The sequence below is a fragment of the Burkholderia sp. WTPI3 genome, assembly GCF_021483755.1.
Classification (GTDB): Bacteria; Pseudomonadota; Gammaproteobacteria; order Burkholderiales; family Burkholderiaceae; genus Burkholderia.
This window is the reverse complement of sequence record NZ_JAGIXF010000029.1, coordinates 1-57,194: the sequence shown is the minus strand read 5'-3', so window position 1 is coordinate 57,194 and position 57,194 is coordinate 1. Positions and strand designations below refer to the sequence as shown.

The 57,194-nt window shown below is 67.8% G+C and carries 49 protein-coding genes, 1 tRNA gene, 4 pseudogenes and 1 riboswitch (1 of these 55 running past the window's edge); of the genes and pseudogenes, 32 read left to right on the top strand and 22 right to left on the bottom strand.

Features of this window, described 5'->3' with window-relative positions; translation table 11 throughout:
• Positions 1-362, bottom strand: the 5' portion of a protein-coding gene (gene recA / locus J7024_RS17780) for a recombinase RecA (protein WP_124828881.1). It extends 709 nt beyond the left edge of the window; 362 of the gene's 1,071 nt are visible here — the first part of the coding sequence; it begins with the start codon at positions 360-362; its stop codon lies beyond the left edge, outside the window.
• A gap of 190 nt (positions 363-552) precedes the next feature.
• Between recA and J7024_RS17775 the strand changes: the two genes are divergently transcribed.
• The 4 genes from J7024_RS17775 to J7024_RS17760 all read left to right on the top strand — a co-directional run bounded on the left by J7024_RS17775 (position 553) and on the right by J7024_RS17760 (position 4,944).
• Positions 553-1,281 carry a response regulator transcription factor gene (locus tag J7024_RS17775; protein ID WP_124828883.1) on the top strand — a complete coding sequence of 243 codons (729 nt, stop codon included), beginning with the start codon at positions 553-555 and terminating at the stop codon, positions 1,279-1,281.
• 17 nt (positions 1,282-1,298) lie between these two features.
• Positions 1,299-2,852, top strand: a complete 1,554-nt coding sequence (locus tag J7024_RS17770; protein WP_124828885.1) for a sensor histidine kinase — start codon at positions 1,299-1,301, stop codon at positions 2,850-2,852.
• 232 nt (positions 2,853-3,084) lie between these two features.
• Positions 3,085-4,743: an MFS transporter gene (locus tag J7024_RS17765; RefSeq protein WP_124828887.1), complete on the top strand. Its 1,659-nt coding sequence runs from the start codon at positions 3,085-3,087 to the stop codon at positions 4,741-4,743.
• A 124-nt stretch (positions 4,744-4,867) separates the two neighbouring features.
• A tRNA-Met gene (locus J7024_RS17760) sits at positions 4,868-4,944 on the top strand.
• A 110-nt stretch (positions 4,945-5,054) separates the two neighbouring features.
• Here the strand turns inward: J7024_RS17760 and J7024_RS17755 are convergent.
• Together J7024_RS17755 and J7024_RS17750 are read right to left on the bottom strand one after the other, a co-directional pair.
• Positions 5,055-6,026 (bottom strand): LysR family transcriptional regulator, encoded by a 972-nt coding sequence (locus tag J7024_RS17755; RefSeq protein ID WP_124828889.1) that lies wholly within the window; start codon positions 6,024-6,026, stop codon positions 5,055-5,057.
• Between the two features lie 196 nt (positions 6,027-6,222).
• Positions 6,223-7,191, bottom strand: a complete 969-nt coding sequence (locus J7024_RS17750) for a GlxA family transcriptional regulator (protein WP_124828890.1) — start codon at positions 7,189-7,191, stop codon at positions 6,223-6,225.
• Between the two features lie 117 nt (positions 7,192-7,308).
• Between J7024_RS17750 and J7024_RS17745 the strand changes: the two genes are divergently transcribed.
• Together J7024_RS17745 and J7024_RS17740 are read left to right on the top strand one after the other, a co-directional pair.
• Positions 7,309-7,992, top strand: coding sequence for a DJ-1/PfpI family protein (locus J7024_RS17745; protein WP_234745327.1), 684 nt, complete (start codon positions 7,309-7,311; stop codon positions 7,990-7,992).
• Positions 7,993-8,071: 79 nt separating this feature from the next.
• Positions 8,072-8,383, top strand: a complete 312-nt coding sequence (locus J7024_RS17740) for a cupin (RefSeq protein ID WP_124828894.1) — start codon at positions 8,072-8,074, stop codon at positions 8,381-8,383.
• A 9-nt stretch (positions 8,384-8,392) separates the two neighbouring features.
• On the opposite strand, the gene J7024_RS17735 is transcribed toward J7024_RS17740, so the two are convergent.
• From J7024_RS17735 to J7024_RS17720, 4 genes are all read right to left on the bottom strand, one after another.
• Complete coding sequence (locus tag J7024_RS17735; protein ID WP_233409925.1) at positions 8,393-8,734, bottom strand: PAAR domain-containing protein; 342 nt, start codon at positions 8,732-8,734, stop codon at positions 8,393-8,395.
• A gap of 78 nt (positions 8,735-8,812) precedes the next feature.
• Positions 8,813-10,015, bottom strand: a complete 1,203-nt coding sequence (locus tag J7024_RS17730) for a porin (protein WP_124828896.1) — start codon at positions 10,013-10,015, stop codon at positions 8,813-8,815.
• Between the two features lie 114 nt (positions 10,016-10,129).
• A complete protein-coding gene (locus J7024_RS17725) occupies positions 10,130-11,602 on the bottom strand; it encodes an amidase (RefSeq protein ID WP_124828898.1) in 1,473 nt (490 codons plus the stop codon).
• A gap of 28 nt (positions 11,603-11,630) precedes the next feature.
• Complete coding sequence (locus tag J7024_RS17720; RefSeq protein ID WP_124828900.1) at positions 11,631-12,947, bottom strand: MFS transporter; 1,317 nt, start codon at positions 12,945-12,947, stop codon at positions 11,631-11,633.
• A 199-nt stretch (positions 12,948-13,146) separates the two neighbouring features.
• On the opposite strand from J7024_RS17720, the gene J7024_RS17715 reads away from it, so the two are divergent.
• From J7024_RS17715 to J7024_RS17705, 3 genes are all read left to right on the top strand, one after another.
• On the top strand, positions 13,147-14,064 hold the full coding sequence (locus tag J7024_RS17715; protein WP_124828902.1) for a LysR substrate-binding domain-containing protein: 918 nt from the start codon (positions 13,147-13,149) through the stop codon (positions 14,062-14,064).
• Positions 14,065-14,357: 293 nt separating this feature from the next.
• A complete protein-coding gene (locus tag J7024_RS17710; RefSeq protein WP_124828904.1) occupies positions 14,358-15,245 on the top strand; it encodes a LysR family transcriptional regulator in 888 nt (295 codons plus the stop codon).
• Between the two features lie 247 nt (positions 15,246-15,492).
• Entirely contained in the window at positions 15,493-18,600 is a 3,108-nt protein-coding gene (locus tag J7024_RS17705; RefSeq protein ID WP_124828906.1) for a biosynthetic peptidoglycan transglycosylase, read from the top strand.
• A gap of 55 nt (positions 18,601-18,655) precedes the next feature.
• Here J7024_RS17705 and J7024_RS17700 read toward each other — a convergent pair.
• Positions 18,656-18,739, bottom strand: a pseudogene (locus J7024_RS17700) (GFA family protein); the annotation flags it as partial.
• A 44-nt stretch (positions 18,740-18,783) separates the two neighbouring features.
• Complete coding sequence (locus J7024_RS17695; protein ID WP_124829095.1) at positions 18,784-19,467, bottom strand: FadR/GntR family transcriptional regulator; 684 nt, start codon at positions 19,465-19,467, stop codon at positions 18,784-18,786.
• A 155-nt stretch (positions 19,468-19,622) separates the two neighbouring features.
• Here J7024_RS17695 and dgoD point away from each other — a divergent pair, with 155 nt between their 5' ends.
• The gene (dgoD, locus tag J7024_RS17690) at positions 19,623-20,771 is read left to right on the top strand and encodes a galactonate dehydratase (RefSeq protein WP_124828908.1); all 1,149 of its coding nucleotides are present in this window, start codon (positions 19,623-19,625) and stop codon (positions 20,769-20,771) included.
• Between the two features lie 126 nt (positions 20,772-20,897).
• On the opposite strand, the gene J7024_RS17685 is transcribed toward dgoD, so the two are convergent.
• Positions 20,898-21,830, bottom strand: coding sequence for a copper resistance D family protein (locus tag J7024_RS17685; RefSeq protein WP_175751302.1), 933 nt, complete (start codon positions 21,828-21,830; stop codon positions 20,898-20,900).
• A gap of 377 nt (positions 21,831-22,207) precedes the next feature.
• On the opposite strand from J7024_RS17685, the gene J7024_RS17680 reads away from it, so the two are divergent.
• The 3 genes from J7024_RS17680 (at position 22,208) to J7024_RS17670 (ending at position 25,871) form a co-directional block, all read left to right on the top strand.
• Positions 22,208-22,969, top strand: a complete 762-nt coding sequence (locus J7024_RS17680; protein ID WP_096507137.1) for a c-type cytochrome — start codon at positions 22,208-22,210, stop codon at positions 22,967-22,969.
• 19 nt (positions 22,970-22,988) lie between these two features.
• Positions 22,989-24,287, top strand: a complete 1,299-nt coding sequence (locus J7024_RS17675) for a c-type cytochrome (protein WP_124828912.1) — start codon at positions 22,989-22,991, stop codon at positions 24,285-24,287.
• Positions 24,288-24,416: 129 nt separating this feature from the next.
• A complete protein-coding gene (locus J7024_RS17670; protein ID WP_234745326.1) occupies positions 24,417-25,871 on the top strand; it encodes a DEAD/DEAH box helicase in 1,455 nt (484 codons plus the stop codon).
• On the opposite strand, the gene J7024_RS17665 is transcribed toward J7024_RS17670, so the two are convergent.
• From J7024_RS17665 to J7024_RS17655, 3 genes are all read right to left on the bottom strand, one after another.
• Positions 25,865-26,371: a hypothetical protein gene (locus J7024_RS17665; RefSeq protein WP_124828916.1), complete on the bottom strand. Its 507-nt coding sequence runs from the start codon at positions 26,369-26,371 to the stop codon at positions 25,865-25,867. The genes J7024_RS17670 and J7024_RS17665 overlap by 7 nt on opposite strands.
• 70 nt (positions 26,372-26,441) lie before the next feature.
• The gene (locus J7024_RS17660; protein WP_124828917.1) at positions 26,442-27,269 is read right to left on the bottom strand and encodes a ferritin-like domain-containing protein; all 828 of its coding nucleotides are present in this window, start codon (positions 27,267-27,269) and stop codon (positions 26,442-26,444) included.
• 314 nt (positions 27,270-27,583) lie between these two features.
• Entirely contained in the window at positions 27,584-29,224 is a 1,641-nt protein-coding gene (locus J7024_RS17655) for a gamma-glutamyltransferase family protein (protein WP_124828919.1), read from the bottom strand.
• 213 nt (positions 29,225-29,437) lie between these two features.
• Here J7024_RS17655 and J7024_RS17650 point away from each other — a divergent pair, with 213 nt between their 5' ends.
• On the top strand, positions 29,438-30,217 hold the full coding sequence (locus J7024_RS17650; RefSeq protein ID WP_124828921.1) for a DeoR/GlpR family DNA-binding transcription regulator: 780 nt from the start codon (positions 29,438-29,440) through the stop codon (positions 30,215-30,217).
• Between the two features lie 301 nt (positions 30,218-30,518).
• Positions 30,519-30,716, top strand: coding sequence for a hypothetical protein (locus J7024_RS17645; RefSeq protein WP_044846784.1), 198 nt, complete (start codon positions 30,519-30,521; stop codon positions 30,714-30,716).
• 89 nt (positions 30,717-30,805) lie between these two features.
• Here J7024_RS17645 and J7024_RS17640 read toward each other — a convergent pair whose 3' ends face one another.
• Positions 30,806-31,174, bottom strand: a complete 369-nt coding sequence (locus J7024_RS17640) for a hypothetical protein (RefSeq protein ID WP_175751300.1) — start codon at positions 31,172-31,174, stop codon at positions 30,806-30,808.
• Positions 31,175-31,337: 163 nt separating this feature from the next.
• Here J7024_RS17640 and glpD point away from each other — a divergent pair, with 163 nt between their 5' ends.
• The 3 genes from glpD to J7024_RS17625 all read left to right on the top strand — a co-directional run bounded on the left by glpD (position 31,338) and on the right by J7024_RS17625 (position 35,266).
• Positions 31,338-32,861, top strand: coding sequence for a glycerol-3-phosphate dehydrogenase (gene glpD, locus J7024_RS17635; protein ID WP_124828923.1), 1,524 nt, complete (start codon positions 31,338-31,340; stop codon positions 32,859-32,861).
• A gap of 104 nt (positions 32,862-32,965) precedes the next feature.
• A complete protein-coding gene (glpK, locus tag J7024_RS17630) occupies positions 32,966-34,468 on the top strand; it encodes a glycerol kinase GlpK (protein ID WP_124828924.1) in 1,503 nt (500 codons plus the stop codon).
• Positions 34,469-34,549: 81 nt separating this feature from the next.
• On the top strand, positions 34,550-35,266 hold the full coding sequence (locus tag J7024_RS17625) for an MIP/aquaporin family protein (protein ID WP_096507128.1): 717 nt from the start codon (positions 34,550-34,552) through the stop codon (positions 35,264-35,266).
• Positions 35,267-35,357: 91 nt separating this feature from the next.
• Here the strand turns inward: J7024_RS17625 and J7024_RS37540 are convergent.
• From J7024_RS37540 to J7024_RS17610, 4 genes and pseudogenes are all read right to left on the bottom strand, one after another.
• Positions 35,358-35,987: pseudogene (locus tag J7024_RS37540) on the bottom strand (oxidoreductase C-terminal domain-containing protein); the annotation flags it as partial.
• Positions 35,988-36,055: 68 nt separating this feature from the next.
• Positions 36,056-36,610: pseudogene (locus J7024_RS37535) on the bottom strand (FAD-dependent oxidoreductase); the annotation flags it as partial.
• A 4-nt stretch (positions 36,611-36,614) separates the two neighbouring features.
• Complete coding sequence (locus J7024_RS17615; RefSeq protein ID WP_124828928.1) at positions 36,615-36,923, bottom strand: non-heme iron oxygenase ferredoxin subunit; 309 nt, start codon at positions 36,921-36,923, stop codon at positions 36,615-36,617.
• Between the two features lie 36 nt (positions 36,924-36,959).
• Complete coding sequence (locus tag J7024_RS17610) at positions 36,960-38,096, bottom strand: fatty acid desaturase family protein (protein WP_124828930.1); 1,137 nt, start codon at positions 38,094-38,096, stop codon at positions 36,960-36,962.
• Positions 38,097-38,218: 122 nt separating this feature from the next.
• Here J7024_RS17610 and J7024_RS17605 point away from each other — a divergent pair, with 122 nt between their 5' ends.
• The 6 genes from J7024_RS17605 to J7024_RS17580 all read left to right on the top strand — a co-directional run bounded on the left by J7024_RS17605 (position 38,219) and on the right by J7024_RS17580 (position 44,505).
• Complete coding sequence (locus J7024_RS17605) at positions 38,219-39,283, top strand: LacI family DNA-binding transcriptional regulator (RefSeq protein ID WP_124828932.1); 1,065 nt, start codon at positions 38,219-38,221, stop codon at positions 39,281-39,283.
• Positions 39,284-39,423: 140 nt separating this feature from the next.
• On the top strand, positions 39,424-40,458 hold the full coding sequence (locus J7024_RS17600; RefSeq protein WP_124828934.1) for a xylose isomerase: 1,035 nt from the start codon (positions 39,424-39,426) through the stop codon (positions 40,456-40,458).
• Positions 40,459-40,494: 36 nt separating this feature from the next.
• Positions 40,495-41,325 (top strand): TIM barrel protein, encoded by an 831-nt coding sequence (locus J7024_RS17595; protein WP_124828936.1) that lies wholly within the window; start codon positions 40,495-40,497, stop codon positions 41,323-41,325.
• Positions 41,326-41,455: 130 nt separating this feature from the next.
• Positions 41,456-42,577, top strand: coding sequence for a porin (locus tag J7024_RS17590; protein ID WP_124828938.1), 1,122 nt, complete (start codon positions 41,456-41,458; stop codon positions 42,575-42,577).
• 69 nt (positions 42,578-42,646) lie between these two features.
• Positions 42,647-43,633, top strand: a complete 987-nt coding sequence (gene iolG, locus J7024_RS17585) for an inositol 2-dehydrogenase (protein ID WP_124828940.1) — start codon at positions 42,647-42,649, stop codon at positions 43,631-43,633.
• Between the two features lie 185 nt (positions 43,634-43,818).
• The gene (locus J7024_RS17580; protein WP_124828941.1) at positions 43,819-44,505 is read left to right on the top strand and encodes an HAD family hydrolase; all 687 of its coding nucleotides are present in this window, start codon (positions 43,819-43,821) and stop codon (positions 44,503-44,505) included.
• Between the two features lie 73 nt (positions 44,506-44,578).
• On the opposite strand, the gene ribB is transcribed toward J7024_RS17580, so the two are convergent.
• From ribB to J7024_RS17565, 3 genes are all read right to left on the bottom strand, one after another.
• Positions 44,579-45,289 carry a 3,4-dihydroxy-2-butanone-4-phosphate synthase gene (ribB, locus tag J7024_RS17575; RefSeq protein WP_096507126.1) on the bottom strand — a complete coding sequence of 237 codons (711 nt, stop codon included), beginning with the start codon at positions 45,287-45,289 and terminating at the stop codon, positions 44,579-44,581.
• A gap of 118 nt (positions 45,290-45,407) precedes the next feature.
• Positions 45,408-45,556: riboswitch (FMN riboswitch) on the bottom strand.
• Between the two features lie 186 nt (positions 45,557-45,742).
• Positions 45,743-46,426: a helix-turn-helix domain-containing protein gene (locus J7024_RS17570; protein WP_124828943.1), complete on the bottom strand. Its 684-nt coding sequence runs from the start codon at positions 46,424-46,426 to the stop codon at positions 45,743-45,745.
• 235 nt (positions 46,427-46,661) lie between these two features.
• Positions 46,662-47,837, bottom strand: coding sequence for an MFS transporter (locus J7024_RS17565; protein WP_124828945.1), 1,176 nt, complete (start codon positions 47,835-47,837; stop codon positions 46,662-46,664).
• A 147-nt stretch (positions 47,838-47,984) separates the two neighbouring features.
• On the opposite strand from J7024_RS17565, the gene J7024_RS17560 reads away from it, so the two are divergent.
• From J7024_RS17560 to lnt, 8 genes are all read left to right on the top strand, one after another.
• Entirely contained in the window at positions 47,985-48,917 is a 933-nt protein-coding gene (locus J7024_RS17560) for a LysR family transcriptional regulator (RefSeq protein WP_124828947.1), read from the top strand.
• 224 nt (positions 48,918-49,141) lie between these two features.
• Positions 49,142-50,515 (top strand): tRNA (N6-isopentenyl adenosine(37)-C2)-methylthiotransferase MiaB, encoded by a 1,374-nt coding sequence (miaB, locus tag J7024_RS17555; RefSeq protein ID WP_124828949.1) that lies wholly within the window; start codon positions 49,142-49,144, stop codon positions 50,513-50,515.
• A gap of 33 nt (positions 50,516-50,548) precedes the next feature.
• On the top strand, positions 50,549-51,595 hold the full coding sequence (locus J7024_RS17550) for a PhoH family protein (RefSeq protein WP_124828951.1): 1,047 nt from the start codon (positions 50,549-50,551) through the stop codon (positions 51,593-51,595).
• Positions 51,596-51,746: 151 nt separating this feature from the next.
• Complete coding sequence (gene ybeY, locus J7024_RS17545; RefSeq protein ID WP_124828953.1) at positions 51,747-52,523, top strand: rRNA maturation RNase YbeY; 777 nt, start codon at positions 51,747-51,749, stop codon at positions 52,521-52,523.
• Between the two features lie 14 nt (positions 52,524-52,537).
• Positions 52,538-53,170, top strand: a complete 633-nt coding sequence (locus J7024_RS17540) for a gamma-glutamylcyclotransferase (RefSeq protein WP_124828954.1) — start codon at positions 52,538-52,540, stop codon at positions 53,168-53,170.
• The gene (locus J7024_RS17535; protein WP_124828956.1) at positions 53,167-53,391 is read left to right on the top strand and encodes a hypothetical protein; all 225 of its coding nucleotides are present in this window, start codon (positions 53,167-53,169) and stop codon (positions 53,389-53,391) included. The genes J7024_RS17540 and J7024_RS17535 overlap by 4 nt, the downstream gene beginning before the upstream one ends.
• Positions 53,392-53,677: 286 nt before the next feature.
• On the top strand, positions 53,678-54,565 hold the full coding sequence (locus tag J7024_RS17530) for an HlyC/CorC family transporter (RefSeq protein WP_124828958.1): 888 nt from the start codon (positions 53,678-53,680) through the stop codon (positions 54,563-54,565).
• Positions 54,566-54,616: 51 nt separating this feature from the next.
• Complete coding sequence (gene lnt, locus J7024_RS17525) at positions 54,617-56,314, top strand: apolipoprotein N-acyltransferase (protein WP_124828960.1); 1,698 nt, start codon at positions 54,617-54,619, stop codon at positions 56,312-56,314.
• 99 nt (positions 56,315-56,413) lie between these two features.
• On the opposite strand, the pseudogene J7024_RS17520 reads toward lnt, so the two are convergent.
• Positions 56,414-57,194 (bottom strand): annotated as a pseudogene (locus J7024_RS17520) (hypothetical protein); the annotation flags it as partial.

The window sequence follows — 57,194 nt, the reverse complement described above, 5'->3', positions numbered from 1 at the left end:
GGCACGTTCACACCAAGCTTCGACGCGTATTGGACGTCGAGCGCGTGCTCGGCGTCGATAAAGGCTGCCGTGCCGCCCAGCTTCTGCAGTTCGGCGATGACCTGCAGCGTGAGCGTGGTTTTACCCGACGATTCCGGACCGTAGATCTCGACCACCCGGCCGCGCGGCAAGCCGCCGACGCCGAGCGCGATGTCGAGACCCAGCGAGCCCGTGGAGACGACCTGGATGTCTTCGGCCGCTTCGCCGTCGCCCATCCGCATGATCGATCCTTTGCCGAACTGCTTCTCGATCTGCGCGAGTGCGGCCGCCAGCGCCTTGCTCTTCTCGGCGGTCATCCCGGAGCCCTTCTTGCTATCTTCCATGAATCGTCCTTTGCTATGATGAGCAGCGTCTGTTAGAGGCGCGCCCGCTTTCAAGCGCCGCCCACGAATGCAGACACTGTATAAAAAAACAGTGTTTTATGCAAGCCCGCAATGCGGGTTGCGTCGTACACGAATAACTTCGGAGACAGCCGCGCCGGCGTGAACGCCCCGCCGGCCACCGGTCAGCAACATGCGAATTCTCATCGCCGAAGACGACAGCATACTCGCGGACGGCCTCACCCGGTCACTCCGCCAATCGGGCTATGCGGTCGACCACGTGAAGAGCGGCGTCGACGCCGATACCGCGCTGTCGATGCAGACTTTCGACCTGCTGATCCTCGATCTCGGGCTGCCCAAGATGTCCGGGCTCGACGTGCTGAGGCGCCTGCGCGCGCGCAATTCCAACCTCCCCGTGCTGATCCTCACCGCCGCCGACAGCGTCGACGAGCGCGTGAAGGGGCTCGATCTCGGCGCGGACGACTACATGGCCAAGCCGTTCGCGCTCAACGAGCTCGAGGCGCGCGTGCGCGCGCTGACCCGGCGCGGCGCGGGTGGCGGCCCGACCGTCGTGCGCCACGGTTCGCTCGCGTTCGACCAGGTCGGCCGCATCGCGTATGCGAACGAGCGCGTGCTCGACCTGTCCGCGCGCGAACTCGGCCTGCTCGAAGTGCTGCTGCAGCGCATCGGCCGGCTCGTGTCGAAGGAGCAGCTCGTCGACCATCTGTGCGAATGGGGCGAGGAGGTCAGCAACAACGCGATCGAAGTGTACGTGCACCGGCTGCGCAAGAAGATCGAGCCGAGCGGCGTGCGGATCTCCACCGTGCGCGGCCTCGGCTACTGCCTCGAGAAAGTCGCACCCGCGGCGCCCCCCGACACGGCAGCGCCCCAGCCCGCGGCGTCCGGCACGCCGCTGCGCTGACCCCGGCCGTCGCCGCGATGGCCACGCCGGCCCATTCCCGTCATCCGAGCGGCGAGCAACCGTCCGCCGCCGACGCTGCGCGCGACGCGCGCTACGAGAACCCGTTCGCGCCGCCCGACGAGATCGACACGCCCGAAGCCGTACGCCCGCGCTCGCTGTTCGGCGAAATCCTCGACTGGATGCTCGCGCCGCTCCTGCTGCTGTGGCCGATGAGCATCGCCGTCACCTATCTCGTCGCGAAGACGATCGCGAACGGCCCGTTCGACCGCGCGCTCGAAACCAATGCGTATGTGCTCGCGCGGCAGATCCATCCGGTCAACGGCGTCGCCGAGCTGACGCTGCCGCAGCAGACGCGCGACTTCCTGCGCGCGGACAACGTCGACAGCGTCTACTTCCAGGTGCTCGGCACGCGCGGCGAGCTGGTCGCGGGCGAGGCCGACATGCCGCTGCCGCGCGACGAGGATCGCCCGCCGCCGGGCGTCGTCGTGTTCCGCGACGACCTGCTGCGCGGCAACGACGTGCGCGTCGCATATACGACCGTCGCGCTGCCGCAGTCGAGCGGCACGCAACCGGTGCTCGTCCAGGTCGGCGAGACGCTCGACAAGCGCAATGCGCTCGCGAACGACATCATCAAGGGCGTGATCCTGCCGCAGTTCGTGATCCTGCCGCTCGCGATCCTGCTCGTGTGGTTCGGGCTGTCGCGCGGGCTCGCGCCGCTCAACGCGCTGCAGGCGCACATCCGCGCGCGGCGGCCCGACGACCTGTCGCCCGTCGAGGCGCAGCGCGCGCCGCCCGAGATCGAGCCGCTCGTCACGTCGTTCAACGACCTGCTCGCGCGCCTCGAACAGAACATGGCGCTGCAAAAACGCTTCATCGCCGACGCCGCGCACCAGATGAAGACGCCGCTCGCCGGCTTGCGCACGCAGGCCGAATTCGCGCTGCGCCACCCCGTGCCGCCCGACGTGCAGCGCTCGCTCGAGCAGATCGCGACGAGCTCCGAGCAGGCCGCGCGGCTCGTCACGCAACTGCTCGCGCTCGCGCGCGCCGAGAACCGCGCGAGCGGGCTGACGTTCGAGCCGGTCGAGATCGGCTCGCTCGCACGGCGCACGGTGCGCGACTGGGTGCAGGCCGCACTCGCGAAGCGGATGGACCTCGGCTACGAAGGCCCGGAGGACGACGCGCCGCTCGACGTCGACGGCCATCCCGTAATGCTGCGCGAGATGCTCGGCAACCTGGTCGACAACGCGATCCGCTACACGCCCGAAGGCGGGCGCATCACCGTGCGCGTGCGGGCCGATCATGCGGCGCAGCGCGTGCATCTCGAGGTCGAGGATACCGGGCCCGGCATCCCGGCCGGCGAACGCGAGCGCGTCGTCGAGCGCTTCTACCGGATCCTCGGCCGCGAAGGCGACGGCAGCGGGCTGGGGCTCGCGATCGTGCGCGAAATCGCCACGCAGCACGGCGGCACGCTGACGCTCGACGATCACGTCTATCAGCACACGCCGCGCCTCGCCGGCACGCTCGTGCGCATCAGCCTGCCGCTGTCGGGCGCCGCGCCCGATCCATCCTGACACGCGTGCCGGCCCCACTCCGCCCGGCGTGGCGCGATCGCGTCGAAACCGCCGCTTTATCGCCCGTTCGCGACACGATCGGGACGCGAAGCGGCCGATTCTTCGCGGGTTAACGCGCAGTCGTTTTGCATGCGCGAGTCAGTGCGCCGTAAGTTTCCCTGCCAATAATCGTCGACAGGCCCGCCCACCCAAGGCGGCCGCATATCTATATCAAGGGACTTGGAGACGATTCATGGCAACGTTAGGCGGGCAAATTTCGCACTCGCCGATGACGGGCGAAGAAAAGAAGGTGATCTTCGCGTCGTCGCTCGGCACCGTGTTCGAGTGGTACGACTTTTACCTGGCCGGCTCGCTCGCGGCCTACATCAGCAAGAGCTTCTTCTCCGGGGTCAATCCGACCGCCGCCTTCATCTTCACCCTCCTCGGCTTCGCGGCCGGCTTCGCCGTGCGACCGTTCGGCGCGATCGTGTTCGGCCGGCTCGGCGACCTCGTCGGCCGCAAGCACACGTTCCTCGTGACGATCGTGATCATGGGCATCTCGACGTTCGTGGTCGGCTTCCTGCCCGGCTACACGTCGATCGGCATCGCCGCTCCGGTGATCTTCATCGGGATGCGGCTGCTGCAGGGCCTCGCGCTCGGCGGCGAGTACGGCGGCGCGGCTACCTACGTCGCCGAACATGCACCGGCGAACCGGCGCGGCTTCTACACCGCGTGGATCCAGACGACCGCGACGCTCGGCCTGTTCCTGTCGCTGCTCGTGATCCTGGGCGTGCGCACCTTCATCGGCGAGGAGGCATTCGGCAACTGGGGCTGGCGCGTGCCGTTCATCGCGTCGATCCTGCTGCTCGCGGTGTCGGTGTGGATCCGGATGCAGCTGAACGAATCGCCGGTGTTCCTGCGCATCAAGGCGGAAGGCAAGACGTCGAAGGCGCCGCTGACCGAAGCATTCGGCCAGTGGAAGAACCTGAAGATCGTGATCCTCGCGCTCGTCGGCCTGACCGCCGGCCAGGCCGTCGTGTGGTACACGGGCCAGTTCTACGCGCTGTTCTTCCTGACGCAGACGCTGAAGGTCGACGGTGCCAGCGCGAACATCCTGATCGCGATCGCGCTCCTGATCGGCACGCCGTTCTTCCTGTTCTTCGGCTCGCTGTCGGACCGGATCGGCCGCAAGCCGATCATTCTCGCCGGCTGCCTGATCGCCGCGCTCACGTACTTCCCGCTGTTCAAGGCGCTCACGCACTACGCGAACCCGCAGCTCGAACTCGCGACGCAGAAGGCACCCATCTCGGTCGTTGCCGACCCGGCCACCTGCTCGTTCCAGTTCAACCCGGTGGGCACGTCGAAGTTCACGAGCTCGTGCGACATCGTGAAGAGCGCGCTCGCGAAGGCCGGCCTGAACTACGAGAACATCGCGGCCCCGGCCGGCTCGAGCGCCGAGATCAAGGTGGGCGACACGGTGATCCCGGCCTATGACGGCAAGGCGGCCGATGCGAAGGCGCAGGGCGCGGCGTTCGACAAGACGCTCGCGTCCACGCTCAAGGCGGCAGGCTATCCGGCCAAGGCCGACCCGGCGCAGCTCAACTGGCCGATGACGATCGTGATCCTGACGATCCTCGTGATCTACGTGACGATGGTCTACGGCCCGATCGCCGCGATGCTGGTCGAGATGTTCCCGACGCGGATCCGCTACACGTCGATGTCGCTGCCGTATCACATCGGCAACGGCTGGTTCGGCGGCTTCCTGCCGGCGACCGCATTCGCGATCGTCGCGGCGAAGGGCGACATCTATTCGGGGCTCTGGTATCCGATCGTGATCGCGCTGGTCACGTTCGTGATCGGCCTGCTGTTCGTCAAGGAGACGAAGGACTCCAATATCTACGCGCAGGATTGAGGCAGGATAGCGGGCGGCACCCTGCCCGCTATCCTGGCCCGAACGGGCCGCCGGCAACTTTTTTCAGGGAAGATGGAAAAAGGTGTTGACAGCCGGGCGGTACATCTACATAATTCAAGTCTTCGGCGAATTAGCTCAGTCGGTTAGAGCGACGGAATCATAATCCGCAGGTCCGGGGTTCGAGTCCCTGATTCGCCACCAAATGCGAAAAGCCGCTGCTCCTTACGGAGCAGCGGCTTTTTTCATTGTCTCATCCGGTGCAAGCGGGTGTCGCGTGTCACCCGTCCTTCAGGTCACGCGCACGTTGCGCTCTACGCCACCAACGATCCGCGCTCCTCTACCGCATCCACACGCACCTTCCCGCGCCAGTTCTCCCCGCCCTCCAGCGCCGGCGTCGATTCGAACAACTCCGCGATCCAGTCCGCGAACACGCGCACCTTCTGCGACAGATGCCGGTTGTGCGGATACACGATCGAGATCGGCTTGGGCTTCGGATTGCAGTCGGGCAGCACCTCGACGAGCGAACCGTCGAGCAGGTTCGACAGCACCATGAACAGCGTCGGCTGGATCATTCCGAACCCTTCGAGCCCGCACGTCACATACGCGTCCGAATCGTTGACGGTCACGCTGCCGTTCATCCGCACCTCGACCGGCTTGCCTTCGATCATGAACACCCACGGAATCGCACGCGCGCCGTGGCTCGCACGGAAATTCACCGCATGATGATCGGCGAGATCGGCGATCTCCTGCGGCTCGCCATGGCGCGCCAGATAGTCGGGCGACGCGCAGGTCACGCGTTTGAGCATCCCGATCCGCCGCGCGACCATCGACGAATCCTCGAGCGGCCCGACCCGGATCATGCAGTCGATGCCCTCCTCGACCGGATCGACGTATCGGTCCGACAGGCCGAGATCGAGCGTGATGTCCGGATAGCGCTGCCGGAAGACCGACAGCTCGGGCAGCACGACGCGCCGCCCGAGCGAGTTCGGCATGTGTACGCGCAGCACGCCGCTCGGCTTGCGGTTGCCGGTCTGGAAACTCGCGTCGGCTTCCGCGATCTCCGAGATGATCTTCATGCAATGCTCGTAGTACGCGGCGCCCTCCGGCGTCAACGACAGCCGGCGCGTCGTCCGGTGCATCAGACGCACGCCGAGCAGCGCCTCGAGATTCTGGATGATGGTCGTCACCGACGCGCGCGGCATCGCGAGCGTGTCGGCCGCACGCGTAAAGCTGTTCGCGTCGACCACGCGGGTGAAAACTTCCATTGCCTGGATGCGGTCCATGCTGCGCCCCCTTCGAATCGCCAACGGAACAGAATAGAGCGCGCCACGGGCACGGCACAAGCCCCCGCCTATTGTTCTCCACTTCTGAATAGTCGCAGCGCTTCGGACTCGAAAGTGATCGACCTGCGTTCAGTTCGACACCGCAATCGTTCCGTCCCCGGCATTGCGCACGGCCGCCAATGGTGCACGTGTGCCGTTACCGCACGAACCGCTCGCGATAGCCCTGCGGCGACACGCCGAGCACGCGCACGAAACTGCGTCGCAGCGTCTCTTCGGAACCGAAGCCGCAGCGCGTGGCGATTCGCTTGACGGGCCAGACGGTTTCGCCGAGCAAACGCTGCGCGGCCTCGATACGGATCTGCTCGACCGCGCGCGCCGGCGTGCGGCCGGTTTCGGCGCGATAGTGGCGCACGAAGCTGCGCTCGCTCATGCTGACGCGCTCGGCCAGCGCCGGCACCGATAGATCGGCCGCCAGATGCTCGGCGATCCACGCATGCAACTCACCGAAACGATCGTCGGTGCGCTGCATCGACAGCATCGCGCTGAACTGCGCCTGCCCGCCCGGCCGCTTCAGGAACACGACGAGTTCGCGTGCGGCGTCGAGCGCGACCGCCCGTCCGAGATCCTCCTCGACGAGCGCGAGCGCGAGATCGATGCCGGCCGTCACGCCGGCCGACGTCCACAACGAGCCTTCGCGGATGAAGATCGGATCGGCTTCGACGCGCACGTTCGGGTAGCGCGCCGCGAATTCGTCGCAGCGTGCCCAGTGCGTGACCGCGCGCCGCCCGTCGAGCAGGCCGGCCTCGGCAAGCAGGAACGCGCCGGTGCAGACCGACGCGACACGTCGTGCGCGCTGCGCCTGCTGCCGGACCCAACGCACCATCCGCGCATCCCGCGACGCCGCCTGCACGCCCTTGCCGCCGGCCACGATCACCGTATCGGGCCGTCCGGCCGAGCGCAGCGAATCGGCCATCACGACGAGGCCGGACGAGGTCTCGATCGGCCCGGCGTCGGCGGCGACGACGCGCGGCGCATACGGTGCGGGCTGGCCGCGCTCCTGCGCGAGCTCGTTGACGGAAGCGAACACCTGCAGCGGCCCGGTCACGTCGAGCAATTGCGCACGGGGAAACGCGAGGACCAGGATCGAGCGTGGTGCGGCAGACATGGCGATTGGCTGAAAACGTGGGTGATATGGCAATTTCGCCAAACACTACGCGCCTAGAATCGATCTGTCCATCGTGCGCCGGCTGCGGCGCGTTCCCCTTCCATTCGGAGTGTTCGCATGACCCTGCATATTGGCCTTCTCGTGTTCCCGGGCGTCCAGCAGCTCGATCTCACCGGTCCGCACGATGTGCTTGCGTCGCTGCCCGACGCGGCCGTCCATCTCGTCTGGAAATCGCGCGACACGGTCGCGTCGAGCAGCGGCCTCGCGCTCGCGCCGACCTGCACGTTCGACGACTGCCCGCCGCTCGACGTGATCTGCGTGCCCGGCGGAATCGGAATCAACGCGCTGCTGCTCGATGCCGAAACGATCGCGTTCGTGCAGCAGCGCGCGGCCACGGCGCGCTACGTGACATCGGTCTGCACGGGTGCGCTGCTGCTCGGCGTGGCCGGCCTGCTGCGCGGACGCCGCGCAGCGACGCACTGGAGCTTTCATTCACTGCTGGAGCCGCTCGGCGCGGTGCCCGTGCGCGAACGCGTGGTGCGCGACGGCAACCTGATCACCGGCGGCGGCGTGACGGCCGGCATCGACTTCGCATTGACGATCGCCGCCGAACTGGCCGGCGAAGAAGAGGCGCAGTCGATTCAGCTCGCGCTCGAATACGCGCCGGCGCCGCCGTTCAATGCGGGTTCGCCAGATACCGCGCCGGCATCGGTCCTGAAACGCGTGACGGCGCGCTCGGCGGCCGGTCTGGACAAGCGCAGGCAGATCGTCGACGCAGCGTTGCGCGCGATGTCGCACTGATCCCGAGCGAACGGAATCCCGCCGGCAGGCACCGTCCGTCCGCCTGCCTGTCGACGTATTGGCACGCAAGGATCCAACGATGAACATCGTCCGCAGTCGCGCGTTCACCGCGCAGCGCCCGTGGGGCGCGCTGGACATTGCGAACCTGAACGGCATCACGGTCCGTCTGCACTGGACCGATCAGCCGTACCGATGGCACGTGAACGACGGTGAGGAAGTGTTCGCGGTGCTCGACGGCCGTGTCGAGATGCGCTATCGAGAAGCGGGCATCGAGCACGCGGCGGTGCTCGAGACAGGAGACGTCTTCCATGCAACGGTCGGCACCGAGCACGTCGCGCACCCGCTCGGCGAAGCGCGCATCCTCGTGATCGAGACCGACGGCAGCGTCTGACGACAGGCTTCAGCCCGAGATGGTCCCCGTGCCCTGCGACGGGATCAGCTTCGGTTGCGGCGTGCACAGACACTGGCACAGGTCGTGATCGAGCGCGACGACCTTGCCCATCACGGTCATCGTCCGCTCGCCGCCGTCCGACACGATCGCGCCCTGGGTCTTGCACGTGGCGCGGAACACCGGCGCGCCGAGATAGGCAAGCTCGCGGCCGTCGAACGACGAATTGGCGATCCCGTCCAGCACGACGCCGCCATGGTCGGTCGTGTCGCCCTTCAGAATGAATTTTCGGCTCGTGGTTGGGCTCTCCCTCGGAAACGCCGCGCAACGCAGCGTCGGACCGCGTGCGGGCAACCGGTATTCGCCCGTCGGTCGCGGGCGTTTCGTGAGGATATAACCGTGCGGCCGGTCTCCATCGTCCGGACCGGCACCTCAGAACTTGTGCCGCATGCCGATTCGCGCCTCGAGCTGCCGGTCGTTCGCGGACGCGCCGGGGCCGTTGATCGCCGCGACGGCCGCATGCCCAGTCGAATCGATGCCCGAAGCGCGCTGATAGACAGCGGTCACGTAGACGTCCGTGCGCTTCGACAGGAAATAGTCGAGCCCGGCCGCAACCTGGTGATACGTCGCGCCATCGCGACCGTTCACACCGCCGCCGCGCGTATAGTCGTACGCGACGCCGCCGAACAGATAGGGCGTGAACTGGTAGCGCACGCTCGCCTCGGCGTTGTTGAACACCGCGTTGCCGGACACGCCGCCAGGGTTCGGCCCGGACGACAGGTCGCCGAGCTGGCGGAACGACGTGTTCGTATACATCGCGCCGAGCGTCACCGCGCCGATCGCATAGGTACCGCCCACCGCCGCGACCTGCAACGTGCGCGCCGATGCATAGCCCGAATACACCGGCGACTGCATGTTGTTGCCGGGCACACCGCCCACGGTCGGCGCGGGGCTGCCGGTCGTCCCGAAGAACGACACGTTGGGGTTGCGCGCATTCAGGTAGCCGGCCGCCACCGCGAGCGGCCCGCGCGTATAGCCGACGGTCGCCGACCACACCTGGTCGCGCGTCGCCGCGCCCGCCACGCCGCCGACCCCGTACATCGCCGCAAAGCGGAACCCGCCGTAGTCGTTGCTCGTGAACTTGATCGCGTTGTTGGTCGAGTTCGCGTTGTTCACGTTGTCGAGGTCGCCGGGGTGCGCAACCATGTAGCCGCCGAACAGCGCGGCGGCCTCGAGCGGGCCGAGGAAGTCTACGTTGGTGTCGTACTGCCGGCCGAGCGTCACGGTGCCGAACGGCCCCGACAACCCGACGAACGCCTTCTTGCCGAAGATCAGCCCGCCCTGCCCGAGCTTGCCGGTGCTCGGATCGAACCCGTTCTCTAGCGTGAAGACCGCCGCCAGCCCGCCGCCGAGATCCTCGCTGCCGCGCAGCCCCCAGCGGCTTGCCTGCTGCACGCCGCCCAGCAACCGCAGCGCGGGCTTGCCGCTTGTCGTGCCGTTCGCACCGGTTGACGCAACATTGCTCGTGTAGGTCAGCCCTTCATCGATAATGCCGTACAGCGTAACGCTGCTCTGTGCGTGCGCCGCACCCGCGATCAGCGCGACGCCCGCGCCTGCCAACAGCCGTTTTTTCATCGAGAGATCTCCATTGCGCGGGTTGAATGGCCAAACGCAGGCGTGCGCGCCTCCCGCAGGCGCGCGGCCTGCCGGCACGAACCGGAACGGTCCGGTGTCAGCCGGGAAAAATGGTCAGCGCAGTGCGTCGGCGACGACGGGCGGCGGCATCCAGCGACGGCCGGCAGCGATTTCGTACGCATGGCCGAGTTGCAGCACGCCCCAGTCGTCGCGATAGCGGCCGACGATCTGCATGCCGATCGGCAAGCCGGTCGCGGAGAAGCCGCACGGCACCGACAGGATCGGCGCCTCGGTCGACGACAGCAGCCAGCACACGCGCATCCAGTCGATGTAGGACGTATTCGCGATGCCGAGTACATCGGCAGGCACGCGCAGCGCGGCATCGAACGGCATCACCTGGGTAGTCGGCAGCACGTAGAACGCATGGCGCTGCATGAACGTGCGCATCCGTTCGAACAGGCGCGTCTTCGTCACGAACATGCGGCCGAGATCCGCGGCCGCGAGCGAGCGATGCAGCCGGTATTCGTCGAGGAGTTCGGGTTTCAGCGCCGCGCGCTGCCGCTCGTCGAAGCCGTCGACCAGCGTGCCGATCATCCATGCGCGCTCGATCCGGAACACGTCCTCGGCTTCGGCGAGATCGGGGTCGTCGAATTCGACTTCGCAGCCGAGCGACGCGAATACGCGCGCCTGCGCGTCCACCGCGCGCCGGATCTCGGGATCGACCGGCACGCCGGGCAGACCGCGCGACATCGCGATCCGCGTGCCGCGGAAATTGCGCTCGAGCGGCTGCGCGAAGCGCGCGCCCGGCTCCGCGATTTCGGTCGCGGTTTCGCCGCTCGGCCCGGCGATCGCCGACAGCAGCAACGCGGTGTCGGCAACATCGCGCGCCATCGGCCCGTCGACGCCGAGCGTCGCCCAGCCGTTGAGGTCCGGCGCGCGCGGCACGAGCCCGGGCGACGGCCGCAGCCCGACAACGTTGTTCCACGCGGCCGGGTTGCGCAGCGAGCCGCCCATGTCGCTGCCGCACGCGAGCGGATTCATCCCGCATGCAAGCGCGGCCGCCGCGCCGCCGCTGCTGCCGCCGGCGGAGCGCGTCAGGTCCCACGGGTTGCGCGTCGGGCCGAACACCTCGTTGAACGTATGCGAGCCGGCGCCGAATTCAGGCGTGTTCGACTTGCCGATCATCAGCGCGCCGGCGCTCGCGCAGCGGCGCACGATCAGCGCGTCGTGCTGCGGCACGTGATCGGCGAACAACGGCGAACCGAAGGTCGTGCGCACGCCGCGCGTCGCGGTCAGGTCCTTCTGCGACACCGGCAGCCCGTGCAGCGGCCCCTGCCATTCGCCGCGCATCCAGCGCGCATCGAGCTCGCGCGCACGGGCGCGCAGCGCATCGGGATCGGCGATGGTGACGAGCGCATTCACGCATGGATTGACCGTCGCGATTCGCGCGAGATGCGCATCGAGCAGGTCACACGCGCCGATCTGCCGGGACTTCAGCAACTCGAGCATCGTGCGCGCGGGCAGGTCGCACAGGTTGCCGGCGGCGACGTCGGCAGGCGACGACGAAAACGAAACGGTGGTAGTCATGGGGCAAATGGAAGAACGAGAAAAACAATCAGTCATCCTGAGCGCTGCGGTCCGACGCAAACGCGAGTGCGATGAGCGACAGCACACCGCAGACGATCACGTACCACGCCGGCGCGGCCGGATTGCCGGTCGCGCCGATCAGCCAGGTGACGATGAACTGCGCGAAGCCGCCGAAGATCGATACGCCGCCCGCATACGCGATCGACAGCGCGGTCGCTCGCGTGCTCTTCGGAAACAGCTCCGCGAGGATCACACCGTTCGCGCCGGCGTTGATCGAATGCAGCGCGGCGAGCAGCATCACGACGGCGTACATCGTCGCGATCGACGGCACCGCGCGGATCAGCCAGAAGCCCGGAAGGATCAGCACGGTCAGCGCCACGCGCGTCCACAGCGCGACACGCTTGCTGCCGGTGCGGTCCGACAGGCGTCCGCCGATCGGCGCGGCGACGAACATCACCGCACCGGACAAGATCCCGCACCACAGCGCGGTATCCATCGGCAGGCGCAGCACCCGGATCGCGTACGTCGACATGTAATAGAGAACGATGAAATGCGCGGCCGTGCCGCCGACCACGAGGCCGAGCGCGGTCAGCACCGCGCCGCCGTCGCGCCGCAGCACGGTGCCGAGCACCGCGGACGAGCGTCGCGCAGCGGCGGCCGGCGCATGCTGTTCGATCGCATTGAAGCGTGCGCGCAGATACAGGCCGACCGGCGCGATCAGCACGCCGGCGAGAAACGGCACGCGCCAGCCCCACGATTCGAGCGCGGCCGGCTCGAGGAAATACGATAGCAGGAAGCCGACGAACGAACCGGCCAGCGCCGCGGCGCCCTGGCTCGCGAATTGCCAGCTCGTGTAGTAGCCGCGTTCGCCGGGCGGCGCACGCTCGGCGAGCAGCGACGTCGATACGCCGACTTCGCCGCCGGCCGAAAAGCCCTGCAGCAGCCGTGCGAGCACGACCAGCACGGGCGCCGCGACGCCGATCTGCGCATAGGTCGGCAGAATGCCGATCATCCCGGTGCCGAGCGCCATCGTGACGAGCGTGAGGTTCATGGCCGGCACGCGGCCGAAGCGGTCGGCCACGAGCCCGATCACGACGCCGCCGAGCGGCCGCGCGATGAAGCCGACGCCGAAGGTCGCGACCGACATCAGCAATTGCTGTTGCGCGGACGCGGCCGGAAAGAACAGTTTGCCGAGCAGCACCGCGAAGAAGCTGAACACGGTGAGATCGAAGAATTCGAGGCCGTTGCCGATCGTGATTGCAACGATCAACTGGCGATTGGACGGGGATGCGGCAGCGTCGCCGACATGCCCGCCGAACATGCTGTCCGCTCGGGGCGCCTTCATGAAGGTGTATCTCCGTACTGGTTGTGCGTATCGGGTGCGCGGCCAGTTCGACGGCCTGCGCATGCAGTCTAGGCATTCAAAATACGCAGCCCGGAGCGACATTTTCCGATCGTGATAACGCATGGTTATCGCGTGCTTTTCCCGCGCCGGCGCGGTGTAGGATACGAACGTCGCCACTGCCGCCGCGCCCCGCCACGCCGTGAAACATCACCAGCTCCGCGCGCTTGCCGCCATCGCCGAACACGGCAGCCTGCGCGCCGCCGCGCGCGCCATCCATTTGTCGCAGCCCGCGCTCACGAAGGCGATCCGCGAACTCGAGCAAGACCTCGGCGTGCCGCTCGTCACGCGCAACGCGCGCGGCGCGCAGCTCACGCGCTTCGGGCAGGCCGTCCATGCACGAGCGCGGCTGATCCTCGCGGAAATGCAGCACGCACGCGACGACGTGATCCAGTTGTCGGGCGGCACGGAAGGCGCGCTCGCGTGCGCGCTGACGCCGCTGATGTCGCTCGGCTTCCTGCCGGCCGCGCTCGATGCGTTCCGCCAGCGGATGCCGACGATCCGCCTGGACGTGCGCGAAGGCTTTCTCGACACGGCACTGCCGCGCCTGCGCGACGGCTCGCTCGATTTCGTGATCGCGATCGTCGATGCAACGCGGCTGTCGCCCGAATTCACGTTCCGGCCGCTGATCGAATCGGAGCTGATCCTGATGACGCGCGCGAGCAATCCGCTGCGCCACTGCACGTCGCTCGCGCAGTTGCAGGACGCGCAGTGGGTGCTCAACACGTCGCCGGAAAGCATCGGCCGGTTGCTGCAGAACGTATTCGTCGCGCACGGCTACCCGGCGCCGCAGCCGATCGTCGAATGCACGTCGTTCAGCGCGGCGTTCTCGCTGTCGGTGCACACCGACACCGTATCGTGCGTGCCGAAGCACTTCATGGAAATCGACTGGATACGCGAGCGGATGGTCACGATCGACGTGAAGGAGACGATTCCGGCCGTGTCGGCCGGCGTGCTCACGCGACGCGATGCGCTGAACACGCTCGCATGCGACTACCTGATCCACTGCTTCGTCGAGGCGGTGCGCCGGTACGATCCCGCGAAACTGCTATGGCGATAGCGATGCGGCCCGTTCGAATCGAATCGCACGTGAAATATCAAATTCGTCTCCCTTTAAATTTTCCTAAAATTTCGTACAATTACTAAATACAAATCAGCCATCAAGGTTTATATACGATGCAATACCGAGCACGATCAGGACAATCGGAATATTCAAAAAATCTCCAATTTTTCGCCTGATTTCGACCCGGATAAACACGGCATTTCATAATAGTCATTCACCCAAAAGAGACGTTCAAAACCTATAAATCGATATATAGAACTCAATAAACAATTTCTGTTTATCGACAAAAAATGGACGAACTCCTACCGATGCGGTTATTTGTGAAGGTGGCCGAATTGCACAGCTTCGCGCGAGCCGCCACCGAGCTGAACATCTCCAATTCATCGGCCACGCGCCTCGTGATGGGCATCGAGGATCGCCTCGGCGCACGTCTGCTGAATCGCACGACCCGCAGCCTGTCGCTGACCGACGCCGGTCATCTGTATCTCACGCAGATCCGTCACGTGATCGAGGAAATCGACCGCGTCGAGGAAACGATCGCGTCGATGCATCACGAGCCGATCGGGTCGCTGAAGATCGCCGCGCCCGTCATGTTCGGGATGCACGTGCTCGCCCCCGCGATCGATGCGTTCAAGACGCTGCATCCGGCCATCGTGCCGGAAGTCACGATCGTGGATCGCCACGTCGACCTCGTATCGGAAGGCTTCGACGTCGGGCTGCTGCTGTCGCAGCACATCAGCACCAACACGCTGGTGAAACGTCCGCTCACGCGCCTCAAGCGGCTTGTCTGCGCGGCGCCTCAATATGTCGAGCGGCATGGCGCGCCGGCCCACCCGTACGACCTCGCGTCCCACGCGTGCCTCGCGTTTCATGCCGACTTCGCGGGCGAACACCTGTCATTCAATCAGGGCTCGACGCCCGTCACCGTGCGCCCGAACAAATCCGCGTCGTCGAACAACATCGGGCTGATCCGGAACTGGGCGCTCGCGGGCATGGGTATCGCGGTGCTGCCCGACTTTCTCGTCGAACCGGATCTCGTGAAGGGCCGTCTGCTGGCGATGCTGCCCGACTATCGGCTCGAGGAACTGGAGATGAATATCGTGTACCCGAGCCGACGCCATTTTCCGCGCAAGGCGCGGCTCTTCGTCGATCACCTGATCGATCGTTTCGTCAGGTGAATGAAGGGCGTAATCGAGCACCGTTTTTCGGCATCGATCCGGCCCGTTGCGTGTATCCCCGAACGGCCGCAATGGCGCGCCAGCCGCGGCGGCGGCGGTTCGCGCCACCGGCTTCGCGCGGCTTGGGCACGCGTGTTGCGTCGGCGCATCTCGGTAGTGAACCGCCCTTGGCAGGCTGCGGTTGAGGACTACACTAATCCTTAATGAGGGGCGCGGCCGGAGCCCGCGCCTTCAGGGAGATGCCGCCATGAATCGGCCGCTGAATCGCATCCTGCCGCGCGTGACCGGTAGTGCATCGGTCTGGACGTGGATCAAATGGTCTTTGCTGGCCGCGCTGGTGATCGCGATCGCGATCATTGCGCGCGTCGTACAGACCGAGATCGAGACGTCGCGCCTGCAGGCGCACTACCTGTCCGAACTCACCCGCGACGTCGGCTACACCGTCGAGACGGGGCCGAGCGACCATATCCGCTTCCCGGCGAACGGCCCGTACGACGAGCGGCTCGGCTACTCGATGATTCCGGCATTCCAGCAGCGCCTGCTCGCGCGCGGCTTCGTCGTCGGCCAGCAGGCGCGCGACTCCGAGCGAATGCTGTCGCTCGCCGACCGCGGCCTGTTCCTACCTTACGACGAGAAGGACCAGGCCGGGCTGATGCTGTTCGACTCGACCGGCTCGCCGCTGTTCGCGACGGTGTTCCCGCAGCGCGTGTATGCCGATTTCGACGCGGTGCCGCGCGTGGTCGCCAACTCGCTGACGTTCATCGAGGATCGCTACCTGCTCGACCCGGCGCAACCGAACCGCAACCCGGCGATCGACTGGGGCCGCTTCAGCCGCGCGCTCGCCGACCAGGCGATGCACGTCGTCAACCGTCACCAGGCGCGCCCGGGCGGCAGCACGCTCGCCACGCAGATCGAGAAATTCCGCCATTCGCCGAACGGGCGCACCGCGACACCGCCCGAGAAGCTGCGGCAGATCGCGTCCGCGTCGATCCTCGCGTACATGAACGGCCCGCAGACGATGCTCGCGCGCCGGACGATCCTCGTGCGCTACCTGAATTCGGTGCCGCTCGCCGCGCGTCCGCATATCGGCGAGATCACCGGCATCGGCGACGGTCTTGCCGCCTGGTACGGCCGCGACTTCAACGACGTGAACCGCATTCTGTCCGCCCCGACGACCGGCGACAACGTCGACGAACAGGGCAAGACGTTCCGCGAGGTACTGTCGCTGATCATCGCGCAGCGCGCGCCGTCGTACTTCCTGAATCGCGGCTATCCGGCGCTGCAGAAGCTGACCGACAGCTATCTGCGGCTGCTGTCGAGCGGCGGCGTGATCTCGCCCGCGCTGCGCGATGCGGCGCTCGCCGCGCAGATCGAGCGCAGCGCACCGCCGGCCGCCGCGCACGTGCAGTCGTTCGTGTCGCGCAAGGCCGTGACGTCGGCACGCACATCGCTGCTGTCGTTGCTCGGCATCAGCGACCTGTATCAGCTCGACCAGTTCGACCTGCAGGCGACCAGCACGCTCGACAACGGCGTGCAGCAGGCCGTCGCCCAACGGCTCGCGCTGGCGTCGACCCGCGATGGCGCGCAGGCGGCCGGCCTGTACGGCTTCGAGATGCTCGCGCCGAAGGACGATCCGTCGCACCTGACGTACAGCTTCACGCTGTACGAGCATCGCAACGGCGCGAACATGCTGCGCGTGCAGACCGACAGCGTGAATGAGCCGTTCGACGTGAATCGCGGCGGGCGCATCAACCTCGGCTCGACCGCGAAGCTGCGCACGCTGATCACCTACCTGCAGATCGTGTCCGACCTGCACGCACGCTACGCCAGCTTGTCGAACGCACAGCTCGCGCGGGTGAAGCCCGATCCGATCGACGCGCTGTCGCACTGGGCGCTCGACTACCTGTCGCATACGCGCGACCGCTCGCTGCAGGTGATGCTCGACGCGGCGGTCGAGCGCAAGTACTCGGCAAGTCCCGACGTGTTCTACACGGGCGGCGGCGCGCAGGTGTTCTCGAACTTCGACAAGTCGGACAACGGCCGCATCATGACGCTGCACGCCGCGTTCGAGCATTCGGTCAACCTCGTGTTCGTGCGGCTGATGCGCGACATCGTTCATTACGAAATGCTGAAGGCGGCCGGTCCGTCGTCGTCGTGGCTCGACGATCCCGAACAGCGCCGGCATTACCTCGCGCAGTTCGTCGACGGCGAAAGCCAGGTCTACGTGAAGCGCTACTACACACGCTATGCGGACAAGGCCCCCGACGACGCGCTCGCGCTGATGCTGCAGGACGTGCGCAAGTCGCCGCCGAAGATCGCGACGGTGCTGCGCAGCGTCGCGCCGAACGAATCGCTCGCGTGGTTCGATGCGCAGATGCGCGCGCAACTGAAGGGCACGCCGGCCGCGTCGCTGTCGGACGACGATCTCGCCGCGCTCTATGCGAAGTACGCGATCGACCGCTTCAACCTGAACGATCGCGGCTATATCGCGAGCGTCCACCCGCTCGCGCTATGGACGCTGAACTACCTGCGCGCGCACCCGAACGCATCGCTCGCCGACGTGCAGCGCGACAGCCACGATGCCCGCTTCTACACCTACTCATGGCTGTACAAGACGCGCTATCACGCGACCCAGGATCGCCGCATCCGCCGCATGGTCGAGCTGCGCGCGTACGCGGAAATCACGAAGGCGTGGCGCGCGCTCGGCTATCCGTTCGCGAACGTCACGCCGTCGTATGCGGCCGCGATCGGCGCATCGGGCGACCAGCCCGACGCGCTCGCGAAACTGATCGGCCTGATCGCGAACAACGGCGAGAAAGCACCGACCGAGACGATCACTCGCCTGGACTTCGCGAAGGGCACGCCGTACGAAACGCGCTTCGTGCGCGCGGCCGCGCAACCGCAGCCGACGCTGTCGCCGGAGATCGTCAACGTGTCGCGCACGCTGCTGCGCGACGTCGTGCTCAACGGCACCGGGCGGCGGCTCGCGGGCGGCCTCACGCTGCCCGACGGCAAGACGCTGGCGGTGTACGGCAAGACGGGGACGGGCGACCAGCGCTTCAACGTGTATGCGCGCGGTGCGCGGCTGATCGAGTCGCGCAAGGTCAATCGCAGCGGCACGTTCGTGTTCGTGCTCGGCGACCGCTTCTTCGGCGTGCTGACGGCGACCGCGCACGAGCCGTACGCAGCCCGCTACGACTTTACGAGCGCGATGGCCGTGCAGTTGCTGAAGTCGATGGCGCCGGCGCTCGCGCCGCTGATCGAACGCCCGGCCGAGGCCGGCACGCGCACGACGGGCCCGGCGCCGCAGGCCGAAATGCCCACGCCGCGCGCGGCGCCGGTCGAACCGTCCTGATGGCAACGCGCGCGACGGCGCGCCGCCCTGGGCCAGCGCCATGCTGCTGCCGGCGCTAGTGCGAGCGGCCGGCGAAGCGCGCGACGGGCAGCCCGTCGATATCGACATCCTCGAGGCATCGCACGTTGATCGCGGCCATTGGCGGCTGAGCGAGCGCCTGACGGCACGCCAGCGCCCTTCCCGTCACGCCATCTCGATTCGCGCGCGCGTCACCGCGAGCAGCGTCGTCATCGCGCGGCGCGCGGCGTCCTCGTCGCGCACGCGGATCGCGTCGCTGACGGCCGTGTGCTCGGCGAGCGACGCGTTGAACACGTGCGCGCGCCGCGCATTCAGATGCAACTGGGCCTCGAGCGTGCGGTCGATCAGCGCGCCGAGCGGCACCAGCAGTTCGTTACCGCCGGCCTCCAGCACGCTCAGGTGAAAGCGCAGGTCGGCGCGCACCCATTCGTCGATGTTGCGTGCGGCGGCCATCGCACGCACCGCGTCCTCGATCGCATCGAAGCCGCCCGGGCAGTGTGCGCGCGCAGCCAGCGCGGCCGCGTGCGGCTCGATCATCTCGCGCATCTCCTGCAGCTTCAGCGCAAACGCGAGCGGCGGCGCGACGCGCGCATACCAATCGAGCAGGTCGGCATCGAGCAGGTTCCACGCGCGCCGCGGCCGCACGCGCGTGCCGACCTTCGGCCGCGATTCGACGAGCCCCTTCGACGTCAGCGTGCGCAGCGCCTCGCGCAGCACCGTGCGGCTCACACCGAACATCTCCATCAGCTCGGGTTCCCTCGGCAGCAGCGATTCAGGCGGATAGTCGCCGCGCAGGATCGCGGTCGCAAGCTGGAAAGCCGTCTGTCCATGCAGGTCGCGTTGAATGATCGTTCTCCGTTGGCGGACATGCCGCCCGTTGCCCACTATCTGCACAATAATGCTATTAATACTATTTTTTAGCGGCCTACGCTAGGATAACCGCAACGCACGCGACCGGCGTCGCATCCGCACGTCCGCGCCGGTCAACCATGGAGACTCCCGAGATGAAAATCACCCGCCTCGAAACCTTCGTCGTCCCGCCGCGCTGGCTGTTCCTCAAGATCGAAACGGACGAAGGCATCGTCGGCTGGGGCGAGCCGGTCGTCGAGGGTCGCGCGCACACGGTCGAAGCCGCGGTGCAGGAACTCGCCGACTACCTCGTCGGCCGCGACCCGCTGCTGATCGAGGATCACTGGCAGGTCATGTATCGCGCCGGCTTCTACCGCGGCGGCCCGATCATGATGAGCGCGATCGCGGGCGTCGACCAGGCATTGTGGGACATCAAGGGCAAGCATCACGGCGTGCCCGTGCACGCGCTGCTCGGCGGTCAGGTGCGCGACCGGATCAAGGTGTATTCGTGGATCGGCGGCGATCGTCCGAGCGACGTCGCGAACAATGCGCGCGCGGTGGTCGAGCGCGGCTTCAAGGCCGTGAAGATGAACGGCTCCGAGGAACTGCAGATCGTCGACACCTACGACAAGGTCGAGCAGGTGATCGCAAACGTCTCGGCAGTACGCGACGCGGTCGGCCCGCACGTCGGGATCGGCGTGGACTTCCACGGCCGCGTGCACAAGCCGATGGCGAAGGTGCTCGCGAAGGAGCTCGATCCGTACAGGCTGATGTTCATCGAGGAGCCGGTGCTGTCGGAGAACGCCGAGGCGCTGCGCGACATCGTCAACCAGACCAACACGCCGATCGCGCTGGGCGAGCGGCTCTATTCGCGCTGGGACTTCAAGCACATCCTCGCGGGCGGCTACGTCGACATCATCCAGCCCGACGCATCGCATGCGGGCGGCATCACCGAGTGCCGCAAGATCGCGACGCTCGCGGAAAGCTACGACGTCGCGCTCGCGCTGCACTGCCCGCTCGGCCCGATCGCGCTCGCCGCGTGCCTGCAGCTCGATGCGGTCAGCTACAACGCGTTCATCCAGGAACAGAGCCTCGGCATCCACTACAACCAGGGCAACGACCTGCTCGACTACCTGCGCAACCCGGAGGTGTTCCGCTACGAAGACGGCTTCGTCGCGATCCCGCAGGGCCCGGGGCTCGGCATCGACGTCAACGAGGAGAAGGTGCGCGAGATGGCGAAGACGGGCCACCGCTGGCGCAACCCGGTATGGCGTCACGCGGACGGCAGCGTCGCCGAATGGTGAGACAAGCCGGCTTGCGCGGCCGCCACGCCGCGCCGCCGGTTTCGGGACGGCCGCCCGACCAGGCGGCCGTTTTTGCGTGCGCGCCACGTGCGGGCGACGCCGCCGCGCGCCGCGCCGGGCGCACCGTCAGCCAAGCGCCGCGAAGCCCGGCACGCTGAACGACAGCACGGCGGCCGCGACGAACACGCCGATCATCGTCAACGCTTCGAGATGCAGGATGTTGCGGAACGTGTGCGCATCCTCGGTCGACGCGGTGCGACGCAGGCGCGGCAGCGCGGAGAAGCGGTTCAGCCCGCCGAGCACGAGCGCGAGCCCGACGAGCAGCAGCTTGAGCAACAGCACGCGCCCCCAGGTGCTGCCGTCGAGCGGCGCGAGCGAGCCGCCGAGCCCGCGCAGCGCATTGAGCACGCCGGTGCCGAGCACGAACACGACCGCGATCATCGACGTGCGCGACAGGTGCTGACCGATCCGGATCAGCGCGCCGCGCGCGACCGACGAGCCGAGCGCCGGCAGCACTGCGAGCCCGCCCGCGAGCACGAGGCCGCCCCACACCGCAGTGGCGAGCAGGTGCAGCGTCTGCACGCCGACCGCCGCGGACAGCGGGCCCGTATCGGCCGCATGGCCGAGCGACGCCTTGCCGCCCGCGACCACGATCACCGCGAGCCACAGCACCGCATGCGCGAGCGGGCCGTCGGGCCTGGCCAGCGCGACGATCGCGAGCACCACGGCGCCGGCGAACGCGACGCTCCACGCGAAGCCGGCATGAGTTTGCATGAGCACGGTCGGGATCGCGGCGAACGCGCCGCCGAGCCCCGCACCGCTCATTGACGCCGCCTCGTACACCAGCCAGCCGAGCTCGGCGAGCACGAGCGCCAGCGCCGCCGCGACCAGCGAATGTTGCGCGCGCAGCCATGCGGGGTGCGACGGCGCGACGACCGGCCGTGCGCCGTCCTTGCCGAGCCACGCCTTGAGCAGCGCCGAGCCGATCGCCATCGCGAACGTCGCGTCCATCAGCGCCGCCAGCGCGACCTGCCCGATCCACAAGCTGTCGATCCTCATCGTGCGCGCCCTCCCGAGAACGGCAGGCCGGCGATGCGGCGGCAGGCGGAACAACGGCGGGAAGACGGCAACGGCATGGTAAAAAACGTCATCGATGATTCCGGAAACGGGAGAAATGACTGGATCTGCGGCGGAGGCGGCGCCGCGCGACCCGCGAGTGTACGGTCTTCGATGGCCAAAGCGCACGCCGGTTCACGCTGCCGGCGCCCAAACCGCGTCAAATTGTCGCAAGTCGCAAACGGACAGGAACCGATGTCCTTTTGCCAAATAGCCGTCATTACCCATCGATGATAGAATGCCGCGTCGCAGCAGCCCGGCTGTCCTGCCGTCCACGCGCCGAGCCGATCGTAGCCCGGACAGGTCCCCGACGAATAAACATGGAGTCTCGTGTGTCTTCAAGACGCCTCTTCCGTCCGTTGCTCGCCGTTCTCTTGATCGGCAGCGCGGGCCTTATGAGCGCTGCCCAAGCGCAGACCAAGCCCGAGCAAGCGCACGCCCAGCAGGCGCCGCTCAAGGCACCCGATACCATGGCCGAGCGCGTGCGCGGCTGTACCGCATGCCACGGCGTTCACGGCCAGGGCACGGACAACGACTATTTCCCGCGGCTTGCCGGCAAGCCCGCCGAGTACCTGTACAACCAGCTCGTCAACTTCCGTGACGGCCGGCGCAAGTACCCGCCGATGAACTACCTGCTGACGTACCTGAACGACGATTACCTGAAGGAAATCGCCGAGCACTTCTCCGCCGAGCGCCCGCCGTACCCGGCGCCGGCCAAGCCGACGCTGCCGGCTGCCACGCTCGCGCGCGGCAAGCAGCTCGTCACGCAAGGCGACCCGTCCCGCAAGCTGCCGGCCTGCGTGGCCTGCCACGGCGCAGGGCTGACCGGCATGCAGCCGGCGATCCCAGGCCTCGTCGGCCTGCACGCCGACTACCTGAGCGCACAGCTCGGCGCATGGCGCTCGGGCAACCGCCACGCGAAGGCACCTGACTGCATGCACGAGATCGCGTCGAAGCTGTCCGACGAAGACGTGACGGCCGTGACCGCATGGCTTGCGGCTCAACCGGCGCCCGCCAACCCCGTGCCGGCTCCGGCGCGTTCGATGAAGACTCCGCTCGCCTGCGGCAGCGAACCGCAATAAGGCAAGGGAGACAGACACAATGAAACGCAAGTCCCTGTTTGCACTCTCGGCTGCCGCAATTGTCGCCGCCGCCGCTCTCGTCCCGGTCCTGTGGCCGGGCAACGACACGCTGCACGGCGCTGCTGCCGTCGCGGCCACGCCGGCCGACCAGGCCGCGCTGATCAAGAAGGGCGAATACCTCGCGCGCGTCGGCGACTGTATCGCGTGCCACACCGTGCGCGGCGGCAAGTCGTTCGCGGGCGGCCTGCCGATGGCGACGCCGTTCGGCACGATGTACACCCCGAACATCACGCCGGACGACAAGGACGGTATCGGCAAGTGGACGTCGGACGACTTCTACCGCGCGATGCACTCCGGCCGTTCGAAGGACGGCAGCCTGCTCTACCCGGGCTTCCCGTTCGCGAGCTACACGAAGGTCACGCGCGCCGACTCGGACGCGATCTACGCGTACCTGCGTTCGGTCGCACCGGTGTCGGTGCCGAGCCGTCCGCACGAACTGAAGTTCCCGTTCAACAACCGTAACCTGCTGATCGGCTGGCGCACGCTGTTCTTCAAGGAAGGCGAGTACAAGCCGGATCCGACGAAGTCGGTCGAATGGAACCGCGGTGCGTACCTCGTCGAAGGCCTGGGCCACTGCTCGATGTGCCACACGTCGATCAACATGATGGGCGGCCCGGTGAGCTCGGCAGCCTTCGCGGGCGGCCTGATCCCGCTGCAGAACTGGTATGCGCCGTCGCTGACGAACGACAAGGAACTCGGCCTCGGCGACTGGCACGTGCAGGAGCTGTCCGACCTGCTGCAGGCCGGCGTGTCGAACAAGGGCGCGGTGTTCGGCCCGATGGCCGACGTCGTGCACAACAGCCTTCAGTACATGAACGACGAAGATACGCGCGCCATGTCGACGTACCTGAAGTCGATCCCGCAGAAGGCTGAAGCGCCGAAGAACATGCAGTACGAGCCGTCGAAGCAGTTCGGCAATGCACTGTTCGACCAGGGCAAGAAGATCTACGCGGACAACTGCGCGACCTGCCACGCCGAAACCGGCTCGGGCAAGCCGCCGGCCTATCCGCCGCTGGCAGGCAACCACTCGATCGTGATGGAATCGGCAGTCAACCCGATCCGCATGGTGCTGAATGGTGGTTATCCGCCGAGCACGTTCAAGAATCCTCGTCCGTACGGGATGCCGCCGTTCGCACAGTCGCTGTCGAACCAGGAAGTCGCGGCAGTCGTCACGTATATCCGGATGTCGTGGGGCAACAACGGTACGCCGATCTCGCCGCAACAGGTGAGCGACCTGCGTTCCGCGCCGCTTGACTAAATAACGCGCGACACAGACGGGGGCGCGGCTGCGGGAAACCGCAGCCGCGCCCCTTTGCTTTTTGCGACGCCAGTTCCCCGCGCGGGCCGCGCGAGGCGTCGCCGATCATAAAACTCAAGAGTGGTATCTATGTCTTTCGAATCTCTCGGCCTGGCCGAACCGCTGGTCAAGGCGGTCAACGAGCTCGGCTACACGTCGCCGACCCCCATCCAGCAGCAGGCGATCCCGGCCGTCCTCGGCGGTGGCGACCTGCTCGCCGGCGCACAGACCGGCACCGGCAAGACCGCCGGCTTCACGCTGCCGATCCTCCAGCGCCTGCACACGTTCTATGCCGAGCACCGCGGCGCGAAGCGCGCGGTGCGCGCGCTGATCCTCACGCCGACGCGCGAACTCGCCGCACAGGTCGAGGAAAGCGTGCGTGCATACAGCAAATACGTGAAGCTGCGCTCGACCGTGATGTTCGGCGGCGTCAGCATCAATCCGCAGATCGATGCGCTCAAGCGCGGCGTCGACATCGTCGTCGCGACGCCGGGCCGCCTGCTCGATCACATGCAGCAAAAGACGATCGACCTGTCGGATCTCGACATCCTCGTGCTCGACGAAGCCGACCGGATGCTCGACATGGGCTTCATCCACGACATCAAGCGCGTGCTCGCGAAGCTGCCGCCGCAGCGCCAGAACCTGCTGTTCTCGGCCACCTTCTCCGACGAGATCAAGTCGCTCGCCGACAGCCTGCTCGACTCGCCCGCGCTGATCGAAGTCGCACGCCGCAACACCCCCGCGGAAAGCGTCGCGCAGAAGATTCACCCGGTCGACCGCGATCGCAAGCGCGAGCTGCTCACGCACCTGATCCGCGAACACAACTGGTTCCAGGTGCTCGTGTTCACCCGGACGAAGCACGGCGCGAACCGGCTCGCCGAACAGCTGACGAAGGACGGCATCAGCGCGATGGCGATCCACGGCAACAAGAGCCAGTCGGCCCGCACGCGCGCACTCGCCGAATTCAAGAACAGCACGCTGCAGGTGCTGGTCGCGACCGACATCGCCGCACGCGGGATCGACATCGACCAGTTGCCGCACGTCGTCAACTTCGACCTGCCGAACGTGCCGGAAGATTACGTGCACCGGATCGGCCGTACGGGCCGCGCGGGCGCGACCGGCGAAGCCGTGTCGCTCGTGTGCGTCGACGAGAAGCAACTGCTGCGCGACATCGAGCGGCTCATCAAGCGCGAGATTCCGCAGGAAGTGATCGCGGGCTTCGAACCCGATCCGACCGCGAAGCCGGAGCCGATCCAGCAGCGCCGCGGCCAGCAGCCGCGTGGCGGACACGGCGGCGGCGGTGGCGGCAATCGCCAGCCGCGTGCAGGCGGCTCAGGCCAGCCGGCCGCGAAGCGCGACGGCAACGCGCAGCCGAAGGCCGCGAAGGCGGCGAAGCCGCGCACGGCAGGCGGCGCGAACAGCAACAGCGGCAATGGCGGCGGCAGCGGTCGACCGTCCGCCGGCAACGGCGCACGTCCCGCGACCGGCAATGCCGCGCACGCGAACCGTAACCGTTCGTCGCGCAGCGGCCAGCGCGGTCACTGAAGCCGCGCGGCCGCGCGCCGCAGATGCTCGACCTGGCGCTGCCAGCGTGCGAGCACCTCGGCGCACGCCCCTTCCAGCGCAAACGTGACGCCCGTCGCGAGACGCGCATAGCCGACCCGCTGCGCATCGCCGTGCGCGATCGTCGCAGCGAATCCGGCCAATCCGCCGAAGTCCCCTTCGAGCGGTTCGATCCTCAGTTGAGCCTGCCAGAACGCCCCGTCCGCGACGAGCGTCAACGCGGCTGCACGCCGTTGCGCAAGCGCGCGCGCCGCACGCGACTGCGGCCATAGCGCGAGCAGCAACGTGCCCGCATCGCGTGCGTAGATCTCGCCGACGCTGAGCAGCGTCGTGCGCAACTGGCCGTCGTCGGTCGCGACGATCAACGATGCGGCGAAGTCGGCGTGGCGTTCGAGCGCGGTGCCGTCGAACAGTGCGACGACGGCCGGCGGCCACGCGTCGAACGTCCATTGTTCGAGCGCGTGGCGATGGGAATCGGTCATGGTGGCGGCCCCGGTGGAAAGCGGATGACGATACCGCAGCATACGCGCCGGCCGGTTCACGCAGAGACGATCAGCGGAAGAACACGTGCTGCGTGAGCTTCGTGAGCGGATAGTGGACGCCCGGCTGGATCTTCGCGGGCAGGTCGAGCGGCTTGAGCAGCATCTTCACGCACATGTCGGCCGACAGGTTGCGTCGCACCAGCGAGTTGATGCGCGCCACGCGCGCACGATTGTATTCGCTGTCGCCGACGCGCTCCGGATAGCGGATCGCGAACACGTGGCGCAGCGCGATCTCCGAATCCTCGTTCTTGATTTCCATCACGCGACGCATCAGCGCACCGAGCACGGCGAGCCGGCCGTTGCCTTCGAGCTGGTTGTACTTCTTGAAGTATTTGAAGAAGTGCTTGTAGTGGCGCACTTCGTCCGTGCGGATGTTGTCGGTGATTTCCTTCAGCACGGGCTCGTCAGAGCACTCGTTGATCGCGCGATACAGCGTGGCCGTGCCCGTTTCGACGACGCAGCGCGCGACCATCTCGAGCGCGCGCGTCTTCTCGAACGCCTCGATCGAGCAGGTCTTCGAATACTCGTCGAAGAAATTCGCGAACGCCGTATCCCAGTCGAACTCCGGCCACACGTGCGCGATATACGCCTTCAACGCGCGGCCATGCTGCAATTCTTCGTGCTCCCATGCATTGTTGAGCCACTCGGATACTTCGGGGTCGTCGTTGAAAAACTCGCTCAGGTTGCTCGTGTACAGATCGGAGCCGCTCTCGATGAACGATGCCGCGCACAGCAGCAGCAGCAAATCCTCGTTCGCAGCGGCGCGCGGACGATCGATCCGGTTCAGATCGATGTCCTCGATACGCCACGGCATGACATGCGTCGTTTCAGTGTGCATGGTGATGCGCTCCCAGTCGTCGCGCGACCGTCCGGCCCGTGCCTTCGGCACCGGCCCGGAGCGCCCGCAGGCGACGTTTTGCTTGCATTTATAGTGGATTGGTCCGGCCGAACCATTCTGGCATCTTAGCCGGACTTCGATCTTCGTGCTTCAGAGCACTGACCATACCTGACGGGCGCAGTTCCGCCGCGCATATTGCCGTTCGTTAGATGAGTTCCTCAAACGGATTGCGCGCATGCGACGGCATGCGCTGCAGCAAGCAAAACGGGCGGCCGTTCGGCCGCCCGTCGGGGCACCACACTGGAAGCGTTCCGTCAGAAACCGGCCGCCAGCCCGTCACGGCGGCTGTCGCTCGCGGCCACGTAGCCGCGCTCGGGATCGTCCGGATCGAGGCGCCACACGAACTGCCCCGAACCGAAATCCATGTAGGGATCGTCGATCGACTTGATCGTATGGCCGCGCGCGGCGAGCGCATCGACCGTATCGCGATTCATCGTCGCCTCGACGTCGAGCGTGAAGTCGCGATTGACCTTCCAGCGCGGCGCGCAGCATGCGGCCTGCGGCTGCTGCCCGTAGCCGAGCATCCGCACGATGGTCTGCAGATGGCCCTGCGGCTGCATGTCGCCGCCCATCACCCCGAAGCTCATCACGGCCTCGGTGCGGCCGTTCGCTTCCTCGGTGACGAACGCCGGAATGATCGTGTGGAACGGCCGCTTGCCGCCCGCGACGACGTTCGGCGACGCCGGGTCCATCGAGAAGCCGTGCCCGCGGTTCTGCAATGCAATGCCGGTGCCCGGCACGACGAGACCCGAGCCGAAGCCCATGTAGTTCGACTGGATGAAGCTCACCATCATCCCGCGCTCGTCCGCGGCCGACAAATAGATCGTGCCGCCCGAATGCGGCCGGCCGGCCGCGAAGTGCGTCGCGCGCGAGCGGTCGATCAGCTTCGCGCGCTCCGCGAGATACGCATCGTCGAGCATTTGCTCGGGCGTCACTTCCATCGCGCGCGGATCGGCGACGTAGCGATAGACGTCCGCGAACGCGAGCTTCATCGCCTCGATCTGCAGGTGCTGCGAGTCGACCGAATCGACGGGCCATTCGGTCACGCCCGCATGCTCGGCGATGCCGAGCGCGATCAGCGCGGCGATGCCCTGCCCGTTCGGCGGAATCTCGTGAATCGTATGGCGGCCGAAGCGCTTGCCGATCGGCTCGACCCATTCCGGCCGGTACGCGCGCAGGTCGGCTTCGGTCAGTGCACCGCCGCCTTCGCGCGAGAACGCCGCGATCTGCCCGGCGAGTGCGCCCTCGTAGAATGCGCGCGCACCTTCCTTCGCGAGCGTGCGCAGCGTCTGCGCGTGGCCCGGCAGGCACATGCGCTCGCCGACGAGCGGCGCGCGCCCGCGCGGCATGAAGGTCTCGGCGAAGCCCGGCAGCCCCTGCAACTCGGGCACCGCGGCCGCCCACTTGTGCGCGACGATCGGCGACACGGAATAGCCGCGCTCGGCGATCTCGATCGCCGGCTCGAGCAGGTCCGCGAACGGCAGCGAGCCGAACTTCGCGTGCAGCGCCTCCCAGCCCGCGATCACGCCCGGCACCGTGACGGTATCCCAGCCGCGCGTCGGCTTGTTAGCGATGCCATTCGCGTCCTCGCCGTGGCGCTTGCGGAAATAGTCTGGGTTCCACGCGGCAGGCGCGACGCCCGACGAATTCAGGCCCGACAGCCGCTCGCCGTCCCACACCAGCGCGAACGCGTCGCCGCCCAGCCCGCACGACACGGGTTCGACCACCGTGATCGCAGCCGCGGCGGCCAGCGCCGCGTCGACGGCGTTGCCGCCCTTCCACAGCATCCGCAGCCCGGCCTGCGCCGCGAGCGGGTGCGACGTCGACACTACGTTGCGTGCGAACACCGGAATGCGGGTCGTCGGATACGGGTTGTGCCAGTTGAAGCCAGTCATCGGTTCTACCTCGTCGAAAGCTGAATGAACGCGCGCCCGCGCGTGCGGGCAGTCCGTCATTGCAGCGCGATCCGCGCAATCGCACAAATTCATTTGTCACATGAATCCATGCAGTTTCCGCATGAATCGCCGGCCACCGTGCGCGGCAGGCCGGTCGAACGCCCTTCCCGCCCTTACAATAGCCGCTCCGCCTTACGATCCGACCGCCGAGCCATGACCCGAGATCCTCGCCTCACCCTGAACGCGCGCCAGCAGGAATTGCTCGAATGGGTGCAGCGCGACGGCTTCGTGACCGTCGACGATCTCGCCGCGCACTTCGCGGTCACGCCGCAGACGATCCGCCGCGACGTGAACTGGCTCGCCGACCTGAACCTGCTGCGCCGCTACCACGGCGGCGCAAGCCTGCCGACCAGTTCCGAGAACGTGTCGTACACCGCGCGCCAGCGGATGTTCCACGACGAGAAGCGGCGCATCGCGGCGCTCGCGGCGTCGCACATCCCCGACCAGGCATCGTTGTTCATCAACCTCGGCACGACGACCGAGGAAGTCGCCCGCGCGCTGAACCGGCATCACGGGCTGCACGTGATCACGAACAACCTGAACGTCGCATCGATGATGAGCGGCTACCCGGACTGCGAGGTGCTGATCACGGGCGGCATCGTGCGGCCGTGGGACAAGGGCATCGTCGGCGAACTCGCGATCGACTTCATCCGCCAGTTCAAGGTCGACTACGCGATCATCGGCACGTCGGCGATCGAGGCCGACGGCACGCTGCGCGACTTCGACACGCGCGAGGTGCGCGTCGCCGAAGCGATCATGCAGCATGCGCGCACCGTCTATCTCGTCGCCGACCATTCGAAGGTCGACCGCCCCGCGCTGGTGCGCCAGGGGCACTTGAGCCAGGTGCATGCGCTCTTCACCGACAAGCCGCTGCCCCCCGAGATGGCCGATGCAGTCGCGGCCGCCGGTACCCAGGTGTACGTCGCGGAATGACGGTTGCAATGCTGCACCGCACCTGAAACTTCAAGTGAAATCAAGAAGTTGGCGCGCCGGCCGGACCGCTTGCAGCTTGCGTGCCTGTCAAACTGAAAATTAACGGGGCACGATTTGTCGTTGCCCGCGCGCTCGACTAGACTCCAGTTCCCCGGCCCGTTCGCCCGATCCGCCCTGCCAAGGCGTGTGCGAATCCCAAGGCCGGCGAATACAGCTTTCCCCCCAAGCCATACCCTGCGGGGTATCGCGCACCGGCGCGTGTGCCGGCCGCGCGGGCAAACCGGTTGCCATGGAGAGAACGATGCTGAGTCCGCATGAATTCGCCACGCTACTGCTAGTGAAAGACGCCCCCGATCACGGCGACATGGATCGCGATGAACTCGACGCGCTGCTCGAACAGCAGCTCGTTCGACTGGAAGGACTGGGATCGGGACGCAAATACTGCGTGACCGAAACCGGCGACGCCGCGTTGCGATCGATCAAATGCCGCTATTCGTGAAGTCCCGCTGTTCCTGACCTGAGCGCGCCGGCCGGATTCCCGGCCGTGCCGCCTTCCCAGCTCGTTCCGCCTCCCGCAGCTTCTCCGCGTCAGCCGCCGCGCAGCGTCGGATCGACCGCGGCCCGCCAGCTCACCGCCTGCGCACGCGCGCCGTTGAAATACGCGACCCAGCCGGCACGCCCCGCCGCGTCCGGCGCCGCATAGTGCGTCGAAAGTTCGTTTACGAACGCACAATAGTTCGCTTGCGTCAGCCCGCGATACCGTTTCGCGACGTACGCGTCGTACAGCGTCGAATAGACAGGCTGCGCGTCCGCGCCCCAGTCGCGCGCGGCGCCGCCGCACGACGTCTGCAGGTCGACGAACGACGGCGCACGCCAGTTGCCGGCCAGCGGCGGGGTGCCGGCGGCGCATCCTGCCAGAACGACGGCGCACGCGCCGGCCCACATCCCAATACGCATGATTCACCTCGCGAAACGGTCGATTCCGCCAGTATCGTCCGGGATCGCGCCGCGCGCTACTGGCCCTGCTTTTTCGAACTTTACTTTTTCGATTTCGTTCGTTAAATTTCGAATTCGAACATTCCGTGTTCGCCAATTTCCATCAGACGATAAGGACAGCAGGGTGACTCAACCGAATCGCTACGATCTGCTCGTCGTCGGCGGCGGCATCAACGGCGCGGGCATCGCGCGCGATGCGGCCGGCCGCGGCCTGTCGGTCCTGCTCTGCGAGCAGGACGACCTCGCGTCGCACACGTCGTCGTGCAGCACGAAGCTGATTCACGGCGGCCTGCGCTATCTCGAATACAACGAATTCGGACTGGTGCGCAAAGCGCTGCAGGAGCGCGAGACGCTGCTGCGCGCGGCGCCGCACATCATGTGGCCGCTGCGCTTCGTGATGCCGCACATGCCGAACCTGAGGCCGGCGTGGCTGATCCGCATCGGCCTGTTCCTCTACGATCACCTCGCCAAACGCGAACTGCTGCCGGGCTCGCGCGGCATCGACATGCGGCGCCATGCGGCCGGCGCGCCGCTGATCGACTCGATCAAGCGCGGCTTCGTGTATTCGGACGGCTGGGTCGACGACGCACGCCTCGTCGTGCTGAACGCGCTCGATGCGCAGGAGCGCGGCGCCGAGATCCTGACGCGCACGAAGCTCGTATCCGCCGAACGCCACGGCGACGAATGGGAAGCACGGCTGCAGCACGCGGACGGTTCGATCCGCGTCGTGCACGCGCGCGCGGTCGCGAACGCGGCCGGCCCGTGGGTCGGCGACGTGCTGCACGGCGCGCTGGGCCGCGGCGCGCATCACAGCGTGCGGCTCGTGAAGGGCAGCCACATCGTCACGCGGCGCCTGTTCGATCATGACCACGCCTACATCTTCCAGAACCCGGACAAGCGGATCATCTTCGCGATTCCGTACGAACACGACTTCACGCTGATCGGCACGACCGACGTCGAATACACGAGCGATCCCGCGAAGGTCGCGATCGACCGCGACGAGACGCAGTATCTGTGCGAGTCGATCAACCGCTACTTCAAGCGCAAGATCTCACCGGCCGACGTGCACTGGACCTATTCGGGCGTGCGTCCGCTGCTCGAGGACGAGAACGCGGCGAACGCATCGGCCGTCACGCGCGACTACCGCCTCGAGATGGACGACGGCGCCGGTGCGCCGCTGCTGTCGGTGTTCGGCGGCAAGATCACGACGTTCCGCAAGCTCGCCGAGGAAGCCGGCGACATGCTGTGCCGCGCGCTCGGCCGCGATGCGAAGACGTGGACGGCCGGCGCCCCCCTGCCGGGCGGCGACATCGCGAACGCGAAGTTCGACGCATTCGCCGGCGCGTTCGCGAAACGCCATCCGTGGCTGCCTGCCGCACTTGCACGCCGTTATGCGCGTGCGTACGGCACGCGTGCGGAGCGCGTGATCGATGGCGCGAAGTCGCTCGCCGACCTGGGCGCCGAGATCGCACCGGGCATTCACGACGCCGAACTGCGCTACCTGCGCGACGTCGAATGGGCGACCTGCGCGCAGGACGTGCTGTGGCGCCGCTCGAAGCTCGGCCTGCACGTCACGCCGGGCACGCTCGACGCCGTGACGGCCGCGATCGACGCGTGGTTCGCCGCCGTGCACGCACCGCACGCCTGATTCCGATTGCAGTAGCAGTTGCGTTACCGACGTTGACTCACCGACGCGCCGCCACACGCGGCGCGCATCACAACTACGCCAATCCACGGATGGAGATGAGAGACATGCAGGATCAGTACATCCTCGCGCTTGACCAGGGCACGACGAGCTCCCGCGCAATGCTGTTCGATCGCCAGGGCAACATCGTATCGATCGCCCAGAAGGAATTCGAACAGATCTACCCGCAACCCGGCTGGGTCGAGCACGACCCGCAGGAAATCTGGTCGACGCAGGCGGGCGTCGCCGCCGAAGCGGTCACGCGCACCGGCCTGAACGGCACGTCGATCGCCGCGATCGGCATCACCAACCAGCGCGAGACGACCATCGTCTGGGATCGCGAGACGGGCCAGCCGGTGTACAACGCGATCGTCTGGCAGGACCGCCGCACCGCCGACTTCTGCGATTCTCTGAAGAAGCAGGGCCTCGAGGCGAAGGTGCGCGCGAAGACCGGCCTGCCGATCGACTCGTACTTCTCCGCTACCAAGATCCGATGGATCCTCGACAACGTGCCGGGCGCGCGCGAGAAGGCGCGCCAGGGCAAGCTCGCCTTCGGCACCGTCGACAGCTGGCTCGTATGGAACTTCACGAAGCACGAGCTGCACGTGACCGACGTGACGAACGCATCGCGCACGATGCTGTTCAACATCCACACGCGCGAGTGGGACAGCGAGCTGCTCGAACTGCTCGACATCCCGCGCAACATGCTGCCGGAAGTGAAGGCGTCGTCGGAAATCTACGGCCACACGAAGACCACCGTGTTCGCATCGAAGATTCCGCTCGCGGGCATCGCCGGCGACCAGCACGCGGCGCTGTTCGGCCAGATGTGCACGACCTCGGGCATGGTGAAGAACACCTACGGCACCGGCTGCTTCCTGATGATGAACACCGGCAACAAGCCGATCGAGTCGAAGAACAACCTCGTGACGACGATCGCGTGGCAGATCGGCGACGACGTGCAGTACGCGCTCGAGGGCAGCATCTTCATCGCTGGCGCGGTCGTGCAGTGGCTGCGCGACGGCGTCGGCATCATCAAGACGGCCGCCGAAATCGAAGCGCTCGCCGCGAGCGTGCCGCACACCGACGGCGTCTATCTCGTGCCGGCGTTCGCGGGCCTCGGCGCGCCGCACTGGAACGCACGGGCACGCGGTTCGGTGTTCGGCGTCACGCGCGGCACGACGTCCGCGCACCTCGCACGCGCGGCGCTCGACGCAATCGCCTACCAGTCGCTCGATGTGCTGGCCGCGATGGAGGCCGACTCGGGCATCAGCATCGGCGAGCTGCGCGTGGACGGCGGCGCAAGCGCGAACAACCTGCTGATGCAGTTCCAGGCCGACCTGCTCGGCGTCGACGCGGTGCGTCCGCAGATCACCGAGACGACCGCGCTCGGCGCGGCCTACCTCGCGGGGCTCGCGATCGGCTACTGGAAGAACCTCGACGAAGTGCGCAGCCAGTGGCAGCTCGATCGCCGCTTCTCGCCGTCGATGCCGAAGGAGCAGGTCGAACGCTGCATGGCCGGCTGGCAACGCGCGGTGCGCGCCGCCAAGGCGTGGGCCGACGACGCGCAGTAATCGCAAACAATCCAGAGAAATACAACAACATCGGCGGACCGCGCAGCGCGCGAGTCCGCCGCGACTTACGAGAGACAAATCATGTCACCTTATATTGCAGAATTCATCGGCACCGCGATCCTCGTGCTGCTCGGCAACGGCGCGGTCGCAAACGTGCTGCTTGCGAAGACCAAGGGCAAAGGCGCGGACCTGATCGTGATCGTGATGGGCTGGGCGATGGCCGTGTTCGTCGCCGTCTACGTGACCGCGTCGTTCAGCGGCGCGCACCTGAACCCGATCGTGACGATCAGCCTTGCGCTCGCGGGCAAGTTCGCGTGGTCGAAAGTCGGCGGCTACATCCTCGCGCAGATGCTCGGCGGGATGGCCGGCTCGCTGCTCGTGTGGCTCGCGTATCGCCAGCACTTCGCGAAGGAAGTCGACGCCGACCTGAAGCTCGCGGTGTTCTGCACGGCGCCCGCGATCCGCAGCGTCACGCACAACGTGCTGACCGAAGCGATCTGTACGTTCGTGCTGATCCTCGGCGTGCTGTATCTGGCCTCGCCGCAAGTCGGCCTCGGCGCGCTCGACGCGCTGCCCGTCGGCCTCCTGGTGCTCGGCATCGGCATCTCGCTCGGCGGCCCGACCGGCTATGCGATGAGCCCGGCGCGCGACCTGTCGCCGCGCATCATGCATGCGCTGCTGCCGATCCCCGGCAAGCGCGACAGCGACTGGCGCTATGCGTGGGTGCCCGTGATCGGTCCGCTGCTCGGCGGCGCCGCGGCCGCCGGCCTGTATCTGCATCTGCACGCGATGGCCTGACCGCACTGCCATTCGCCACATTCGCCACATCCGGCGCGCGGCATAGGTTGCCGCGCGCTACCCTCCTTCCCCTCCCCTCGCACCTGCGCCGCTAGCGATCGCGCGCGGCCGGCACCAGAGACTTCAGCTTCACGCCCGGATCGGCAACCGCCGCCGGCGTCACGTCGATCGCGCGCTCGACCAGTATCCTCGCCACGCGCATTTCCTTCACGAAAGCCGACGCGCGACCGAAGCCGCTCGCCGCGACGAGCCGCTCGCCCGCGTCGAAATGGAAATGGATTTCGGCGTCGTCGCCGAGCACGCGCGCGACCGTCCGCTCGCCGAGCGCCGGCTCGCCGGCCACCTGCAGCTGCGCGTCGTATTGATCGGACCAGAACCATGGCGTGTCGCGATACGCTTCGTCGGCGCCGAGCATGTTGCGCGCCGCGACGCGCGCCTGCGTTTCGGCACCGTGCCACGTCTCCTGACGCACGAGCCGCCCCGACACGCCGCTCGGGAACACCGCGACGTCGCCGGCCGCATAGATGCCGCGTGCCGACGTCTCGAGCCGCGCGCTCACGACGATCCCGCGATCGACCGCCAGACCCGCGTCGCGCGCCAACTCGTCGGCCGGCTCGATCCCGATGCCGGCCACGACCGTATCGGCGATCAGCGTGTCGCCGTCGTCGAGCACGACCGCCAGCCCACCGTCGGCCGTTCGCCCGCCCGCCACCGGCCGGTCGCGACGCCGACATGTCGTGCCAGCAGAAGCGACAGATTGCGCGCATGGCAATACCTGGCGCTGCACCTGCGCGCGCCTGAGCAGCGCGTGGCGCCGCATCGAGCACCGTCACGCGGTGAAGGCGCGGCGCGTCGACGCCGCGACCTTCGAGGCCGACGAGCGCGCCGATGAGCATCGCGACCCAAGCATCGGGCACGAGCCGGTTGCCGAGCGCCGCCGCCGCGATCGTCGATGCGGCGGCAACGCGACGTCGAGTTCTACGCACCCGGAATCGCGAGGCGGCGCGCGCGGCCGCCGGTCGCGAGCAGCAGCGCGTCGTAATCGAATCGGCGGCCGCCCGACACGTGCAACTCCCGCGCCACCGGATCGATCCGCTCGACCGTCGCGACGATCGGCTCGATGTCGTCGGCACGCCATGCGTCCGGATCGCGCAGCCCGCATTGCGCCGCACTGCGTTCGCCGGTCAGCACGCCTTTCGACAGCGGCGGCCGCTCGTACGGCAGGTGCGGCTCGGCACCGATCAGCACGATGCGCCCGCGCCAGCCGCCTTCGCGCAGCACCTGCGCCGCGCGGCCACCCGCATGGCCCGCGCCGACGATCGCCATTACACGGTCGTTCGTCATCGCGTCACACCTCGATCAGGATGCGGCCGTCCTCGACCTTCGCGCGATAGGTGCGCAGCTTCTCGCAGGCGGGGGCCGACAGCGCCCGGCCGTCGCGCACGTCGAAGCGCCCGTTGTGCTTCGGGCATTCGATCACGTGGTCGAGCACGAGCCCGTCCGCGAGATGCACGCGCTCATGCGTGCACAGGCCATCGCTTGCGTACACGTTCCCGTCGATCCGGTAGATCGCGTACGTGCGGCCGTCGTGGTCGAAGCGCGCGACGTCTTCATCGTCGATATCGTCGAGTGCGCCGGTGTCGATCCATTGCGTCATGATGCGTGTCTCCCTGGCTGGAATGTTCGATGTCCGTCACGCGCGCGCCGCACCCGGCACCGGCCGCACGACGTGATGGGACGGATCGCGCGTCTGCCGGATCAGCGCCGGCACGATCTCCGCATACGCGGCCACGGTGCTGCGGTACGGCGGCGGCATGTCGGCCTTCACCGCGTCGTGCAGCGCCGGCAGCGCATGAAACGGCACCATCGGGAACATGTGATGTTCGACGTGGTAGTTCATGTTCCAGTACAGGAAGCGGAACACCGGATTCATCATCACGGTCCGGCAGTTGCGCCGATGGTCGAGCACGTTCTCGGGCATGCCGGCGTGCTGGGTGAGGCCGAAGTACAGGTACAGCCACGCGCCGTAGAGACTCGGCAGTCCGATGTATAGCAGCGGCAGGATCGTGCGCCAGTACAGCGACGCACCGATCACGAGTGTGTAGACGGCCAGATGGATGCGCGCCTCGCGCACGACCTTCGGCCATTCCGAGTCCGGCACGTACGTGCGCGCCTCGTCGTCGAGCCGGCCGGCGAACGCGAGCGCGATCATCTTGCGCAGCTCGCTCGCCACGTGCTTCAGCGCGACCACGTTCAACGCGAGTCCGAGCCAGTCGGTCGGCTTCGGCGCGGCGATTTCCGGATCGCGCCCGACCACCAGCGTGTCGGTGTGATGCCGCGCGTGGCTCCAGCGCCAGACCGTCGCGCGGCGGAACACCTGGAACGACGCGACCTGGTACAGCACGTCGTTCATCCAGCGCGTGCGAAATGCCGTGCCGTGCCCGCATTCGTGCCAGCGCGAGTCGGCCGGGCTGCAGTACAGCGTGCCGTACACGAAGAACGCGGGAATCGCCCACGCCGAATGCGCGCGCCATGCGAGCCACGCAAGCACGCCGCTCGCGACGATCGCCGCGTACCAGATCAGCGTGTCGCGGATTGCGCGCGCATCGTCGCGCTGCATCAATTGCTTCATCACCGGCCGCGGCACCGGGCACCGGTACCAGTCGGCGTTGGCGAGCCCCGCCGCCCGTGCGCGCTCGCCGGCGCCGCCGATCATTCGGTATTCCCGGCGGTGCGCCGCCGCGGTGCGCTCGTGCGCCTGGTCGTCCGTATGGGCCACTCGTGTCTCCTGGTTTCTCGTTCGCGGGAAGCGCGGCGAGCGCTTCGGCATGGAGCCAAAATTAGGCGACGGCCCTGCCCCGCTCAATCGAAACGTTGACGAAATTTCGCCATCGCTTTAGCGTTCCGGACAGCGCCACACCCCGCTGGCGACGACACAGGATGGAGACGACCATGGCCGACCCTACCGGGCCACGCTGGCGCAAGCGCACCGCACGCTTCGACGAGATCGCCGCGCTCGCCGGCGTCAGCACGACCACCGTCGACCGCGTGCTGAACGAGCGCGGCAGCGTGTCCGCGAACGCACGCGAGCGGGTGGTCGCGGCCGCCCGCCAGCTCGGCGTGCCGCGCCAGTTGCCCGACACGCGGCACGGGCTGCTCCATGTCGACGTGCTGCTGCCGGACACCGACACGCCGTTCTTCCGGCGGCTGCAGCAGGCGCTGCAACGCTCGCTGCAGATGCTCGACCGGCGCGTGGTCGTACACCGGACCATCCTGCCTGCCGCGGACGACGAACGCGCCGCCGCGCTGATCGAGCGGCCCGCGTACCGGCGCGCGGCGCTGATCGTCACCGCACGCGACACGCCGCGCGTGCACGACGCACTGGCCGGTGCGATCGCGCGCGGCGAGACCGTGGTCACGATGGTCACCGACATCGGCGGCATCTCGCGCGTGCACTACGCGGGCATCGACAACTATCGCGCCGGGCGCACGGCCGGCTACTACCTCGGCCGCCTCGCACCGCACCCGGGCCGCGTGCTGCTGCTGGGCGGACGCATGGGCTATCGCGCGCACGCCGACCGGATGGCCGGCTGTGTCGACCAGCTGACCGACGCATTCGCCGACCTCGGCTGCGACGAGCCGCCGGTCGAAACGCTCGACCAGGACGACCGCTGCTATCGCGCGGTGACGAACGCGCTGCACGCGCACGGCGACATCGTCGGGATCTACAACAGCGGTGCGGGCTCCGCCGGCATCGAGGCCGCGCTGCGCAAGGCGGGCGCGGCCGGGCGCGTCGTCTGGATCGGGCACGAGATGATCGATCTGCACCGCACGTACATCGAAGCCGGCTCGATGGACATCGCGATCGACCAGGATCCCGACGGCCAGGCGATCTCCGCGCTGCAGCACGTGCTGCATGCGTGCGGCATCGTCGAACAGCCGCCGCCCGCCGACCCGGTCGAGTTCCGCGTGTTCTGTTCGGCCAACGTGCGCACCAGCCCGTATCTGCAGGGCTGACGCACACCGCGCCGCGCACCCGATGCACGGCGCAAAAATCGACCGCCGCATTGGCGATTTTTCGTCAACGTTTGTCATGCAGCCGGCCCGGCACGTCCGTACATTTGGCAGCCATCCAGGACAACGACGGACGGCAGGCGATGGCTGAAGCGATCCTCATCGGCGTGAACCTCGACGGCGTGCTCGAACACGACGGCCTGCCGCTGCCCACGCCCGCCGAGCGGTTCCGGATGATCGCCGGCGCCGGCGTGTTCGACTATGTCGAAAAGAACCCGGTGCGCGGCGAGGACCTGTCGCCGTATTTCGCGCTGGTCGACCGGCACGCGCTGCCGATTCGCGCGATCGGCGGCATCTGGCGCGCCGGCCGCGACGAAGCGCACGTCGCCGAGATCGTCGACGCCGGTGCGCGGTTCGGCAGCACGGTGCTCAACTGCCAGCTGTACGCGCACCACGCGCACGGCCATCCGCTGTCGGACCGCGAAGTCGCCGATTTCTACCTGCGCGCATACGAACGCGGCGAGCCGGTCGGCTGCCTGCCGAGCCTCGAAGTGCACGTCGACATGTGGAGCGAGGATTTCACGCGCGTGGCACGTGTCGCGCGGCACGTCGAGCAGGCCGGCGTGCCGTTCCGGATCACGCTCGACCATTCGCACCTGCTGTTCAAGATCGGCAACCGCGCCGAACTCGACGCGTCGGGCCTGCACGAGCCGGCCGACAGCGCGTACCGCCTGCTCGCCCCGACGTCGCCGTCGGCCCTCTACGCCGACTGGATCGCGCGCGGCTGGGTTCGCCATGCTCATGCGCGCAGCGTGATTCCGAACAACCCGGAGAACCGCTGGATGCGCCGCGCGGACGGACGGCCCGGCCGCGGAATCCAGTACCCGTTCGTCGCGCCGCCACCGGGCACCTATCACGGCGAGTGGCGCGCCGCGTCGCTCGACACGTGGAAAACGGCGCTACGGCGCCTGCTGCAGTGGCAGGTTCATGCACGGCCGGCGCGGCTCGAGCAGATCAGCTGCGAGTTCATCCCGTTTCCCGACTACGGCGGCGGCGCCCGCTATTCGATCTTCGACAACAACGTCGCGTGCGCGCAATGGCTGCGCGACACGTGGCGCGCGCTCGCGTCGGCACCGGACGCCGTACCGGCCGGCAACCCCGCGCGCAGCTTCGCCTGATTCGCCCTGCCCCACCCGAGACCCGAGGAGACAACGATGACGCAACACGCATTCCACTTTTCGCTGAACCGGATGAGCGCGCCGCGCCTGCCGCTCGACCGCTATGTCGCGCTATGCAGGCGACTCGGCGTCGACACGATCGAGATCCGCAACGATCTGGACGGCGTCGAGATCACCGACGGCACGCCGGCCGCCGCGGTGCGCGCGGCGGCCGAAGCCGGCGGCGTGACGATCCTGACGATCAACGCGCTGCAGCGCTTCGAGCAATGGAGCGCCGAGCGCGCGGACGAAGCGACCGTGCTCGCCGACTACGCCGCGCAATGCGGCGCGCGTGCGCTGGTGCTGTGCCCGACCAACAGCCGCGCCGACTCGCGCGACGCCGACGCACGCCATGCGGATCTCGTGACGGCGCTGAAGGCGCTCAAGCCGATCCTCGATGCGCGCGGCCTGCTGGGTTTCATCGAACCGCTCGGCTTCGAGGAATGCGCGCTGCGCCGCAAGTCGGACGCGGTGAAGGGCATCTACGCGGCAGCCGGCGAACAGGTGTTCCGGCTCGTGCACGACACGTTCCACCATCACCTGGCGGGCGAAGACATCTTCTTCCCGAACCTGACGGGCCTCGTGCACATCTCGGGCGTCGAGGAAAGCGACCTGCCGGTCGACCGGATGCGCGACGGCCATCGTGTGCTGGTCGGCGGCGCCGACCGGCTCGGTAACGTCCGGCAACTGCGCGAACTGCTCGCGCGCAGCTATCGGGGCGCATTCTCGTTCGAGCCGTTCGCGAACGAAATCGCCGAAGCCGACGACATCGAAGACCGGCTGCGGGCGAGCATCGATTACGTCCGCGGCGAGCTGGCCGCCCGCTGAGCGAGCGCGGCGGCGCAGGCCGCCGCGACACGCTTCGTGCCAGGCATCACGCCGCGCCCGAAGAGGCGCGCGATGCAACGCCGGCCAGCAAGACAATCCACAACAAAACGACGCAAGGTCTGGAGACGACATGAAACGAATCGCGCTTACCGCGCTTGGCTGCTCAGGAATCCTCTGTTATTCGCCTGCGTTCGCGCAGACGTCGGTCACGCTGTACGGCGTCGCCGACGCCGGCCTCGACTACGTGAGCCAGGTGCAAACCGGCAACGGCACCACCGCGTCGCGGTTGCGTGCGCAAAGCAGCGACTGGGGCGCGAGCCGGTTCGGGCTGCTCGGCCAGGAAGACATCGGCGGCGGCTACCGCGTGATCTTCAACCTCGAATCGGGCACCAACCTGATGTCGGGCACGGCGGGCGACGGCAACGGCCGCCTGTTCAGCCGCAAGGCGCTCGTCGGCGTGCGCAACGATCGGCTCGGCACGCTGACGTTCGGTCGCAACCTGTTCATCGCGAACGACCAGTGGGACATGGACCCGCTGCTGCAACAGGCATATTCGGCCACCGCGCTGGTGCGCAGCCGCAACGTGCCGATCACGAGCAACAACATCGAGTACCGGTCGCCGTCGTGGAACGGCTTCAGCCTGCATGCGCAGTACGCGCTCGGCAACCAGGCCGGCGGCTTCAACCTGGGCGCGGCGAACGAGTACGGCCGTAGCGACGGGGTCCAGCTCACGTACCGCAACGACTTCGTGATGCTGCGCGCGATGTACGACGAACTGCGCGACGCGAACGGCCGGATGAGCAACGTGTTCACGAGCTCGCGCGAAGTCTTCGCCGGTGCGAATCTCTATTGGCGCGCGCTGACGTTGCAGGCCGCCTACACGCACCTGAACGCGCCGGACACACCCGCCGGCCTCGCGCGCAACGCGGATCACTACTGGATCGGCGCACAGTATCGCGTGACGCCCGTGCTGTCGCTCGGCGGCGCCGCGTACTACGTGCACGTCGGTTCCGGCGCGGGCGATGCGACGCACGATCCGTCCGGCCATGCGTCGATGTTCGCGCTCGGCGGCGCATACAGCCTGTCCAAGCGGACGCTGCTCTACGCGACCGTCGCCCACGTGCGCAACGCGAGCGGCTCGAATTTCTCGGTCGCGAACAACAACCCCGGCAGCGACAACGACAACCTCGCGAATCCGCTGCCGGGCCGTTCGCAGACCGGCGTGAACCTCGGCATCAACCATTCGTTTTGATGGGCAACGCGGGCCACGGCCAACGCGCCGCGCCCGAACGGAAGACAACGGAGTCAACAGGAGAGCAGCATGATCGAATTCGCTTTGTTCGGCGCGGGAAGAATCGGGAAGATCCACGCGGCCAATCTGGCACGCCATCCGGGCGCGAAGCTCAAATACGTGGTCGACCGGCACGCGCCGTCGGCCGACGCGCTCGCGCATGCGCACGGCGCGCAGGTCGCCGACGTCGAACGCGCGCTAGGCGACGCATCCGTGCAGGCCGTCGTGATCGCGTCGAGCACCGACACGCACGCCGACCTGATCGTCGCGGCGGCGAACGCGGGCAAGGCGGTGTTCTGCGAGAAGCCGGTCGACCTCACCGTCGCGCGCTCGCGCGAATGCGCGGACGTCGTGCGACGCCGCGGCGTGACCTGCATGATCGGCTTCCAGCGCCGCTTCGATCCGACTTTCGCCGCGCTGAAGGCACGCGTCGAGCGCGGCGATATCGGCGTGCCGGAAATGCTGGTCGTCACGAGCCGCGACCCCGGCGCGCCGCCCGCCGACTATATCCGCAGCTCGGGCGGCATCTTCAAGGACATGCTGATCCACGACTTCGACGTGTTCCGCTGGATCCTCGGCGACGAAGCGCAGACGCTGCATGCGACCGGCAGTTGCCTGACCGATCCGGCCGTGCGCGACGCAGGCGACATCGATTCGACGGCCGTCACGATCCGCACGCGGCGCGGGCTGCTGTGCCAGATCAACACGTCGCGCCGCGCAGCTTACGGCTACGACCAGCGCTTCGAGCTGCTCGGCAGCCTCGGGATGCTGCAGGCCGGCAACGTGCGGCCGACCGAAGTCGCCGCGTGGTCCGCGAACGGCGTTGCAACGGACGTGCCGGAGCCATTCTTCCTCGAGCGCTACCGGCATGCGTACGCGGCCGAGATCGCGCACTTCGTCGATGCGCTGCGCGACGGCACGCCCGTCAGGACGACGATCGACGACGGGCTGGCCGCGCTCGAGCTGGCCGAGGCGGCAATGACGTCGTGGCAAACGGGGCGCGTGGTCGAGGTGTGACGCCTGCACAGCGGCGGCCGGCGCGAGCGGGCCGCCGCTGTGCAGCAGCGCGAGCCGGCACGCGTGAGCGGCACGGGATCGACGCGACGGTGAAGGCAGCCGGCCGAACGGCTCGCGGAGCATCGGCGAAAGCACGTATCATGGCGGCATGATCGGCGTCGCCGACACCCCGCTTCTTCACCATCATGCTCGATCACCTCATCTGCGACTGCGACGGCGTACTCGTCGACAGCGAAGTCATCGCCGACCGCGTATTGCTCGAAACGCTGTCCGCCACGTTCCCGCACCTCGATTTCGAAGCCGCCGCGAAATCCGCGTTCGGCCAGCAGACATCACGCTTTCTCGCCGGACTCGAAGCGCATTTCGCGATCCGGATGCCCGAGAACTTCATCGAAACCATCGAGCACAACATCGAGATCGCACTCGCACAGTCGCTTGCGCCGATCACCGGCGTGCGCGATGCATTGCTGAAGGTCGGCCTGCCTGCCGCAGTGGTCTCGAACAGCCGGCTCGTGCGTGTGCGCAACTCGCTGAAGCGCGCGTCGTTGACCGAAATCTTCGGAGACCGCGTGTTCAGCTCCGAGCAGGTCGCGCGGCCGAAGCCCTACCCCGACGTGTACCTGCATGCGGCGCAAACACTTGGCGTCGCGCCGGTGCGCTGCATCGTCGTCGAAGACAGCGTATCGGGCCTGAACGCCGCGCGCGCGGCCGGGATGAAGACGATCGCGTTCGTCGGCGCGAGCCACATCCCCGACAACTACGCGGATGCGCTGCGCGCGATGGGCATCACGCGGATCATGCGCAAGATGGATGAACTGCCGGCGCTCGTCGCGGCCGGCCAGCGCGGCGAATTCGGCGACGTGCAGTCCTGACGGCCGGCGCTCGCGTGCGCCGATGCGCGCGCGCCGTCTCGCGGGCGCATCGATGCGCCCGCTGCCTTCCCCGTCAGGCCGGTTCGCAGCAACGCTCGCGCGCAGCCGCCAGCGCCTCGCGGAATTCGACCAGTTCGGCGATCGTCAGCATCGGCAGGCCGTGCTGCTGCGCGAAACGCTCGACGTCGTCGCCGCGCGTCATCGTGCCGTCCGGATTCATCAGTTCGCACAGCACGCCCGCCGGCTTCAGGCCCGCGAGGATCGACAGGTCGACCGTGCCTTCGGTATGACCGCGGCGCGCCAGCACGCCGCCCGGCTGCGCACGCAGCGGGAACACGTGGCCGGGGCGCACGATGTCGTACGGCTTCGCATCGTCGGCGATCGCCGCGCGAATCGTCGTCACGCGGTCGGCCGCGGACACGCCGGTGTGCACGCCTTCGCGCGCCTCGATCGATACGGTGAATGCGGTGCCGTTGCGGCTCTCGTTGGTCTGCACCATCGGCGGCAGCTCGAGCGCGCGCACCTGATCGTCGGTCAGGCACAGGCACACGATGCCGCTGCATTCGCGGATCAGCAGCGCCATCGTCTCGGGCGTGATGCGCTCGGCGGCGACGATCAGGTCGGCCTCGTTTTCGCGGTCGTGATCGTCCTGCAACACGACGGCACGGCCCGCACGCATCGCGTCGAGCGCGGCGGCGATGCGCGGCGGCACCGGTTCGGAATCGAGCAACGGGAGATCGGCAAAGGCGTCGGACGGTGCCGACGAAACGGACATCAAGGACATGTGAAACGCTCCTCGCAAATACGATTTGGGCGAAAAACGTTTCAGGGCATTGCAAACAGACAGAACGACAATCCGCTTCGCACGCGTGGCAAAGCGGCCCTGGCGGACATGACTATCTGCACATCTTCTCTCATCCGGACTGTGACCGTCGGCTCTGGCATTCGACCAGATCTGCTGACCCCGCGCGGATGCACGGGCGCTCGCGGGCTCGCCGGCTTTCGCCAGCCTACCGCCGGTGGGGAATTTCGCCCCGCCCTGAAGACGCACTGATGCCGGCCGGGGGCTACCCGTGACCGGCGGGCCAAGCATACATCAGCTGCGCGCACCGCGCAGCGAACCACACCTAAAACCTTACTGACGACTCCGTCTAACGGCATCGTCCAAACGACCGATACCGGGCACCGGGCGCCCGTCCGGAACGCGACAGGTGCGAGCCCGGCTTCGGCCGAAGCATCAGCCAGCCGCGTGTGCGGCGTCGGGCACGAGCCAGCGCGGCGGCACCTCGGGGCTCACCGTCACGCGGAACGCACGTGCTTCGCTGTCGCCCGGGTTGCGCAGGCTGTACGGCTGGTCTGCGTCGAACACGATCGCGTCGCCGGTCGCGAGCAACTGGCGGCGATCGTGCACGCTGACCTCGAGCGTCCCCTCGCTCACGACCAGGTTCACCGTCGTGCCGGGCGCGCGCCGTGCGCCGGGTTCCGTATGCAGCGGCGCGATCCGCAACTCGTGGAACTCGGCGGCGGCCGGTTCGCCTTCCGGATATAGCGCGCGCGCCGAGAAGCGGCCGTTCGAGCTGACGACGCGCGACGCACGCTCGGCCGCCAGGTGCTCGAAGCCGTTTACCGCGTGCCGGCGCAGAAACGCGGCGACCGACACCTTCAGCGCCGCGGCGATCTTGCAGAGCACCTTGATCGACGGCACGCTGCGCGCCGACTCGATCTGCGCGAGCATCGCACGCGATACACCGGATAGCCGCGCGAGCGCATCGAGCGACAGCTGCCGCTCGGCGCGCAAGCGCGCGAGGTTCACGCCGACGACCTGCTCGAGGACGTCGAGCGACGCGGTCGTCCGCGCGTCGGCGGCGTCGCCGGACTCGAAGGAAGACACGTCGCGCACCAGCGCCAGGGGTGAAGACATAGCATTGCCTCCGGGCCGCCGCGCGGCCCTGCGAATGGGGTAAGCCGGAATCGGGTTGCGCCACGAACAGCGCGTATCGAGACGCTATCACCCGCCCCCCGGCCGGCAAACGAAGTTATCTTCACACCGTTATCAGCATCGCGGAGGAATGCGTTTCTCGCGAACCTTTTCCTGCCGCTACGGCGCCGATCCGGCACCGAAGAAGGCACCGGTCGACGCACCGCCCGTCAACCGCTCAATGCGCCGCCGGCGCCGCACCACGTGCCGGTGCGCGCGCATCGAGCCGCATCGCGACCCACGTGACGACGAGCGCCGCGAACGTCACCGCGACAGCGACCCACGGCAACGCATCGAGTGCGAAGCCATGTTCCAGCGCGAGCCCGCCCAGCCACGCGCCGCCCGCGTTGCCGACGTTGAACGCGCCGATGTTCAGCGTCGACGCGAGATGCGGCGCGCTCGCGGCCTTCTCGACCACGCGCGCCTGCAGCGGCGGCACCGTCGCGAACGCGGCGATCCCCCACACGAAGACGGTCGCGGCGGCCGCGACCGGCAGGTGGCTAGTCTTCGCGAACACGGCCATCACCGCCATCAGCGCGACGAGGATCGCGAGCAGCGACGGCATCAGCGCGCGGTCGGCGAGCTTGCCGCCGAGCATGTTGCCGATCGTCAGCCCCGCGCCGAACAGCACGAGGATCAGCGCGACCGCGCGCGGCGAATAGCCGGACACGCTCTCGAGAATCGGCGCGATGTACGTGAACACCACGAACACGCCGCCGAAGCCGAGCACGGTCATCAGCAGTGCGAGCCACACCTGCGGCTCTTTCAGCACGCGTACCTCGTGGCCGAGGCCGACCGGCCCGCTGTCGTGACGGTTCGGCACCAGCAGCGCGACACCGCCGAGCGACAGCACGCCGAGCGCGGCGACGATCCAGAACGAAGCGCGCCAGCCGAGCAACTGGCCGACGAACGTGCCGAATGGCACGCCGAGCACGTTCGACAGCGTGAGGCCGGTGAACATCAGCGCGATCGCGCTCGCACGCTTGTCGGCCGGCACGAGCGACGCGGCGACCACCGCGCCGATTCCGAAGAACGAGCCGTGCGCGAACGACGTGACGACGCGCGCGGCCATCAGCATCGCGTAGCCGGACGCGGTCGCGCACAGCACGTTGCCGACGATGAAGATCGCCATCAGCAGTTGCAGCGCGGCCTTGCGCGGCATGCGGCTCGTCAGCACGGCGAGCAGCGGCGCGCCGACCGCGACGCCGAGCGCGTATCCCGTGACCAGCAGCCCGGCCGACGGCAGCGACACGGCGAGGTCGCGCGCGACTTCGGGCAGGAGCCCCATGATGATGAATTCGGTGGTGCCGATGGCAAACGCGCTGATCGCGAGCGCCAGTAACGGGATGGGCATGACGTTCTCCGGAAGGCGGCGGGCGCGGCGCCCGGTCGGTGCCGCACCGCACAAGAAAGCGGGATGTGCGCGCATTGTCCCGAAGGCGCCTATATTTGATAATTGGCGTGGCATTTGAACCATTTTCAAATATCTCTGGAAAATCGCATGGACCGACTGGGCGACATCCGGCTGTTCGTCGAGGCGGCGGAGCTGGGCAGCCTGACGGCCGCCGGGCGCAAGCTGAACCTCACGCCGGCCGCCGCGAGCGCGCGGCTCGCGAAGCTGGAAGCGAAGATCGCGACGCGACTGTTCGAACGCTCGACGCGGCAATTGCGGCTCACCGACGAGGGCAAGCTGTACCTGAACTGCTGCCGCCAGGCGCTGCAGGCGCTCGACGACGCGGATGCGATGCTGCAGGAAGGCCGCAACGTCGTGAGCGGCAAGGTGCGGCTGTCGTCGACCTCCGATTTCGGCCGCCACCAGTTGCTCGACTGGCTCCACGAATTCACGACGCTGCATCCCGGCGTCACGTTCGCGCTGACGGCGTCCGATTCGTCGTCGAATCTATGGCAGGACGAAATCGACCTCGCGATCCGCTTCGCCGCGCCGCCCGACGGCGCGCTGATCGCCCGCCGGCTCGCGACCAACCGGCGCGTGCTGTGCGCGGCGCCGTCGTTCGTCGAACGCCACGGCGTGCCGGCCGACCCGCATGATCTGGCCCGCTTTGCGTGCAACGTGATCACGATCGCATCGGGCCCGATGAACACCTGGCACTTCACGCGCGGCGACGAAGTGCAGATCCACACGGTGTCCGTGTCGACCGCGTTCGAGACCAACGACGGCGGGCTCACGCGCGAATGGACGCTGCGCGGCCACGGCATTGCGCTGAAATCGCTGTGGGACATCGCCGACGACGTGCGCGCCGGGCGCCTCCGCGTGCTGCTGCCCGACTGGCGGCACCAGGACGCGCCGCTGCACGCGATCTATCACAGCAAGCGCTACATGGCGCCGCGCGTGCGCGTGCTGCTCGACTTTCTCGCCGAGCGCTTCGCACGCGAGGAAGCCGCGCTCGACGACCTGCTGAACGCGTGCCGCTAGCGGCAGGCCACGCAGCGTTGCGGGGTCGGAACCGAAGAGCGAGCGTCGCGCGCCCGCAACCGGCCGCCCGTCCGCCACGGCATGAAAAGCTATAATGGAAGGCTTTCCCGACGGCCTTTCCTGCCCGATGCGCGCATGCTCGCTCGATTCGCGCGCAGTGCACGGCCGTCCCGATTCACCCTTGACGACGCCCCCAGGTCAACCACTGCGAACGGCGAATCCCCATGACCAAGAAAGTTTACGTAAAGACCTTCGGCTGCCAGATGAACGAGTACGACTCGGACAAGATGGTGGACGTGCTCAATGCGGCCGAAGGCCTCGAAAAGACCGATACCCCGGAAGACGCGGACATCATCCTGTTCAACACGTGCTCCGTGCGTGAGAAGGCGCAGGAAAAGGTGTTCTCCGACCTCGGCCGCGTGCGCGAGCTGAAGGAAGCGAAACCGGGCCTGCTGATCGGCGTCGGCGGGTGCGTCGCGAGCCAGGAAGGCGCGTCGATCGTGTCGCGCGCGCCGTACGTCGACCTCGTGTTCGGCCCGCAGACGCTGCACCGCCTGCCGCAGATGATCGACCAGCGCCGCGCGAGCGGCCGTGCCCAAGTCGACATCACATTCCCCGAGATCGAGAAGTTCGACCACCTGCCGCCCGCGCGCGTCGAGGGGCCGAGCGCGTTCGTGTCGATCATGGAAGGCTGCTCGAAGTACTGCAGCTACTGCGTGGTGCCGTACACGCGCGGCGATGAAGTGTCGAGGCCGCTCGACGACGTGCTGACCGAAGTGGCCGGCCTCGCCGACCAGGGCGTGCGCGAAGTCACGCTGCTCGGCCAGAACGTGAACGCCTACCGCGGCGCGCTGACGGCGGGTTCCGCCGAGATCGCCGATTTCGCGACGCTGATCGAATACGTGGCCGACATCCCCGGCATCGAGCGGATCCGCTACACGACGTCGCACCCGAAGGAATTCACGCAGCGCCTGATCGACACGTACGCGAAGGTGCCGAAGCTCGTGAGCCACCTGCACCTGCCCGTCCAGCACGGCTCCGACCGCATCCTGATGGCGATGAAGCGCGGCTACACGGTGCTCGAATACAAGTCGGTGATCCGCAAGCTGCGCGCGATCCGCCCGGACCTGTCGCTGTCGACCGACATGATCGTCGGCTTCCCCGGCGAGACCGAGGACGATTTCGACAAGATGATGGCGCTCGTGCACGACATGAGCTACGACACCAGCTTCTCGTTCATCTACAGCCCGCGCCCCGGCACGCCGGCCGCGAACCTCGCCGACGACACGCCGCGCGAAGTGAAGCTCAAACGCCTGCAACATCTGCAGGCGACCATCGAGGAAAACGTCGCACGCATCAGCCAGTCGATGGTCGGCAAGGTCGAGCGGATCCTCGTCGAGGGCCCGTCGCGCAAGGACCCGAACGAACTCGCGGGCCGCACCGAGAACAACCGGGTCGTGAATTTCCCGGCGCCGCTCGCGTCGCACCCGCGCCTGATCGGCCAGATGATCGACGTGAGGATCAACCATGCGTACCCGCACTCGCTGCGCGGCGAGCTGCTGCTCGTGAGCGACGACGCGAGCGCGGCCACCCACTGACAGATTGACGCTCAACAGGAGCCCGACGCTACTTTGAAGACCGTCCAAGCACTGGAATTCACCGCACCGCGCGACGACAACGCGCGCCTCGCCAATCTCTGCGGCCCGCTCGACGAGAACCTGCGGCAGATCGAACAGGCGCTCGACGTCACGCTCGCGCGGCGCGGCCACCGGATCACGGTCCGCGGGCGCGGCGCGAAGCTCGCGCTCGCCGCACTCGAGAACTTCTACAACCGTTCGCGCGATCCGCTGTCGGTCGACGATATCCAGCTCGCGCTGGTCGAGGTGCGTCACACCGCCGGCAACGGCCGCCAGGACACGCTCGACGTGCGTTTTCGCGGCGACCCGGACCATCCGTTCGACGAGCCCGTCGTGCAGCTCGACGCGAACGAGCCGGACGAGGAGCCGGCGCCGAAGCTCTACACGCGGCGCGCCGATCTGCGCGGCCGTACGCCCGCGCAGCGCGAATACCTGAAGCAGATCCTGTCGCACGACGTCACGTTCGGCATCGGGCCGGCCGGCACCGGCAAGACCTACCTCGCGGTTGCGTGCGCGGTCGACGCGCTCGAGCGCGACCAGGTCAAGCGGATCGTGCTGACGCGCCCGGCCGTCGAGGCCGGCGAGCGGCTCGGCTTCCTGCCGGGCGATCTCGCGCAGAAGGTCGACCCGTACCTGCGTCCGCTGTACGACGCGCTGTACGACCTGCTCGGCTTCGACAAGACCGCGAAGATGTTCGAGCGCCAGATGATCGAGATCGCGCCGCTCGCGTACATGCGCGGCCGCACGCTGAACCACGCATTCATCATCCTCGACGAGGCGCAGAACACGACGCCCGAGCAGATGAAGATGTTCCTCACGCGGATCGGCTTCGGCTCGAAGGCCGTCGTGACCGGCGACACGAGCCAGGTCGACCTGCCGCGCGGGCACAAGAGCGGCCTCGTCGAGGCGCAGCAGGTGCTCGGCGGCGTGCGCGGCATCGCGCTCACGCGCTTCACGAGCGCCGACGTCGTGCGCCATCCGCTCGTCGCGCGCATCGTCGAGGCTTACGACGACTTCCACGCTCAGCACAAGGACGCGTGAAGCGCCGGCGGCGCCCGCGCGCCATACCGGCCAACGGCCCGGCCCGCCCGACGGCGCGCCGGGCTTTTTTTGCTTGTGCGCGGCCGGTTAGAATTCGGGTGCGATCGGCCGTTTGGTGTATCCTCAACGCGTCCCAATCGCCTCACCCGTCATGAAATCTTCCCGCTCCCGCAAGTCCGGTCGCGACCAGTCCGCCGCGCCCGATTCCCCGCGTGTTTCGCTGTTCGATGCGAAGGGCAAAGCCCGGACCATCAACGCACAAGGACTGCGAATCGACTTCCCGGACGGCCGAAGCCTGATGTTTGACCTGTCGGGCAGCTCGGGCGAGGCGACCGTCGCGATCGTCGCGCAGCACAACGACCCGGCGATGCGCGCGAAGCTCGCGCTGCAGCCCGAGCACTACGACAGCGTGACGCTTCACGTGGGCGCCGAACTCGCGCCGCGCGAAGAGGAGCTGGAAGCCGAACTGCGCGAGCCGGAACTCGACCTGTCCGTGCAGTACGGCGACGAGATCACCGGCGACGTGCGCAAGACGCTCCCCAAGCGCAAGCTGATCGCCGAATGGATCGAGCCGGCGCTGTTCGCCAGCGCGCAGCTGACCGTGCGCTTCGTCGGCGAGGAAGAAGGCCGCACGCTGAACGCCGGCTACCGCCACAAGGACTATCCGACCAACGTGCTGACCTTCGCGTACGACGCGGCGCCCGACGGCACCGTGATCGGCGACCTCGTGCTGTGCTGCCCGGTCGTCGAGAAGGAAGCGCACGAACAGGGCAAGCCGCTCACGGCCCACTACGCGCACCTGCTGGTGCACGGCGCGCTGCACGCGCAGGGCTACGATCACGAGACCAGCGACGAGGACGCAGCGGAAATGGAAGCGCTCGAAGTCGACATCCTCGCGAAACTGGGCTTCCCGAACCCGTACCAGTAAGCACCGCCTTCGCCATGCAACACGCCGCGATACTGCCGCCCGCCTACCCGCCGTCGATCGGCGAGGGACGGCTGCTGACGGAGGACGAGCTCGCGGCGTCGCTCGCGCACACGATGCGCGACTGGAACGGTCAGCAGGATCTGTGGCTGTTCGGCTATGGCTCGCTGATCTGGAACCCCGGGCTGCCGACCGTCGCCGCCGTGCGCGGCAAGGTGCACGGCTACCATCGCGGGCTCTACCTGTGGTCGCGCGTGAACCGTGGCACACCCGAACGTCCGGGGCTCGTGCTCGCGCTCGATCGCGGCGGCTCGTGCTCGGGCATCGCATTCCGGCTCGCGGGCCCCACCGCGCAGCCACATCTCGAAACCTTGTGGAAGCGCGAAATGCCGATGGGCTCCTATCGGCCCGCATGGCTGCCGTGCTCGCTCGAGACCGGCGAACGCGTGAACGCGCTCGCGTTCGTGATGCGCCGCGACGCGCCGACCTACACCGGCAAGCTGACCGACCCGGTCGTGAAGGAAGTGTTCGGCTGCGCGGCCGGCCGCTACGGGACGACGCTCGACTACGTGAGCCGTACCGTGGACGCGCTGCGCGCGAGCGGGATCCCCGACCGCGCGCTCGAAGGGCTGCTCGCGCGATGCCGGTGACGTCCGACCGGCACACAGGCGCCCCGCCGGCGACCGGCGCGGGCCGCGCATCCGGACCCAAAACCGCTCCGCTGCAACCGTCACGCCGTTCGCGCTGTACGCTCGCCGCGCTGATCGTCGCTGCGAGCATCGCGCTGTCCGGCTGCGGCCTGTTCGGCTGCGGCGGCGCCGCGACCAACGGCGCGGCCGCCGGCGGCTGCTCGACCGGCCTGCGCTTCTGAGGCCTGCGCCGGCGCGGCGCGACGAAATGCCGCCGTGCACGCTGCCGCCCGAGCGCCCAGCCACCGCCGGTGCACGCATTTTTGCCGCCGCTGCCCCGGCGACCCTTTCTGAGATAGGATGGATACGAAGGACGGCGCCGTGCGCAGCATGGCCGTCCCCGAGCGGGGCTCGCGCGGGCCGCCTGAGCCTGGCCGGACGGCCGGTGTGACACGGCCGCGCCATGCCCTTGGTGTATCCTTGCCTACTCCGTGACAGCGCGCCCCGGCATGACCCGGGCGCACCACCATGAACGATTCGTATCCCAGTCGAAAGCCAACCGACAAACCGCAAGAAAAGCGCTCGCTGCTGGAGCGCCTGACCGACTTCATTTCGCCCGAGCCGGAATCCCGGACCGAGCTGCTGGAAATCCTCCAGGACGCCCACGAACGCAACCTGATCGACGCCGATTCCCTGTCGATGATCGAAGGCGTGTTCCAGGTGTCCGACCTGTGCGCCCGCGACATCATGGTGCCGCGCGCACAGATGGACGCGATCAACATCGCGGACAAGCCTGAAGACTTCATCCCGTTCGTCCTCGAGAAGGCGCACTCGCGCTACCCGGTGTACGAGGAGAACCGCGACAACGTGATCGGCGTGCTGCTAGCCAAAGACCTGCTGCGCTTCTATGCCGAAGAGGAATTCGACGTGCGTGGGATGCTGCGCCCTGCCGTGTTCATCCCCGAATCGAAGCGCCTGAACGTGCTCCTGCACGACTTCCGCGTGAACCGCAATCATCTTGCGATCGTCGTCGACGAATACGGCGGCGTCGCGGGCCTGATCACGATCGAGGACGTGCTCGAACAGATCGTCGGCGACATCGAGGACGAATACGACTTCGACGAAGAGGCCGGCAACATCATCTCGGGGCCGGACGGCCGCTACCGCGTGCGCGCGCTGACCGAGATCCAGCAGTTCAACGAGACGTTCGGCACCGCTTTCCCCGACGACGAAGTCGACACGATCGGCGGCCTGATCACCCATCATTTCGGTCGCGTGCCGCATCGCGGCGAGAAGCTGCAGCTCGGCAACCTCGTGTTCGAGATCCAGCGCGGCGATGCGCGCCAGGTCCACGTGCTGCTGGTGCGCCGCAACCCGCTCGCGAGCCGCCGCGCCGAAGCCTCGCACGAGGACTGACCGTCTCGCGCCGGCCGCGCCTCCTTCAACCGCTCGCCCCTTCCGCTTCACATGGACGATCCGATCCCGTCCCGCCCGGCTGGCGGTCTTCTCGCGCCGGCGTCCGGCCGTGCGCTGCCGCGCTGGCACTACCCGGCCGCGCTGCTAGCCGGCGCAGCAAATACGCTCAGCTTCGCGCCGACGCCGCATGGCGGCTGGCTGCAACTCGTCGTATTCGTCTGTTTTTTCGCGCAACTGACACGCACGTCGAACTGGCGCGGCGCCGCGCTCACCGGCGGCGCGTTCGGCTTCGGCAACTTCATCAGCGGCATCTGGTGGCTCTACATCAGCATGCACGTGTACGGCGAGATGGCGGCACCGCTCGCGGGCGGCGCGCTGGTGCTGTTCTCGGCGTACCTGTCGCTGTACCCGGCGTTCTCGGCCGGGCTGTGGTCGTTCTGCGCGGGCCATGCATGGCACCGCCGCACCCCCGATCCGCGGCCGTTCTCGCCGACCTGGCACGGCGCATTCGCGTTCGCCAGCGCGTGGGCGCTCGGCGAATGGCTGCGTGGCACCGTGTTCACCGGCTTCCCGTGGCTCTCGAGCGGCTATCCGCAGGTCGACGGGCCGTTCGCGGGCTTCGCGCCGGTTGTCGGCGTGTACGGGATCGGCTGGGTGCTCGCGCTGTTCGCCGCGCTGGTCGTGCAGGCGCTCGTCGCCGCGCGCCGCGCGCCCGCGAATGCGAATGAACAAGGCGCCGGCGGCAACGCGCGCGTGCGGATTGCCGCGCCGGCCGCCATCGCCGTCGCGCTGATCACCGCCGGCCTCGGGCTGTCGCAGGCCACGTGGACCGTGCCCGCGAACGCGCCGCTCACCGTGCGGCTGCTGCAGGGCAACGTGAAGCAGGACATCAAGTTCGAGGAAGCGGGCATCGACGCGGCGATCAGGATGTACCAGCAGATGATCATCGAGAAGCCGGCCGACCTGATCGTCACGCCGGAGACCGCGATCGCGGTGATGATCCAGGAGCTGCCCGAGCCGTTCGCCGTCGCGATCCGCAAGTTCAGCGACACGACGGGCTCGGCCGTGCTGTTCGGCGCGGTCGGCGCGTCGGTGACGCCGGACGGCCATTACGTCGACTACACGAACAGCCTGTACGGCGTGACACCGCACTCGCGCGACATCTATCACTACGACAAGCACCATCTCGTGCCCTTCGGCGAATTCATCCCGTGGGGCTTCCGGTGGTTCGTCGACCTGATGAAGATGCCGCTCGGCGATTTCGCGCGCGGCGCGCCGGTGCAGAAGCCGTTCTTCGTGCACAACCAGCCGGTGATGGCCGACATCTGCTACGAGGACTTGTTCGGCGAGGAAATCGCCGCGACGATCCGCGACAACCCGCAACCGCCCGGCGTGCTCGTCAACGTGACGAACCTCGCGTGGTTCGGCGACACGATCGCGCTCGACCAGCACCTGCAGATCGCGCGGATGCGCGCGCTCGAAACGGGGCGGCCGATGCTGCGCTCGACCAACACCGGGATGACGGCCGCGATCGACGCGCACGGTCGCGTGCTCGGCCAGTTGAAGCCGTTCACGATCGGCTCGCTCGACGTGCGGATCGAAGGCACGAGCGGCTTCACGCCGTACGTGACGAGCGGTAACAACACCGTGCTCGCTGTGTCGCTGGTGCTGCTCGCGTTCGGCTTCACGTTCGGGCCCGGCCTGCGCCGCCGCAACGGCGCGAAGGCCGGTGGCGACCGGAACGCCTGACGCATCGGCCGGCCGTCGCGCGCTGCGCGGCGGCGGCTGCCCCGGCCTGCGGTTCGGCCCGGGTACCGAAGCTTCGGCGTGACTCCTTCGAAACGCCGGTCAACGCTTGCGCTTCGCTTCCTCCACCACCCCGCGCAGATCCCGCGCAAGCGCGTCCATCACCGGCGCCCATGCGCCGAACGCCGGCTGCCGGTACAGCGTGGCGGTCGGATACCACGGGCTGTCCGTGCGTTCGAGCAGCCACGGCCAGTGCGGATTCACGTCGAGCAGCACCCATGTGCGCGCGCCGAGCGCGCCCGACAGGTGCGCGACCGACGTGCACACCGTGATCACCAGATCCAGCGCGCCGATGAACGCGGCCGTATCGTCGAAACTCTTCAGTTCGGCCGTGTGATCGTCGATCGCGAAGCCGGCCGCGCGCGCCGCGGCGACGTCTGCTTCCGCGCCCGGCTGCAGCGAATGGAACGCGACACCGTCGATGCCGCGAAACGCACTCGCATAGCGCTCGAGCCCGACGCGCCGGAACGGGTTGCGCTGGTGCCCCGCGCTGCCCGTCCACACGAGCCCGACCTTCAGCCGGCCGTCGCCCGCGAGCCGCGCGCGCCATGCGTCGCGCGCGCGCGGATCGGCGTGCAGGTACGGCACCGATGCGCCGAACGTCGGCGCCTGCGTCCCGAGCAGCAGCGGCAGGCCGATCAGCGGCACTTCGTAGTCGAATGGCGGCAGCTCGTCGACGCCGCCGCCCGCGCTGAACGCGTCCGCATGCGCGCCGAGGCTGCGCGCCATCAGCGTGCCCACCTGCGGGAACGTGTTCCAGACGAGCCGGCCACCCTCGCGGTGCACGCGCTCGGCGAGCGGCGCGACGTAGCGGCTGAACTGC

What these genes read in the sequence shown, in the direction of transcription:
- J7024_RS17775 (WP_124828883.1), top strand. Translation starts at nt 553, where the DNA reads ATGCGAATTCTCATCGCCGAAGACGACAGCATACTCGCGGACGGCCTC.
- J7024_RS17770 (WP_124828885.1), top strand. Translation starts at nt 1,299, where the DNA reads ATGGCCACGCCGGCCCATTCCCGTCATCCGAGCGGCGAGCAACCGTCC.
- J7024_RS17765 (WP_124828887.1), top strand. Translation starts at nt 3,085, where the DNA reads ATGGCAACGTTAGGCGGGCAAATTTCGCACTCGCCGATGACGGGCGAA.
- J7024_RS17755 (WP_124828889.1), bottom strand. Translation starts at nt 6,026, where the DNA reads ATGGACCGCATCCAGGCAATGGAAGTTTTCACCCGCGTGGTCGACGCG.
- J7024_RS17750 (WP_124828890.1), bottom strand. Translation starts at nt 7,191, where the DNA reads ATGTCTGCCGCACCACGCTCGATCCTGGTCCTCGCGTTTCCCCGTGCG.
- J7024_RS17745 (WP_234745327.1), top strand. Translation starts at nt 7,309, where the DNA reads ATGACCCTGCATATTGGCCTTCTCGTGTTCCCGGGCGTCCAGCAGCTC.
- J7024_RS17740 (WP_124828894.1), top strand. Translation starts at nt 8,072, where the DNA reads ATGAACATCGTCCGCAGTCGCGCGTTCACCGCGCAGCGCCCGTGGGGC.
- J7024_RS17730 (WP_124828896.1), bottom strand. Translation starts at nt 10,015, where the DNA reads ATGAAAAAACGGCTGTTGGCAGGCGCGGGCGTCGCGCTGATCGCGGGT.
- J7024_RS17725 (WP_124828898.1), bottom strand. Translation starts at nt 11,602, where the DNA reads ATGACTACCACCGTTTCGTTTTCGTCGTCGCCTGCCGACGTCGCCGCC.
- J7024_RS17720 (WP_124828900.1), bottom strand. Translation starts at nt 12,947, where the DNA reads ATGAAGGCGCCCCGAGCGGACAGCATGTTCGGCGGGCATGTCGGCGAC.
- J7024_RS17710 (WP_124828904.1), top strand. Translation starts at nt 14,358, where the DNA reads ATGGACGAACTCCTACCGATGCGGTTATTTGTGAAGGTGGCCGAATTG.
- J7024_RS17705 (WP_124828906.1), top strand. Translation starts at nt 15,493, where the DNA reads ATGAATCGGCCGCTGAATCGCATCCTGCCGCGCGTGACCGGTAGTGCA.
- dgoD (WP_124828908.1), top strand. Translation starts at nt 19,623, where the DNA reads ATGAAAATCACCCGCCTCGAAACCTTCGTCGTCCCGCCGCGCTGGCTG.
- J7024_RS17685 (WP_175751302.1), bottom strand. Translation starts at nt 21,830, where the DNA reads ATGAGGATCGACAGCTTGTGGATCGGGCAGGTCGCGCTGGCGGCGCTG.
- J7024_RS17680 (WP_096507137.1), top strand. Translation starts at nt 22,208, where the DNA reads ATGGAGTCTCGTGTGTCTTCAAGACGCCTCTTCCGTCCGTTGCTCGCC.
- J7024_RS17675 (WP_124828912.1), top strand. Translation starts at nt 22,989, where the DNA reads ATGAAACGCAAGTCCCTGTTTGCACTCTCGGCTGCCGCAATTGTCGCC.
- J7024_RS17670 (WP_234745326.1), top strand. Translation starts at nt 24,417, where the DNA reads ATGTCTTTCGAATCTCTCGGCCTGGCCGAACCGCTGGTCAAGGCGGTC.
- J7024_RS17665 (WP_124828916.1), bottom strand. Translation starts at nt 26,371, where the DNA reads ATGACCGATTCCCATCGCCACGCGCTCGAACAATGGACGTTCGACGCG.
- J7024_RS17660 (WP_124828917.1), bottom strand. Translation starts at nt 27,269, where the DNA reads ATGCACACTGAAACGACGCATGTCATGCCGTGGCGTATCGAGGACATC.
- J7024_RS17655 (WP_124828919.1), bottom strand. Translation starts at nt 29,224, where the DNA reads ATGACTGGCTTCAACTGGCACAACCCGTATCCGACGACCCGCATTCCG.
- J7024_RS17650 (WP_124828921.1), top strand. Translation starts at nt 29,438, where the DNA reads ATGACCCGAGATCCTCGCCTCACCCTGAACGCGCGCCAGCAGGAATTG.
- J7024_RS17645 (WP_044846784.1), top strand. Translation starts at nt 30,519, where the DNA reads ATGCTGAGTCCGCATGAATTCGCCACGCTACTGCTAGTGAAAGACGCC.
- J7024_RS17640 (WP_175751300.1), bottom strand. Translation starts at nt 31,174, where the DNA reads ATGCGTATTGGGATGTGGGCCGGCGCGTGCGCCGTCGTTCTGGCAGGA.
- glpK (WP_124828924.1), top strand. Translation starts at nt 32,966, where the DNA reads ATGCAGGATCAGTACATCCTCGCGCTTGACCAGGGCACGACGAGCTCC.
- J7024_RS17625 (WP_096507128.1), top strand. Translation starts at nt 34,550, where the DNA reads ATGTCACCTTATATTGCAGAATTCATCGGCACCGCGATCCTCGTGCTG.
- J7024_RS17615 (WP_124828928.1), bottom strand. Translation starts at nt 36,923, where the DNA reads ATGACGCAATGGATCGACACCGGCGCACTCGACGATATCGACGATGAA.
- J7024_RS17610 (WP_124828930.1), bottom strand. Translation starts at nt 38,096, where the DNA reads ATGCCGAAGCGCTCGCCGCGCTTCCCGCGAACGAGAAACCAGGAGACA.
- J7024_RS17605 (WP_124828932.1), top strand. Translation starts at nt 38,219, where the DNA reads ATGGCCGACCCTACCGGGCCACGCTGGCGCAAGCGCACCGCACGCTTC.
- J7024_RS17600 (WP_124828934.1), top strand. Translation starts at nt 39,424, where the DNA reads ATGGCTGAAGCGATCCTCATCGGCGTGAACCTCGACGGCGTGCTCGAA.
- J7024_RS17595 (WP_124828936.1), top strand. Translation starts at nt 40,495, where the DNA reads ATGACGCAACACGCATTCCACTTTTCGCTGAACCGGATGAGCGCGCCG.
- J7024_RS17590 (WP_124828938.1), top strand. Translation starts at nt 41,456, where the DNA reads ATGAAACGAATCGCGCTTACCGCGCTTGGCTGCTCAGGAATCCTCTGT.
- iolG (WP_124828940.1), top strand. Translation starts at nt 42,647, where the DNA reads ATGATCGAATTCGCTTTGTTCGGCGCGGGAAGAATCGGGAAGATCCAC.
- J7024_RS17580 (WP_124828941.1), top strand. Translation starts at nt 43,819, where the DNA reads ATGCTCGATCACCTCATCTGCGACTGCGACGGCGTACTCGTCGACAGC.
- ribB (WP_096507126.1), bottom strand. Translation starts at nt 45,289, where the DNA reads ATGTCCTTGATGTCCGTTTCGTCGGCACCGTCCGACGCCTTTGCCGAT.
- J7024_RS17570 (WP_124828943.1), bottom strand. Translation starts at nt 46,426, where the DNA reads ATGTCTTCACCCCTGGCGCTGGTGCGCGACGTGTCTTCCTTCGAGTCC.
- J7024_RS17565 (WP_124828945.1), bottom strand. Translation starts at nt 47,837, where the DNA reads ATGCCCATCCCGTTACTGGCGCTCGCGATCAGCGCGTTTGCCATCGGC.
- J7024_RS17560 (WP_124828947.1), top strand. Translation starts at nt 47,985, where the DNA reads ATGGACCGACTGGGCGACATCCGGCTGTTCGTCGAGGCGGCGGAGCTG.
- miaB (WP_124828949.1), top strand. Translation starts at nt 49,142, where the DNA reads ATGACCAAGAAAGTTTACGTAAAGACCTTCGGCTGCCAGATGAACGAG.
- ybeY (WP_124828953.1), top strand. Translation starts at nt 51,747, where the DNA reads ATGAAATCTTCCCGCTCCCGCAAGTCCGGTCGCGACCAGTCCGCCGCG.
- J7024_RS17540 (WP_124828954.1), top strand. Translation starts at nt 52,538, where the DNA reads ATGCAACACGCCGCGATACTGCCGCCCGCCTACCCGCCGTCGATCGGC.
- J7024_RS17530 (WP_124828958.1), top strand. Translation starts at nt 53,678, where the DNA reads ATGAACGATTCGTATCCCAGTCGAAAGCCAACCGACAAACCGCAAGAA.
- lnt (WP_124828960.1), top strand. Translation starts at nt 54,617, where the DNA reads ATGGACGATCCGATCCCGTCCCGCCCGGCTGGCGGTCTTCTCGCGCCG.